The organism is Amycolatopsis sp. NPDC104775 (assembly GCF_055583325.1).
In genome coordinates this window covers 800,232-854,059 of the sequence record NZ_JBVJOE010000001.1, presented here as the reverse complement: position 1 = coordinate 854,059, position 53,828 = coordinate 800,232, and the positions used below count along the sequence as shown (strand labels likewise).

Annotated in this window: 72 protein-coding genes (2 of these 72 cut by a window edge); 38 read left to right on the top strand and 34 right to left on the bottom strand. The window is 68.1% G+C overall.

The window, feature by feature from the left end; all coding sequences use genetic code 11:
• The 4 genes from ACZ63D_RS03720 to ACZ63D_RS03705 form a co-directional block, all read right to left on the bottom strand.
• Positions 1-603: the 5' portion of a transporter substrate-binding domain-containing protein gene (locus tag ACZ63D_RS03720; protein WP_465352748.1), read on the bottom strand. 387 nt of this gene lie to the left of the window's left edge; 603 of the gene's 990 nt are visible here — the first part of the coding sequence; its start codon is at positions 601-603; its stop codon lies off the left edge, out of view.
• Positions 600-1,385, bottom strand: coding sequence for an amino acid ABC transporter ATP-binding protein (locus ACZ63D_RS03715; protein ID WP_465352747.1), 786 nt, complete (start codon positions 1,383-1,385; stop codon positions 600-602). Before ACZ63D_RS03715 ends, ACZ63D_RS03720 begins: the two co-directional genes overlap by 4 nt.
• Positions 1,382-2,356, bottom strand: coding sequence for an amino acid ABC transporter permease (locus tag ACZ63D_RS03710; RefSeq protein WP_465352746.1), 975 nt, complete (start codon positions 2,354-2,356; stop codon positions 1,382-1,384). The genes ACZ63D_RS03715 and ACZ63D_RS03710 overlap by 4 nt, the downstream gene beginning before the upstream one ends.
• Before the next feature lie 151 nt (positions 2,357-2,507).
• Complete coding sequence (locus ACZ63D_RS03705) at positions 2,508-3,743, bottom strand: FAD-binding protein (protein WP_465352745.1); 1,236 nt, start codon at positions 3,741-3,743, stop codon at positions 2,508-2,510.
• Between the two features lie 65 nt (positions 3,744-3,808).
• On the opposite strand from ACZ63D_RS03705, the gene ACZ63D_RS03700 reads away from it, so the two are divergent.
• Positions 3,809-4,666: an NAD(+)/NADH kinase gene (locus ACZ63D_RS03700; protein ID WP_465352744.1), complete on the top strand. Its 858-nt coding sequence runs from the start codon at positions 3,809-3,811 to the stop codon at positions 4,664-4,666.
• Between the two features lie 66 nt (positions 4,667-4,732).
• Here the strand turns inward: ACZ63D_RS03700 and ACZ63D_RS03695 are convergent, their stop codons facing one another.
• Positions 4,733-5,164 carry a hypothetical protein gene (locus ACZ63D_RS03695; protein ID WP_465352743.1) on the bottom strand — a complete coding sequence of 144 codons (432 nt, stop codon included), beginning with the start codon at positions 5,162-5,164 and terminating at the stop codon, positions 4,733-4,735.
• Here ACZ63D_RS03695 and ACZ63D_RS03690 point away from each other — a divergent pair.
• From ACZ63D_RS03690 to ACZ63D_RS03675, 4 genes are all read left to right on the top strand, one after another.
• Positions 5,157-5,468 (top strand): VldE C-terminal domain-containing protein, encoded by a 312-nt coding sequence (locus ACZ63D_RS03690; RefSeq protein ID WP_465352742.1) that lies wholly within the window; start codon positions 5,157-5,159, stop codon positions 5,466-5,468. The genes ACZ63D_RS03695 and ACZ63D_RS03690 overlap by 8 nt on opposite strands.
• Positions 5,469-5,577: 109 nt before the next feature.
• Positions 5,578-6,891 carry a M14 family zinc carboxypeptidase gene (locus ACZ63D_RS03685; protein WP_465352741.1) on the top strand — a complete coding sequence of 438 codons (1,314 nt, stop codon included), beginning with the start codon at positions 5,578-5,580 and terminating at the stop codon, positions 6,889-6,891.
• Positions 6,892-7,038: 147 nt separating this feature from the next.
• A complete protein-coding gene (locus tag ACZ63D_RS03680; protein ID WP_465352740.1) occupies positions 7,039-8,934 on the top strand; it encodes an MFS transporter in 1,896 nt (631 codons plus the stop codon).
• Positions 8,931-9,389 carry a MarR family winged helix-turn-helix transcriptional regulator gene (locus tag ACZ63D_RS03675; protein ID WP_465352739.1) on the top strand — a complete coding sequence of 153 codons (459 nt, stop codon included), beginning with the start codon at positions 8,931-8,933 and terminating at the stop codon, positions 9,387-9,389. Before ACZ63D_RS03680 ends, ACZ63D_RS03675 begins: the two co-directional genes overlap by 4 nt.
• Before the next feature lie 489 nt (positions 9,390-9,878).
• Here ACZ63D_RS03675 and ACZ63D_RS03670 read toward each other — a convergent pair whose 3' ends face one another.
• From ACZ63D_RS03670 to ACZ63D_RS03655, 4 genes are read right to left on the bottom strand one after another with little or no spacing between them, the layout of a single operon-like run.
• Positions 9,879-10,736 (bottom strand): LLM class flavin-dependent oxidoreductase, encoded by an 858-nt coding sequence (locus ACZ63D_RS03670; protein ID WP_465352738.1) that lies wholly within the window; start codon positions 10,734-10,736, stop codon positions 9,879-9,881.
• A gap of 32 nt (positions 10,737-10,768) precedes the next feature.
• The gene (locus ACZ63D_RS03665; protein WP_465352737.1) at positions 10,769-12,361 is read right to left on the bottom strand and encodes an amidohydrolase; all 1,593 of its coding nucleotides are present in this window, start codon (positions 12,359-12,361) and stop codon (positions 10,769-10,771) included.
• Complete coding sequence (locus tag ACZ63D_RS03660; RefSeq protein WP_465352736.1) at positions 12,358-13,422, bottom strand: C45 family autoproteolytic acyltransferase/hydolase; 1,065 nt, start codon at positions 13,420-13,422, stop codon at positions 12,358-12,360. Before ACZ63D_RS03660 ends, ACZ63D_RS03665 begins: the two co-directional genes overlap by 4 nt.
• A gap of 20 nt (positions 13,423-13,442) precedes the next feature.
• Entirely contained in the window at positions 13,443-14,876 is a 1,434-nt protein-coding gene (locus ACZ63D_RS03655; RefSeq protein WP_465352735.1) for a purine-cytosine permease family protein, read from the bottom strand.
• 118 nt (positions 14,877-14,994) lie between these two features.
• Between ACZ63D_RS03655 and ACZ63D_RS03650 the strand changes: the two genes are divergently transcribed.
• Positions 14,995-16,020 carry a LacI family DNA-binding transcriptional regulator gene (locus tag ACZ63D_RS03650; protein WP_465352734.1) on the top strand — a complete coding sequence of 342 codons (1,026 nt, stop codon included), beginning with the start codon at positions 14,995-14,997 and terminating at the stop codon, positions 16,018-16,020.
• Positions 16,021-16,032: 12 nt separating this feature from the next.
• Here the strand turns inward: ACZ63D_RS03650 and ACZ63D_RS03645 are convergent, their stop codons facing one another.
• A complete protein-coding gene (locus ACZ63D_RS03645; RefSeq protein ID WP_465352733.1) occupies positions 16,033-16,461 on the bottom strand; it encodes a DoxX family protein in 429 nt (142 codons plus the stop codon).
• 915 nt (positions 16,462-17,376) lie between these two features.
• Complete coding sequence (locus ACZ63D_RS03640) at positions 17,377-17,955, bottom strand: TetR/AcrR family transcriptional regulator (RefSeq protein ID WP_465352732.1); 579 nt, start codon at positions 17,953-17,955, stop codon at positions 17,377-17,379.
• Between the two features lie 67 nt (positions 17,956-18,022).
• Between ACZ63D_RS03640 and ACZ63D_RS03635 the strand changes: the two genes are divergently transcribed.
• Entirely contained in the window at positions 18,023-18,883 is an 861-nt protein-coding gene (locus tag ACZ63D_RS03635; RefSeq protein ID WP_465352731.1) for an SDR family NAD(P)-dependent oxidoreductase, read from the top strand.
• Here ACZ63D_RS03635 and ACZ63D_RS03630 read toward each other — a convergent pair.
• From ACZ63D_RS03630 to ACZ63D_RS03615, 4 genes are all read right to left on the bottom strand, one after another.
• Positions 18,876-19,898 carry an NADPH:quinone reductase gene (locus ACZ63D_RS03630; RefSeq protein WP_465352730.1) on the bottom strand — a complete coding sequence of 341 codons (1,023 nt, stop codon included), beginning with the start codon at positions 19,896-19,898 and terminating at the stop codon, positions 18,876-18,878. The two genes, ACZ63D_RS03635 and ACZ63D_RS03630, sit on opposite strands and share 8 nt — an antisense overlap.
• A 46-nt stretch (positions 19,899-19,944) precedes the next feature.
• Entirely contained in the window at positions 19,945-20,763 is an 819-nt protein-coding gene (locus tag ACZ63D_RS03625; RefSeq protein WP_465352729.1) for an LLM class flavin-dependent oxidoreductase, read from the bottom strand.
• Positions 20,764-20,820: 57 nt separating this feature from the next.
• Positions 20,821-21,648 carry a peptidoglycan-binding protein gene (locus ACZ63D_RS03620; protein ID WP_465352728.1) on the bottom strand — a complete coding sequence of 276 codons (828 nt, stop codon included), beginning with the start codon at positions 21,646-21,648 and terminating at the stop codon, positions 20,821-20,823.
• Between the two features lie 79 nt (positions 21,649-21,727).
• Complete coding sequence (locus ACZ63D_RS03615; RefSeq protein WP_465352727.1) at positions 21,728-22,036, bottom strand: cupin domain-containing protein; 309 nt, start codon at positions 22,034-22,036, stop codon at positions 21,728-21,730.
• A 177-nt stretch (positions 22,037-22,213) separates the two neighbouring features.
• Between ACZ63D_RS03615 and ACZ63D_RS03610 the strand changes: the two genes are divergently transcribed.
• Complete coding sequence (locus ACZ63D_RS03610; RefSeq protein ID WP_465352726.1) at positions 22,214-25,360, top strand: GH92 family glycosyl hydrolase; 3,147 nt, start codon at positions 22,214-22,216, stop codon at positions 25,358-25,360.
• Between the two features lie 105 nt (positions 25,361-25,465).
• Positions 25,466-26,725, top strand: coding sequence for a Bcr/CflA family multidrug efflux MFS transporter (locus tag ACZ63D_RS03605; RefSeq protein WP_465352725.1), 1,260 nt, complete (start codon positions 25,466-25,468; stop codon positions 26,723-26,725).
• A gap of 22 nt (positions 26,726-26,747) precedes the next feature.
• On the opposite strand, the gene lexA is transcribed toward ACZ63D_RS03605, so the two are convergent.
• Positions 26,748-27,401, bottom strand: coding sequence for a transcriptional repressor LexA (lexA, locus tag ACZ63D_RS03600; RefSeq protein ID WP_465352724.1), 654 nt, complete (start codon positions 27,399-27,401; stop codon positions 26,748-26,750).
• 130 nt (positions 27,402-27,531) lie between these two features.
• Here lexA and ACZ63D_RS03595 point away from each other — a divergent pair, with 130 nt between their 5' ends.
• Entirely contained in the window at positions 27,532-28,209 is a 678-nt protein-coding gene (locus ACZ63D_RS03595) for a hypothetical protein (RefSeq protein WP_465352723.1), read from the top strand.
• Here ACZ63D_RS03595 and ACZ63D_RS03590 read toward each other — a convergent pair whose 3' ends face one another.
• From ACZ63D_RS03590 to ACZ63D_RS03580, 3 genes are all read right to left on the bottom strand, one after another.
• Positions 28,210-28,665: a MarR family winged helix-turn-helix transcriptional regulator gene (locus ACZ63D_RS03590; RefSeq protein ID WP_465352722.1), complete on the bottom strand. Its 456-nt coding sequence runs from the start codon at positions 28,663-28,665 to the stop codon at positions 28,210-28,212.
• Positions 28,666-28,867: 202 nt separating this feature from the next.
• Positions 28,868-29,074 (bottom strand): hypothetical protein, encoded by a 207-nt coding sequence (locus tag ACZ63D_RS03585; protein ID WP_465352721.1) that lies wholly within the window; start codon positions 29,072-29,074, stop codon positions 28,868-28,870.
• 153 nt (positions 29,075-29,227) lie between these two features.
• Positions 29,228-29,653, bottom strand: coding sequence for a hypothetical protein (locus ACZ63D_RS03580; RefSeq protein ID WP_465352720.1), 426 nt, complete (start codon positions 29,651-29,653; stop codon positions 29,228-29,230).
• A 307-nt stretch (positions 29,654-29,960) separates the two neighbouring features.
• On the opposite strand from ACZ63D_RS03580, the gene ACZ63D_RS03575 reads away from it, so the two are divergent.
• From ACZ63D_RS03575 to ACZ63D_RS03525, 11 genes are all read left to right on the top strand, one after another.
• Entirely contained in the window at positions 29,961-30,191 is a 231-nt protein-coding gene (locus ACZ63D_RS03575; RefSeq protein WP_465352719.1) for a hypothetical protein, read from the top strand.
• Complete coding sequence (locus ACZ63D_RS03570) at positions 30,188-30,376, top strand: hypothetical protein (protein WP_465352718.1); 189 nt, start codon at positions 30,188-30,190, stop codon at positions 30,374-30,376. Before ACZ63D_RS03575 ends, ACZ63D_RS03570 begins: the two co-directional genes overlap by 4 nt.
• A gap of 84 nt (positions 30,377-30,460) precedes the next feature.
• Positions 30,461-30,637, top strand: a complete 177-nt coding sequence (locus tag ACZ63D_RS03565) for a hypothetical protein (RefSeq protein ID WP_465352717.1) — start codon at positions 30,461-30,463, stop codon at positions 30,635-30,637.
• The gene (locus tag ACZ63D_RS03560; RefSeq protein WP_465352716.1) at positions 30,637-30,831 is read left to right on the top strand and encodes a hypothetical protein; all 195 of its coding nucleotides are present in this window, start codon (positions 30,637-30,639) and stop codon (positions 30,829-30,831) included. The genes ACZ63D_RS03565 and ACZ63D_RS03560 overlap by 1 nt, the downstream gene beginning before the upstream one ends.
• On the top strand, positions 30,828-31,088 hold the full coding sequence (locus ACZ63D_RS03555; RefSeq protein WP_465352715.1) for a hypothetical protein: 261 nt from the start codon (positions 30,828-30,830) through the stop codon (positions 31,086-31,088). The genes ACZ63D_RS03560 and ACZ63D_RS03555 overlap by 4 nt, the downstream gene beginning before the upstream one ends.
• Positions 31,089-31,689: 601 nt before the next feature.
• The gene (locus ACZ63D_RS03550) at positions 31,690-32,688 is read left to right on the top strand and encodes a YqaJ viral recombinase family nuclease (RefSeq protein ID WP_465352714.1); all 999 of its coding nucleotides are present in this window, start codon (positions 31,690-31,692) and stop codon (positions 32,686-32,688) included.
• Positions 32,634-33,521 (top strand): recombinase RecT, encoded by an 888-nt coding sequence (locus ACZ63D_RS03545; protein WP_465353687.1) that lies wholly within the window; start codon positions 32,634-32,636, stop codon positions 33,519-33,521. Before ACZ63D_RS03550 ends, ACZ63D_RS03545 begins: the two co-directional genes overlap by 55 nt.
• On the top strand, positions 33,518-33,649 hold the full coding sequence (locus tag ACZ63D_RS03540) for a hypothetical protein (RefSeq protein ID WP_465352713.1): 132 nt from the start codon (positions 33,518-33,520) through the stop codon (positions 33,647-33,649). The genes ACZ63D_RS03545 and ACZ63D_RS03540 overlap by 4 nt, the downstream gene beginning before the upstream one ends.
• Positions 33,646-33,981: a hypothetical protein gene (locus ACZ63D_RS03535; RefSeq protein ID WP_465352712.1), complete on the top strand. Its 336-nt coding sequence runs from the start codon at positions 33,646-33,648 to the stop codon at positions 33,979-33,981. Before ACZ63D_RS03540 ends, ACZ63D_RS03535 begins: the two co-directional genes overlap by 4 nt.
• Before the next feature lie 8 nt (positions 33,982-33,989).
• Positions 33,990-34,850: a DUF2303 family protein gene (locus ACZ63D_RS03530; protein ID WP_465352711.1), complete on the top strand. Its 861-nt coding sequence runs from the start codon at positions 33,990-33,992 to the stop codon at positions 34,848-34,850.
• A gap of 27 nt (positions 34,851-34,877) precedes the next feature.
• On the top strand, positions 34,878-35,756 hold the full coding sequence (locus ACZ63D_RS03525) for a hypothetical protein (RefSeq protein ID WP_465352710.1): 879 nt from the start codon (positions 34,878-34,880) through the stop codon (positions 35,754-35,756).
• Here the strand turns inward: ACZ63D_RS03525 and ACZ63D_RS03520 are convergent.
• Positions 35,747-36,169, bottom strand: coding sequence for a hypothetical protein (locus ACZ63D_RS03520; RefSeq protein WP_465352709.1), 423 nt, complete (start codon positions 36,167-36,169; stop codon positions 35,747-35,749). The genes ACZ63D_RS03525 and ACZ63D_RS03520 overlap by 10 nt on opposite strands.
• A gap of 187 nt (positions 36,170-36,356) precedes the next feature.
• Here ACZ63D_RS03520 and ACZ63D_RS03515 point away from each other — a divergent pair, with 187 nt between their 5' ends.
• Positions 36,357-36,530, top strand: a complete 174-nt coding sequence (locus ACZ63D_RS03515; RefSeq protein WP_465352708.1) for a hypothetical protein — start codon at positions 36,357-36,359, stop codon at positions 36,528-36,530.
• A 40-nt stretch (positions 36,531-36,570) separates the two neighbouring features.
• The gene (locus ACZ63D_RS03510; RefSeq protein ID WP_465352707.1) at positions 36,571-37,344 is read left to right on the top strand and encodes a hypothetical protein; all 774 of its coding nucleotides are present in this window, start codon (positions 36,571-36,573) and stop codon (positions 37,342-37,344) included.
• Between the two features lie 70 nt (positions 37,345-37,414).
• Here ACZ63D_RS03510 and ACZ63D_RS03505 read toward each other — a convergent pair whose 3' ends face one another.
• The 10 genes from ACZ63D_RS03505 to ACZ63D_RS03460 all read right to left on the bottom strand — a co-directional run bounded on the left by ACZ63D_RS03505 (position 37,415) and on the right by ACZ63D_RS03460 (position 40,529).
• Positions 37,415-37,585, bottom strand: a complete 171-nt coding sequence (locus ACZ63D_RS03505) for a hypothetical protein (protein WP_465352706.1) — start codon at positions 37,583-37,585, stop codon at positions 37,415-37,417.
• A complete protein-coding gene (locus ACZ63D_RS03500; RefSeq protein ID WP_465352705.1) occupies positions 37,585-37,857 on the bottom strand; it encodes a hypothetical protein in 273 nt (90 codons plus the stop codon). The genes ACZ63D_RS03505 and ACZ63D_RS03500 overlap by 1 nt, the downstream gene beginning before the upstream one ends.
• Entirely contained in the window at positions 37,854-38,210 is a 357-nt protein-coding gene (locus ACZ63D_RS03495; protein WP_465352704.1) for a helix-turn-helix domain-containing protein, read from the bottom strand. Before ACZ63D_RS03495 ends, ACZ63D_RS03500 begins: the two co-directional genes overlap by 4 nt.
• A 139-nt stretch (positions 38,211-38,349) precedes the next feature.
• Positions 38,350-38,757, bottom strand: a complete 408-nt coding sequence (locus ACZ63D_RS03490; RefSeq protein ID WP_465352703.1) for a hypothetical protein — start codon at positions 38,755-38,757, stop codon at positions 38,350-38,352.
• Positions 38,754-39,017 carry a hypothetical protein gene (locus ACZ63D_RS03485; RefSeq protein ID WP_465352702.1) on the bottom strand — a complete coding sequence of 88 codons (264 nt, stop codon included), beginning with the start codon at positions 39,015-39,017 and terminating at the stop codon, positions 38,754-38,756. The genes ACZ63D_RS03490 and ACZ63D_RS03485 overlap by 4 nt, the downstream gene beginning before the upstream one ends.
• Positions 39,010-39,456, bottom strand: coding sequence for a hypothetical protein (locus tag ACZ63D_RS03480; protein ID WP_465352701.1), 447 nt, complete (start codon positions 39,454-39,456; stop codon positions 39,010-39,012). The genes ACZ63D_RS03485 and ACZ63D_RS03480 overlap by 8 nt, the downstream gene beginning before the upstream one ends.
• The gene (locus ACZ63D_RS03475) at positions 39,453-39,893 is read right to left on the bottom strand and encodes a hypothetical protein (RefSeq protein ID WP_465352700.1); all 441 of its coding nucleotides are present in this window, start codon (positions 39,891-39,893) and stop codon (positions 39,453-39,455) included. The genes ACZ63D_RS03480 and ACZ63D_RS03475 overlap by 4 nt, the downstream gene beginning before the upstream one ends.
• Positions 39,890-40,096, bottom strand: a complete 207-nt coding sequence (locus ACZ63D_RS03470; protein WP_465352699.1) for a hypothetical protein — start codon at positions 40,094-40,096, stop codon at positions 39,890-39,892. Before ACZ63D_RS03470 ends, ACZ63D_RS03475 begins: the two co-directional genes overlap by 4 nt.
• Positions 40,093-40,248: a hypothetical protein gene (locus ACZ63D_RS03465; protein ID WP_465352698.1), complete on the bottom strand. Its 156-nt coding sequence runs from the start codon at positions 40,246-40,248 to the stop codon at positions 40,093-40,095. The genes ACZ63D_RS03470 and ACZ63D_RS03465 overlap by 4 nt, the downstream gene beginning before the upstream one ends.
• Positions 40,245-40,529 carry a hypothetical protein gene (locus ACZ63D_RS03460; protein ID WP_465352697.1) on the bottom strand — a complete coding sequence of 95 codons (285 nt, stop codon included), beginning with the start codon at positions 40,527-40,529 and terminating at the stop codon, positions 40,245-40,247. The genes ACZ63D_RS03465 and ACZ63D_RS03460 overlap by 4 nt, the downstream gene beginning before the upstream one ends.
• A gap of 172 nt (positions 40,530-40,701) precedes the next feature.
• Between ACZ63D_RS03460 and ACZ63D_RS03455 the strand changes: the two genes are divergently transcribed.
• From ACZ63D_RS03455 to ACZ63D_RS03435, 5 genes are all read left to right on the top strand, one after another.
• The gene (locus ACZ63D_RS03455) at positions 40,702-41,832 is read left to right on the top strand and encodes a DUF932 domain-containing protein (protein ID WP_465352696.1); all 1,131 of its coding nucleotides are present in this window, start codon (positions 40,702-40,704) and stop codon (positions 41,830-41,832) included.
• A gap of 758 nt (positions 41,833-42,590) precedes the next feature.
• Entirely contained in the window at positions 42,591-43,328 is a 738-nt protein-coding gene (locus tag ACZ63D_RS03450) for an adenine nucleotide alpha hydrolase family protein (protein ID WP_465352695.1), read from the top strand.
• Complete coding sequence (locus ACZ63D_RS03445) at positions 43,315-43,698, top strand: hypothetical protein (protein WP_465352694.1); 384 nt, start codon at positions 43,315-43,317, stop codon at positions 43,696-43,698. The genes ACZ63D_RS03450 and ACZ63D_RS03445 overlap by 14 nt, the downstream gene beginning before the upstream one ends.
• Before the next feature lie 214 nt (positions 43,699-43,912).
• A complete protein-coding gene (locus ACZ63D_RS03440) occupies positions 43,913-44,371 on the top strand; it encodes a phage terminase small subunit P27 family (protein ID WP_465352693.1) in 459 nt (152 codons plus the stop codon).
• Entirely contained in the window at positions 44,331-46,022 is a 1,692-nt protein-coding gene (locus tag ACZ63D_RS03435) for a terminase large subunit (RefSeq protein ID WP_465352692.1), read from the top strand. The genes ACZ63D_RS03440 and ACZ63D_RS03435 overlap by 41 nt, the downstream gene beginning before the upstream one ends.
• A 10-nt stretch (positions 46,023-46,032) precedes the next feature.
• Here ACZ63D_RS03435 and ACZ63D_RS03430 read toward each other — a convergent pair whose 3' ends face one another.
• The 4 genes from ACZ63D_RS03430 to ACZ63D_RS03415 form a co-directional block, all read right to left on the bottom strand.
• Positions 46,033-46,278, bottom strand: a complete 246-nt coding sequence (locus tag ACZ63D_RS03430; RefSeq protein ID WP_465352691.1) for a hypothetical protein — start codon at positions 46,276-46,278, stop codon at positions 46,033-46,035.
• Positions 46,275-46,529, bottom strand: coding sequence for a hypothetical protein (locus ACZ63D_RS03425; RefSeq protein WP_465352690.1), 255 nt, complete (start codon positions 46,527-46,529; stop codon positions 46,275-46,277). The genes ACZ63D_RS03430 and ACZ63D_RS03425 overlap by 4 nt, the downstream gene beginning before the upstream one ends.
• Positions 46,526-46,870, bottom strand: a complete 345-nt coding sequence (locus tag ACZ63D_RS03420) for a helix-turn-helix domain-containing protein (protein ID WP_465352689.1) — start codon at positions 46,868-46,870, stop codon at positions 46,526-46,528. Before ACZ63D_RS03420 ends, ACZ63D_RS03425 begins: the two co-directional genes overlap by 4 nt.
• Before the next feature lie 175 nt (positions 46,871-47,045).
• Positions 47,046-47,603: a helix-turn-helix domain-containing protein gene (locus ACZ63D_RS03415; protein WP_465352688.1), complete on the bottom strand. Its 558-nt coding sequence runs from the start codon at positions 47,601-47,603 to the stop codon at positions 47,046-47,048.
• Positions 47,604-47,734: 131 nt separating this feature from the next.
• Between ACZ63D_RS03415 and ACZ63D_RS03410 the strand changes: the two genes are divergently transcribed.
• From ACZ63D_RS03410 to ACZ63D_RS03365, 10 genes are all read left to right on the top strand, one after another.
• On the top strand, positions 47,735-49,180 hold the full coding sequence (locus ACZ63D_RS03410; protein WP_465352687.1) for a phage portal protein: 1,446 nt from the start codon (positions 47,735-47,737) through the stop codon (positions 49,178-49,180).
• 3 nt (positions 49,181-49,183) lie between these two features.
• The gene (locus ACZ63D_RS03405; protein WP_465352686.1) at positions 49,184-50,164 is read left to right on the top strand and encodes a VG15 protein; all 981 of its coding nucleotides are present in this window, start codon (positions 49,184-49,186) and stop codon (positions 50,162-50,164) included.
• An 89-nt stretch (positions 50,165-50,253) separates the two neighbouring features.
• Positions 50,254-50,895 carry a hypothetical protein gene (locus ACZ63D_RS03400; protein ID WP_465352685.1) on the top strand — a complete coding sequence of 214 codons (642 nt, stop codon included), beginning with the start codon at positions 50,254-50,256 and terminating at the stop codon, positions 50,893-50,895.
• A 68-nt stretch (positions 50,896-50,963) separates the two neighbouring features.
• Positions 50,964-51,935, top strand: a complete 972-nt coding sequence (locus ACZ63D_RS03395) for an SU10 major capsid protein (RefSeq protein ID WP_465352684.1) — start codon at positions 50,964-50,966, stop codon at positions 51,933-51,935.
• A gap of 112 nt (positions 51,936-52,047) precedes the next feature.
• A complete protein-coding gene (locus tag ACZ63D_RS03390; protein WP_465352683.1) occupies positions 52,048-52,257 on the top strand; it encodes a hypothetical protein in 210 nt (69 codons plus the stop codon).
• A 3-nt stretch (positions 52,258-52,260) separates the two neighbouring features.
• On the top strand, positions 52,261-52,620 hold the full coding sequence (locus tag ACZ63D_RS03385; protein WP_465352682.1) for a head-tail connector protein: 360 nt from the start codon (positions 52,261-52,263) through the stop codon (positions 52,618-52,620).
• Positions 52,617-52,949 carry a hypothetical protein gene (locus tag ACZ63D_RS03380; protein ID WP_465352681.1) on the top strand — a complete coding sequence of 111 codons (333 nt, stop codon included), beginning with the start codon at positions 52,617-52,619 and terminating at the stop codon, positions 52,947-52,949. Before ACZ63D_RS03385 ends, ACZ63D_RS03380 begins: the two co-directional genes overlap by 4 nt.
• Positions 52,949-53,266 carry a hypothetical protein gene (locus ACZ63D_RS03375; protein ID WP_465352680.1) on the top strand — a complete coding sequence of 106 codons (318 nt, stop codon included), beginning with the start codon at positions 52,949-52,951 and terminating at the stop codon, positions 53,264-53,266. The genes ACZ63D_RS03380 and ACZ63D_RS03375 overlap by 1 nt, the downstream gene beginning before the upstream one ends.
• A 1-nt stretch (position 53,267) precedes the next feature.
• Entirely contained in the window at positions 53,268-53,684 is a 417-nt protein-coding gene (locus tag ACZ63D_RS03370; RefSeq protein WP_465352679.1) for a phage tail termination protein, read from the top strand.
• Positions 53,685-53,828, top strand: the start of a protein-coding gene (locus tag ACZ63D_RS03365; RefSeq protein WP_465352678.1) for a phage tail tube protein. 543 nt of this gene lie beyond the right edge of the window; the window shows 144 of its 687 coding nt (coding positions 1-144); the start codon lies at positions 53,685-53,687; its stop codon lies off the right edge, out of view.

Genomic DNA, 53,828 nt, shown 5'->3' with positions numbered 1-53,828 from the left:
CCATTCCCGGAGGATCTTCTCCTGGTTGGTCCCGCTGTCGACGGCGACGGTCTTTCCTGCCAGGCCCTCGTAATTCCCGTCGAAGTTCCACGGGTTCGCGCGGTTCGTCTCGAACCCGAGGTTGTCCTCGCGGTAGGCGGCGAAGTCGAAGCCTTGCTGCTTGCGCTGTTCGGTCACCGTGATGTTCGAGAATCCGGCGTCGAACTGGCCGCTTTGCAGGCGTACGAACAGGTTTTGCCACGACGCGTTCTGCACGTCCGGCTCCAGCCCGAGCACCGCGGCGACGAGACGGCCGAGGTCGGGTTCGGCACCGGTGAGGGTGTGCTGGTCGGCTCCGATGTACGCCAGCGGCGGGAATCCCGACGGCAGTGCGCCGACGCCGATCGTCAGCTTGCCCCGGTCGAGAAACTTCTTCGGCAGTTGCGCGCGGATCTCGGCGACGACGGGCACGGTCAGCGAAACCGGATGTGCGTCGGCGGTGTTCGCGGCGACGGAAATGGTTTGCGTGCCGTTCGCGCTGGTCGACGCCTGGGTGCTGCCGCCGCACGCGCTGGCGAGCAGCGCGACCGCGGCGAGTACGGGCAGGATTGTGCGGGTTTTCATGCGTTCTCCGGGATTTCGAGGTGGGCGACTTTTCCAAGGAAGGCCCGGGTCCGGTCGTGGCGAGGGCGGTCGAGGACGGCGGACGGCGGTCCTTCTTCGACGACGCGGCCTTCGTCGAGGAAGACGACATGGTCGGCGATCTCGCGGGCGAAGCCGATCTCGTGCGTCACCACGATCATCGTCGTGCCGGAGCGGGCCAGCTCCCGGATCACGGCCAGCACTTCGCCGACCAGTTCCGGATCGAGCGCCGACGTCGGTTCGTCGAGGAGAATCAGCCGCGGTTCGAGCGCGAGCGCCCTCGCGATGGCGACCCGCTGCTGCTGACCGCCGGACAGTTGCCTCGGATACGCCCCAGCCCGGTCTTCCAGGCCTACGCGGACAAGCAATTCCTTCGCCCGGGTCTCCGCTTCGCCACGGGCCAGCCGTTGCGTGACGATCGGCGCTTCCACGATGTTGTCGAGGATCGTGAGATGCGGGAAAAGGTTGAAATTCTGGAATACGAATCCGATCCGGGACCGCTGGCGCAGAATCGCGCGCTCGCTCAACTCCTTGAACCGGTCGCCGTGCACCCGCACGCCGACGAGTTCGCCGTCGATGCTGACGTAACCGCTGTCCAGGCGTTCCAAGCGGTTGATCGTCCGCAGCAAGGTCGATTTCCCGGAACCGGACGGCCCCAGCACCACAGTCACCTGCCCGCCGGGCGCGGTCAGGTCGATTCCGTCCAGCACCCGGGTTCCGTCGTAGGTCTTGACCGCGCCGCGAACGCGGACCTCGGCGCTCATCGGGTTACCCCCAGCGTGCGCAACCGGGCGCGGAACCGCTGGAACGGCGTCGGCGGGACGGTGCGCAGCGCGCCGCGGGAAAAGAAGCGCTCGACGTAATACTGGAGCACTGACAGGACGCTGGTGAGAATGATGTACCAGACCGTGCCGACGAGCAGCAGCGGAATGATTTGCCCGCTGTTGGTGCTGGCCTGGGTTTCGACCACGCCGAACAGTTCCAGCAGCGACGTGATGTAGACGACCGAAGTGCCTTTGAGCAGTCCGATCAGCTGGTTCGCGTAGGCGGGCACAATCGCGCGGGTAGCCTGCGGCAGGATGATCCGCCGGTATTGCCGGGATCGCGGAAGCCCGAGCGCGGCCGCCGCTTCGAGCTGGCCCTGATCCACCGAAAGCACGCCAGCGCGCACGATTTCCGCGGCGTAAGCGGCTTCGTTTAAGCTCAGGCCGAGTACCGCGACGACGAAGAAACTCAGCACGTCGGTGGCGCTGAAGCTCAGAAACGACGGGCCGAACGGGATTCCGATGCTGAGGGTGCTGTACAGCGCGGTCACGTTGGCGAGGAACAGCAGCAGCACGATTAGCGGAATCGAGCGGAAGATCCATACGTACGCCCACGAAACCGCCTGAAGCAGCGGGTTTTTCGACAGCCGCAACAAGGCGAGAACAATCCCGCCGACGAGTCCGAACACCGCGGCGAGGCCGGTCAGCTCAAGGGTGAGCAGCAGCCCGTCGAGGATCACCGGGCGGAAGAACCAATAGCCGAAGACGTCCCATTGGAACACCGGATTGGTGATCAGGGCATGCGCCAGTTGAGCGAGCAGCACGAGCACGACCGCGGCGGCGACCCAGCGGCCAGGGCGGCGCAACGGGACGGCTTTCTTCGCGGCCAGTTCGCGCAACCGCGCTTCACCGGGCGGTTCAAGACCTGCGGACGGCGCCGGCACGGCGCGCAGCGTCGGAGGAGAACTCACAGTGGCTCCTGGAGATCGCGGAGAGGGCGATCGCCACTGTGACCCGGCGGGTTCCCGGCTGTCGAGTGTCCTTTCGGGACTCCCACATGGTGAGCGTGCTGGCACGGACGGAGGTTTTGTACCAGCTTTGTTACTTACTGTCCACTATGGACTATCGAAGCAAGTGCCGCTCCAGGAACGGATTCCGGAACTTGCCCGCCGGGTCCAGCGCGGCCGCCAGCTCCCGGAACTGCCGTACCCCTTGATGGTCCAGATCCAGCACCGCGCCGTGGAACAGCTTTCCCCAATGCGCGCGAACGCCAAAGGGCACCAGCTTCTCCTCAATCACCGGCAGCATCGCTTCGACCTCCGGCTGCCGCTGCTGCCAGGTGAAATGCACCGCCACCCGATCACCGCCGTACGCCGGGCTCAACCACTGCCCGTCACCGGCGACAGTGCGGATTTCCGACACCACCAGCAGCGGCGCGATCCGGTCGCCGATACTGCGCAACGCCTCGAACGCCGCGGCCGCGTGCTCGCGGGGCACGAAGTACTCGCTCTGCAATTCCGCCCCGACGCTCGGCGCGAATTCCAGGCGGAAATGCGGCAGCCGGTCGTACCACGGTCCGGGAACGCCGCCTTGCACGGTGGTGTTTTCCGCCGAAATGCCCGCCGCGTGGGCGGGGTGGCGCGGGCCGTCGGCGGGAAGCGCGCCGAACAGGGATTCGGGAATCTCCGCTGGGACGCGGTTTTTGAGCAGGACTTGGTCGACCACGTCGCGCGCCCAGTTCGTGAACAGGCTGACGCTGTAGCCCGCGGCCTGGATTTCGTCGAAGCGCTCCAGGGCGGCGGACCACGGGAGGGCGTCGAAAACGTCTTGGCGCACCAGGAAAGCCGGTTCCAGGTCGAGGGTGAGGCGGGTGAGTGCGCCGAGTGCGCCGACGTTCACCACCACTCCGGGAAACTCGGCGTCGGCGCGGGAGAAGGTGCGCAGGGCGCCGTCGGCGGTGAGGAGTTCGACCGCGGACACTGCTGAGGCCAGTCCGGGCAACCGCTGTCCGGAGCCGTGGGTGCCGGTCGCGACGCTGCCTGCCACGGTGATGTGGGGGAGTGATGCCAGGTTGGCCAGGGCGTACCCGGCCTCGTGCACCTGGGCGACTACGTCGCCGTACCGGGTCGCGCCTCCGACGGTGAGTGCCGCGGAGTCGATTTCCGGTGCGCTGGGCACGGCGGAGAGATCGAGTTGGATGCCGTCCGGGCTGTCGGCGACGGTGTTGAAGCTGTGCCGGCTGCCGAGGGCCTTGACCCGGACGGCGCTGGCGACGAGTTCCTGCGCTTCCGCGAGGGTGCGCGGGGCTACGGCCTCGCGTGCCCGGTAGGTGAGATTGCCCGCCCAGTTTTCGCTCACGAGCGCCGAGCCTAACCGGCCCCGGCGCGGCAGACTGGGGGCAGGCCGAGACGAGGAGACCCGACATGCATTCCGCTGGACTCGTGCTGCACCCGCGCCGCGATTCGCAGGCCGCGGTCGACGCGGTGCTGGACTGGGCCGCCGGACGCGGGATCGAGATCCTCGGCATCGGGGACGAAATCGACCGGGTCGACTGCTCGGCCATCGGGGTCCCGCCCGCTGAGCTGGGGAAACGGTCGGATCTGCTGGTCAGCCTCGGCGGCGACGGCACCATGCTGCGCGCGATGCGGCTCGCCGACGGGCAGAACGCGCCGGTGCTCGGCGTCAACCTCGGGAAGCTCGGCTTCCTCGCCGAGGTGGACGTGCCGGACCTGCCGCGGGCGTTGTCCGCGATCGACCGCCAGGAGTTCACGGTCGAGCCCCGGCTGGCCGTGGACGCGCGGTTCGGCGGCCGGACCGAGACCGCGTTCAACGACGTCGCGGTGGTGCGCGTGCCCGGTGACGGGAGTGCCGTGGTCGCGGTGCTGGTGAACGGCGAACAGTTCGTGAGTTACGCCGCAGACGCGGTCGTGGTCGCGACGCCGACCGGGTCCACCGCGTACAGCTTCTCCGCCGGAGGGCCGATCACGAGCCCGGCTGTCGAGGCGCTGCTGGTCACGCCCGCCGCGCCGCATTCGGCGTACAGCCGCGGTGTCGTGCTGTCGGTGCACGACACGGTGACGCTGGAGGTGCTGCCGTCGAGCGGTCGGCTCGCGGTGGAGGTCGACGGTCAGGTGGCGGGGTATGTCGGGCCTGGCGAAAAGATCGACCTGCACGCCCGGCCGAACGCGGCCCGCGTCGTCCGGCTCGGCATGACGACGTTCTACCAGCGCGCCCGGCGCAAGCTGCGGCTCACCGATTCGGCGGAGATTCCGCTGTCCTGAGCAGGTCGCGCGTTCGTCTGGTAATCGCGCGCTGACCTGCGGTGATCTCTCTTCCTGTGCCCGCTGTCACTTGTCGGTGACATTGCCGTGTCCTATTCGTAATGTCGTGGCGGCTTTGCGGACCCGAACGAGGAGATGGTGGTGCGAGGTGTCCGGTAGACATCGGGACGGATCGAAGTCGTGGCGGCTGCCGACCGCGGCGGGCGTACTGGCCGTCGGCGCGCTGGCGGTGCCGGTCTGGCTGACCGCCAGTTCGGTCGAGCCGGAGCAGATCCCGGCCGCTGCCGCGGAAATGCACGCGTTCAGCGCGCCGCGGCCGTCGAGCACCGTTCCGCCGACCACTTCCACCCCGCCTGCGACGTCCTCCAGTGCTGCCCCCACGACGTCTTCGTCTGCGCCGACCAGTAAAACGACTTCGCGCGCACCGGAAACCCCGCCGGCGAAAGCGTGTTCGTCCACTTTGGCCGGAACCCAGCCCGCGGTGGCCCAGGTGGGCAACTACCTCAAGGAAAAGTTCTCGGTGGATTCGGTCGGCGGCCGGGCCGGGCGGTCCGGGGCGAGCGACCATCCGGCCGGTCTCGCGCTGGACTTCATGGTCGACACCAAGACCGGAAACGCTTTGGCCGCTTACGTTCTCGAGCATCAGGACGAGTTCGGCGTCAAGTACGTGATCTGGCAGCAGCGCTACAACGACGGCGGCGGCTGGTCGGCGATGGAGGACCGCGGCGGCGAGACCGCGAACCACTACGACCACGTCCATGTTTCGTTCGAGCGCGGCGCGAAGGTGTCGGTCACCTGCTGACACCCGACTTTCGGAGGTGGGCCGGATTCGCCCCGGAGAGCACACTGTGCGCTGCCGATTGGTCACCGTCCGCGCGTGGTGACCTTCCTTCGCTGCGTGAGGAGCTCCGATGGCGGGCAAGTTCTCGATCCGGCTCACTCTCAGCGTCGCCGGAGTGCTGATCGCACTCGGCGGCACCGCGACCGCCACGGCCGCCGCCGCGCCGGACGATCCGGTTTCGTGGCGCGTACCCGCTACGCCCGCCGAGGCGGCTTCCTTGGCCCGCGCCGGGTTCGACGTCGCCGAGACCAGTCCGGGCGTGGCGTATGTGATCGGGAACCAGGCGGTCGCCCGGCAACTGCGGGACCGGGGCTACGCGCCGGAATTCTTCGACACTGTCTACAAAGGAGTGACGACCCACGCCGCGGGCGACACGTTCTACGGCGGCTACCGGACGGTCCCGGCGCAGGAAGCGCACCTCGCGAAAGTGGCGGCGGCGCATCCGGATCTCGCGACCGAGTACACGATCGGCCAGTCGTGGCGCAAGACCCAGGGCAAGGGCGGCCACGACATCAACGCGATCTGCCTGACCAAGAAACAGGACGGCGACTGCACGCTATCGACGAACTCCCCGAAGCCGAAATTCGTGCTGATGGCACAGATCCACGCCCGGGAAATCTCGACCGGCGAACTCGCCTGGCGCTGGATCGACTACCTCGCCGACGGGTACGCCACCGACGCCACCGCCAAGTCCATTTTGGACACCACCGAGGTGTGGGTGGTGCCGATCGCGAACCCGGACGGCGTCGACATCGTCGCCTCCGGAGGCAATTCGCCGAAACTGCAGCGCAAGAACGCGGACACCAGCAACGGAAACTGCGGTGGCACGAACAACGGCATCGACCTGAACCGCAACTCGACCTTCCGCTGGGGCGCGGACTCCAACTCGCCGTGCGCGGAGACCTATCAGGGGCCGGAGGCTGGATCGGAACCTGAAGTGCAAGCCCTGGAGAAGCTTTTCCGCTCGATCTACCCCGAACAACGCGGCAGCGGCGACAACGACCCGGCGCCCGACACCGCTCGCGGCACGATGATCACTTTGCACAGCTATGGAAACGACATCATCGTCCCGTGGGGATTCACCTCCGACCCCGCGCCGAACGACGCCGCGCTGCGCAAACTCGGCGCGAAGTTCAGCGATTCCAACGGGTATTTGGTGGGCACCAACACGGAAACCGTGGGCTATTCGACGAGCGGCACCACGGATGACTTCACCTACGGCGCGCTCGGGGTGGCCAGCTTCACGTTCGAGGTCGGCGGACAGAGCGGGAGTTGTGGTGGGTTCCTGCCGCGGTATTCGTGCGTGGACAGCACGTTCTGGCCGAAGAACAAGGGCGCACTGATCACGGCGGCCCAGTCGGCGGCGGCTCCGTATCAGCAGTGAGGTGCGGTCGGGGCCAGGCGTGCGTCGCCTGGCCCCGACGCGTCGCGTCTCCGCGAGGACTACCGGCAGACGATATGCGCCGAGCGATTGATTGCATGCTCCAGGTTGAGGCGGCCACGGTGACGGACGAGGTCGATCCGGTCGCGCTTGTGGCAAGCCGAGGAGTCCGATCCGCGCCTGCCTCGGGCGCTGCTCGAGCTGTACGCGTCCATCGAGAAAGCTAACCTCGGACACCTGCACAACGCCTACTTCATTCACCCCCTCGCCTGGGTGGTGGACAGCCTGCACCGCGGCGACGTTCCTGCCTGGGCTCCCGAAATCAGTGCTGAGCGGCTCGCGGTTTTCGCGTCGGACGGCGGCGGGCGCATGTTCGCGGTCGGATACCGCAGCGGAGCGGTGTTCAGGCTTCCGGTCGGCGGTGTGGCGAACCAGGTCTACGACGGCTCGATCGACGCCATCGGGCCGGGCGAGATCGCGAAGGTCATCCCGGATTTCCTGGCCCGGCTTCTGCGGATCGCGCAGGCCTGCGCCGACGAACCATGCGACGCCGAAAGCCTCGTCAGGCGACTTATCTCACCCCGTCGATCAGGCAAAGAGAACCGTCCCGGGGCTGCCATATGTACGTACATCCCGTACATTAGTTCTGTAACAGAACTACCTGAGCGGGAGGCGGCAGTGACGATCGGCCTGGAGCGGGCTCGGCCGGCGGTCGTGCGGGATCATCCGAAGGCCGGGTGGTTCGCGGTCGGCGCGGTGTGTTTCGGGGCGTTCATGGGGCAGCTCGACGCCAGCATCGTCACGCTCACCTTTCCTGCGCTGCAGCAGGAGTACGGGGCTCCGCTGGCCGCCGTCCAGTGGGTGTCGCTGGCGTATCTGCTCGCGCTGGTGGGATTGCTCGCGGCGGTCGGGCGGGTCGCGGACGCGGTCGGGCGGAAGCTCACCTACGTGCAGGGGTTCGGGGTGTTCACCGTCGCGTCCGTCGCGTGCGGGCTCGCGCCGTCGCTCGGCTGGCTGGTCGCGTTCCGGGTGGTGCAGGCGATCGGCGCGGCGATGTTGCAGGCCAACAGTGTCGCGCTGGTGGTGCGCAGCGTGCGCGAGGACCGGGCACGCGCGGCGTTGGGGGTGCAGGCGGCTGCGCAGGCGTTGGGGCTCGCGCTGGGTCCGGCGGTGGGCGGGCTGCTGGTCGACACTGTCGGCTGGCGGTGGGTCTTTCTCGTCAACGCGCCGGTCGGGCTGGCTGGGCTGATCGCCGGGCGGTACCTGTTGCCGCGGACTCGCGAACGCACGCCGCTGGGCCGGTTCGACGGGGCGGGCGTCGGGCTGCTGGCGACCGCGTCGACGGCGTTGCTGCTGGTGATTTCCGGAGTGTCCGGGCTGGACCTGCCGGGGTGGCTGCTGCTCGTGCTGGCTGCGGCGGCGGTGAGCGCGGCGATCGGGTTCGTGCTGCGGGAGAAGGTCGCGAGCAGCCCGATTCTGCGGCTGTCGGTGCTCCGGCCGCCGGTGGTGTCGCTGGGGCTGGCCGGGGCGCTGTGCGGATACCTCGTGCTCTTCGGGCCGTTGACGCTGCTGCCGCAGGTCCTCGGCACGGCGGGCGGGACCGGTGCGGTGCTGACCTGTCTTCCCGCCGGGTTCGCGGTGGCGGCGGTGCTGGCCGACCGGGTGCTGCCGAAGCGGCTCGGCGCCCGCGGGCGCACCGTGCTGGGCGCGCTCGTCGCGGCGGCCGGATGCGCGGCGCTGGGGCCGGCGTCCGCTCCTTGGGAGGTGGGCGTGTCGCTGGTGGCGGCCGGGCTCGGTCTGGGAGTGTTCATTCCAGCCAACAATTCGGCTGTCATGAGCGCGATCCCGGCGCGGATGTCGGCCACCGGAGGAGGACTGGTGAACATGGCGCGCGGACTGGGGACGGCGCTGGGCGTGGCGCTGGTGACGCTGTGCCTGCACACCGGCGGCGAACCGGCCGCGCTGGCGGTGCTGGCCGGGGCCGGGGTGCTGGCCGCGGCGACCGGGCTGGCGGCACGCCCTGCCCGCCCGGAGCAGGCTCGGTGACCGCGCCCGAACCCGCGCTCGCCGACGTCGTCGCGCGGCTCCGGCGAGCCATGCGGCGAGCCGCGCGCACTGCCGATCCGGACAACACGCTGTCGGTCGCGCAGCTGGAACTGCTGTCGTGCCTGTTCGAGAACCCCGGCGCGCGGCCGAGCCGGATCGCGCAACTGCTGAAACTCGCGCCTAATTCGGTGACGACCATGGTCACCGGGCTGCGGGCGCGGGACCTCGTCACCCGCACCAGCGGCGGCGACGACCGGCGGACCGTGGCGCTGGAACTCACCGACACCGGCCGCGCGGCGGTCGAACGGTGGCAGGGGCACAACGCCGCGATCCTGGCCGCGGCGCTGGACGGGGTGCACCCGGCGTGGCGGCATTTGATCGCGGCGGCGGTGCCTGCGTTGAACGAACTGGTGGGGGCGATTGACGCGTTGGCGGAGTCTGGTCAGCCGAGTTGAGTTGGGGCGGGGTTGGAGGGGTTCGGCGTGGCGGCGTTTGATTGCGGCGGTGGTGCCTGCGTTGGACGAGTTGGTGGGGGCGATCGGCGCGTTGGCGGAGTCTGGTCAGCCGAGTTGCCGGGGATGCTGGGGCGGTATCGGAAGGGTGCATCCGGCGTGGCGGCGACGGTGCCTGCGTTGAACGAGTTGGTGGGTGCGATTGACGCGTTGGCGGAGTCCGGTCAGCCGAGTTGCCGGGGATGCTGGGGCGGTATCGGAAGGGTGCATCCGGCGTGGCGGCGGTGGCGCCCGCGTTGAACGAGCTGGTGGGGGCGATTGACGCGTTGGCGGAGTCTGGTCAGCCGAGTTGAGTTGGGGCGGGGTTGGACGGGGTCCGGCGCGGCGGCGGTGCCCACCCTGAACAAGCTGGCAGACTCCGGTCAGCCGAACTGAGCTGGACCCGATGCGGAGTCGGCCGCGGAATCCGGGCCACCGCCCCGAACTCCGGCGCTACAACTGAGGCGGCCCGGCCTCGACGCGTCGCAGCACGGGTTCCAGTTTGTCCTCCTCCGGGCTCCCGAACGGCAGGCTTTCCTCCCACCACGTGACCCCGGCCTCGGCCAGCGGTTCGACGACGCTTCGCGCCCGGGCCGGGTCGTTCGGGCTTGTTCCGCCGACCACCACGTCGAACGGGGCGTCGGTGGTTCGCTGGCTTCGGACGTAGGCGATCAGCTCCCGCACCTCGGCCAGCTCCGGCAAGCCCGTGGGTCCGGCGGATTCGAAGATCGGCACCACTCCGTCCCAGCGAGCCGCGCGGCGCATCGGGCGGCGGTTGGGCCACCGGCCCGCCACCCACACCGGCGGGCGGGGGCGCTGCACCGGCGCGGGCAGCAGCGTGATGTCGCGGGCGGTGAAGTGCTTGCCGGAGAACGTCACCGGTTCGCCGGTCCAGAAGCGGGAGATCAGGTCGACGCCCTCGTCCAGTTTCTCGGCGATCACCTTGGGATCGGCGGATTCGCCGAAATCGGCGTACTCCGCGTCCAGCGGCGCGCCCAGGCCGACGCCGAACACCACCCGGCCGCCGGACAGCTGGTCCAAAGTGGACACCAGACGCGCGAGCTGCTGCGGGCGGCGGCGCGCGACGGGCGTGACCATGGGGCCGAGCCGGACCTGGCTGGTGGCCAGTGCCGCGGCGGCGAGCAGGATCCACGGGTCGCCGAAGGGGCGGCCGGGACGTTTGTCCAGCACCACGTGGTCCCAGACGAATAGGCCGTCCCAGCCTGCCTCTTCCGCCGCGGAGGCGACCTTGGCCACCGCGCGCGGGTCGGCGAAGTCGCCGAAGTTCGGGATGCAGACCGAGAAACGCATGATCGCCAGCCTGCCCAGCTCGGCCGAAGGCGTCAAACGGATTTGCCTGCCACGTAAGTCTGCCGCACCTTTGCCCGCAGCAGCGCGTCCGGCGCTTCGGCGAACGGGTCGGCGTCCAGCACGACGAAATCCGCGGCCAGGCCCGGCGCGAGCTGTCCGGTCAGCTCCTCCCAGCGGCACGCATACGCGGCGTCGCGGGTGCCGTGTGCGAGGGCTTCGGCCAGGGGCAGGGCGTATTCCGGAAGGTTGGGCTCCAGCTCGGGGTTCAGCGCGGACCGGCGGGTCGTCGCGACGTACATGTTCGGCAGCGGCGGATGCGGCGCGGTCGGGGCGTCGGAGCCGAACGCGAGGACGGCGCCGGCGGCAGTCATTTCCGGCCACGGGTAGCCGCGCCGCACGCGGTCGTCGCCCAGCATCGCGCGCCAGTTGTCCTGGATCGCCGGGTCGGCGTGCACCGGTTGCATCGACGCGACAGCACCGAGTTTCGCCAGCCGCTTGACGTTTTCCTTGGTCACGGTCTCCAGGTGTTCGAGGCGATGTCGCCGGTCGCGCGGGCCATTGACCTTGATCGCGTGCTCCAGCGCCGACAGCGCGATGTCCGATGCTTCGTCGCCGATGGCGTGCATCGCGACCTGCAGACCGGCCGCGTCCGCTGCCGCGACCACCGGGGCCAACGCGTCCAGCGGCCACAGCGGCCCGGGATGGCTGCCGTCCGCGAAAGGCTTTTTCATGGCCGCGGTGCAAGTGTCGATGACGCCGTCCACCATCACCTTGATTCCGGCCACCCGGAGCCACGGTCCGGACAGCCGAGCGCTCAACTCCGCCGCGCGCTCGACCTGGCGGAGATCGTCCTGGGTGTTGCCGGTGCGCTCGATCAGCCAATGCCCGGCGACCCGCAGCGGAAGCCGTCCGCCGTCGAGAGCCCGTTCCAGGGCAGCGAGCTCGGTTTCGGTGAGCGCCATGTCGACAGCGGTCGTGACGCCGTCCGCGAGGTAATGCGCGAACGCCGAGGCCAGCGCGCGGTCGCGGTCGGCGTCACTGGTCTTTTCGTCGAGGAAATGCCGCATCAGATGCAGCGCAGCGGTTTCGTAGAGCATGCCGTCCGGTTCGCCGGAGGCGTCGCGGCCGATGCGGCCGTCGAGCGGGTCGGGTGTGTCGCGGTCGATGCCCAGTTCACGCAGTGCGGCGCTGTTGACCCAAGCGGAGTGGAGGTCGTTGGCGGCGAGATAGACCGGACGGTCCGGGATCACCGCGTCGATCAACCGCCGGTGCGGCGCTTGCTCGCCGAGCGCGTCGAAAAGCCAGCTGCGGCCGAGGATTCGCGGTGCGGACGGATCGGCTTCCGCGGCGCGGGCGAGCCGGTGCTGGATGTCTTCGGGGGAGGTGGCGGAGAACAGGTCCACTTGCTCCAGTGCTTCGCCCATCATGACCAAATGGGTGTGCGCGTCGACGAAACCGGGGAGCACGAAAGCGCCATCCAGTTCGACCACGCGCGCCTCGATCTGGTCGGCTTCCGCGGTGCTGCCTACGTATTCGATGGTTTCGCCGCGGACGACCATGGATTCCGCCCAGCCGGACGTGCTCGCCGTGAAGATCCGGCCCCCGCGGTAGTGCACCGGGGTCATCGGGCCACCACCGTTTCCGCCGCGGCGAAGGTGCGCCATCTGGCCAGGGTGTTCGGGCTGCCCGCGTGCACACGCACAGTTTGGGCGGCTGGTTCGATGAGGACGGTGGCCAGCGTCGCCCACCGGTCGCCGAACTCGGCGGCTGGATCCGGGACGCAGCACAGTTTGGGTTCGCCGGGGCCGGAACGGAGGTACGCGACCAAGTCGACCGCGTGGGCGGGCGTCGGGTAATCCTGCAGGCGGCTGGTCATCAGTGCGTGCCGCAGCTGGGAATCCGGTTCGAACAATCCGCGCTTCTCTCGGGCGGCGGCTTTGGGGTCGAGAAAGTGGTTGGTGTGCACCAGGAAACCTGCTTCGGGGTCGAGGACAGTTACTCCGGCTGGGCTTAGCTCCGCGCAGACTGCCGTGTCGGGGTCGAGCAGAGTGAAAGCTCCGGACGTGCAGATCGTGGCTGTACGCAACAGGTCGAGCGCTTCAGCGACGCTTCCTGCTTCGCCGAGCACGGCCGCGGCCAGCACGTGGACCGGAACACCGGTGGCGGAATCGTCCTGATGGCCGAGGATGTTGAAGAAGAGCCCGAGACCAGCGCTGTTCACGCCGATCTTTCCGAGAATGCCGTGTTCGGTGATTCCGGCGAAGGCATGGCGCGTGCCGCGTACTTCCTGGGTGTGCCAGCACTCCGACAGTTCGATGTGCCAGTCCCAGGTTTGGACGCCGAACGGCGAACCGGAGCCGGGGACGTGCACGAGAGTGGAGCATTCCGGCTGGGTTTTTGGGGCGGCAGCGATGATTTCGGTGCGTCCGTTGAGCGCTGCCGCTTGCCACAGCTCGATCCCGGCACCCTTGGCGATTCCCGCGATTTCGTCGGCGTATCGGCTTCGCCAGGCGGCGACGTTGTCCAGCAGCCGGAGCGCGTCGGTCCGGGTTTGCTGTTCCGGGATGCCGAGGGCGGTGAACCAGCGCAGATACAGCTCCAGCGCATCGGCCAGGCCTTCGCGCAGCTGGATGCCGCGGGAAACTCCGCGGGCGTGCGGGTCCGAGTCGTTGACGAGCAGGTGCATGGTGTCCTTCGCGGTCGTGGTCAGGCGGCGCGGGGGCGGCCGGTGAGCAGGTAGACGGCGGCGGCGAGCAGCATTCCGGCGGGCAGCGAGAGGTCGATTCCGCCGGCCGCGCTCGCGAGGAACCCGGTGTACATCCCGGGAAGCACGAGGCAGGACGCCGAAGCGGCCGCGCCGAGGACGAGGGCGGCGATTCCGGGCCAGTGCACGCCGCCGACGTACCAGAACGGGCCGCCGCGGCGTTCGTCGGCGAGGGCGTGCCCGTCGTAGCGGTTGCGGCGCAGCAGAAGGTCGGTCGCGTAGATCGCCATCATCGGGCCGAGCACGACGACCATCAGCTGCATCATGTCGTTGACTGCCTTGAGGAAATCCGAGACCAGCAACGCGTACAGGGTGAGCAGCACGCCGGCGGTGCCGTCCAGCAGGACACTGCGGGAGCGGCGCAGGCGGACGCCGATCGCCTGCAGGGCGAGGCCGGAGCTGTACACGGTCATCGCGTTGTTGGCGATCGCGCCGAGGATCACCGCGATCAGGAAGATCGGCGTAAACCACGGCGGCAGAACGGATTCGAGGGCGGCCTGCGGGTCGCTCATGTCCAAAGTGGTCGCGGCGAACGCGCCGAGCGCGGTGAACACGATGCTCGGCAGGAAGGCTCCGGCGGCGGTCCAGGCCGCGACGGCGAACGGTTTGGTGTCGCGGGGAAGGTAACGCGCGAAGTCCGCACTGTTGTTGTAGGACAACGAAGCTGACGCGACCAGAGCCACGCCGCCGGCCAGCGCCGCCCACAGCGCGACCCCGTGCAGCGGGGCCGGGGGCTGGTAGCTCCACGCGGTGTGGCGGATCAGGAATCCGCCCAGCACCAGGAAAACCGCGGTCGTCACGATGGCCAGCGGCAGGTAGAGGCGCACGATCACGGAGTGGCCGTAGACGCTGATCACGAGCGTGGCGGCGGCGATCGCGACGATGACGAGAACTTTGCCCAGGGTGTTGAGTTCGAGGCCGAGCCGGGAGCACAGGCTGAAGGCCGTCACGGACGCCGCTGACCAGCTCAACGCCACATAGCAGACCGAAACGAGCCAGCCGTTCAGCCCGATCACGAAGCGGTTGCCGCGGGTGCCGAACATCGCCCGCATGACGACCTCACTCGGCGCGCCCGCCGCCGGGCCGCTCACCGCGACGAGGCCGACCAGCGCCCAGCACAGGTTGCCCACGACGATCACCGCGAGCGCCTGGAGCAGGCTCAGCCCGCTGAGCACCAGCGCGCCGCCGACGACCAGGCTGAGGTAGCTGACGTTGGGCGCGGCCCACACCCCGAACAGGTCGCGGGCCCGGCCGTGCCGTTCGTCGTCGCCGATGACGTCGATGCCGTGGGCTTCCACCCGGGGGCCGCGCGAGGGCCGCGACGGGGGAGGGGCGGACGTGCCGGGCGACACGGGCGGGGTGGCGGGAGCGGTCATGGCGAACCTCCGGACCGGGGAAGCGACTCGGGCCACGGTAAGGACCCAAATCGATTTGGGCAATGGTCTCGCCGCACCGGCTTCCAAAACGATTTGGGCGTGGTTAGGCTGCTGCGCCATGGCCGGGAAAAGAACGCGGGCGACCATCAAGGACGTCGCCCGCCGCGCCGGGGTTTCGCCGACGACGGTGTCGCACGCGTTCAGCGGGAACGGGACGGTCGCGGCCGAGACGGCGGAGCGCGTGCGGGAGGCGGCGCGCGAACTGGGCTACCGGCCGGACACGGTCGCGCGCGGGCTGCGGTCCAGCCGGCTCGGGGTGCTCGGGCTGGTGGTGCGGCCGCTCGATCCGCTCGACACCGCGTTCCTGGAAGGCGTCGACTACTTCCTGCGGTTCGCCGGATCGGCCGCGCTGGCCGCGGTGGAGCGCGGGTACGGCCTGATGCTGGTGCCGGACCCGACGCGCGCCGACGCGCCCGCGGTCGGGCTCGCCTGCGACGGGTTCCTGATCACCGAACCGGTCGAGAACGATCCGCTGATCACCATGCTGACCCGCGAATGCGTGCCGTTCCTCGGCGTCGGGCGGGATCCGGCGCGGCCCGCGTCGCCGGCCTACCTCGACCTCGGGACCAGGCGGATCGTCGCCGACGTGCTCGACCATCTGGCCGCGTCGGGCGGCACGCGGGTCGCCGCGGTGCTGGGGACCGATCGCAACGAGTGGAACCTGGACGCCGAAACCGCTTACCTGGCCTGGGTTCGCGCTCGCGGGCAGGAGCCGCTGGCGGTGCGCCGCGCCGAGGTCGACGGGGAAACGGGCGGGCGCGAGGCGGGAGAGGAACTGTTCGGGCTGGCTTCGCCGCCGGACGCGGTGTACTGCCAGACCGGGCGGCACGCGGCCGGGGTGCTGGCCGCCGCGCGGGCGCGGGGTTTGGCGGTGCCCGGCGACGTGCGCATCGCCTGCGGTTCGGATTCCGATTCCGAGCAGACCCGCTCGTGCGTTCCGCCGATCACCTCGGTTGATTTGCGGCCGGTGCAGTTGGCCCGCACGGCGGTCGCGGTGCTCGCCGACCGGGTGGAAGGGAGCGAACCGCCTCTCCCCGGGCCGGCGGAGTACGAGCTGATCGTGCGCGGATCGACCCGGGGATAGCGGTTTCGCGGCTCAGGCGTGCGGGACCGCTCCGACGCGGGATTCCCGCGGCCGCAGCCCGGAGAACACCGCGCTGAGCGCGAACCGGCCCGGGCCGGTGAACACGAGCAGCAGCAGCGCCCAGCAGAACATCGCGGCCGCTTCGCCGCCGTTCTGGATGGGGAAAAGCCCTTGCGAAACATGGACGGAGAAGTAGGCGTAGGCCATCGACCCGGATCCGATCAGCGCGGCGATCCGGGTCGCGACGCCGAGCAGGACGAGCCCGCCCGCGACGAGCTGGATGAGCGCGGCCCACCAGCCCGGCCAGGCCCCCACCGGGGGCGTGTCGTGCGCGCCGAGCACCCCGAACAGGGATTTCACGCCGTGGCAGGCGAAAAGGAACCCGACGACGATGCGGAACAAACCGAGCGCGTAATCCTGTGCCGCGTCCAGCCGGTGCATGATGCCTCCACATAGGACGACTCGGGCGGACGGGAGCGACGTCCGTTCGGACAAGCAGTACCGGTCCGCAGAGTGGTCCAGACCTTTCCTGGACCGGTGTCAGGTATACCGGTGACCGGAGTCTCGGCGATACCTGCGAAAGTCAGGTTCCGCCCGCTTGCCGGGGTGTGGTAACGGCTGAGGCAGGGCGGCGGGTCCGGTTCGGGGAAGGGGCGGGTCCGTTGGGGGGAACGGGGTTTGCGGCTTCCGGCGGCATGCGTCCGGTCGGTGGCTGGGTGTGCGCTGGTGGCGGGGTCGGCGAGTGGTGCGGGTGGGGGCGGCATTGCTGGCGAGGGCTGAGCTTGGGTGTGGTCGTTGGACTGGGGTCTCGGTTTTTGGGCTCGAGGGCTGCTCGGTGACCGGATTTGGTTGTGGTTGAAGGGGATTCACGTTTTGCTGCTGGTGTGGAGCGGGGTCGCTCACGAGGTTTCGACGTGAGCAGTCCTCTGCAGTGTGGCTGGTCGTGTCGAGCGGGGATCGGGCGGCGGGTGAAGATTCGGAGAACGCCGGTCGTGCTCGGCTGAAATTCAGTCCTGGCACCCTTGCCTCGCGGCAGAAGCCGGTCGACTGTTCGCGGCGGACCTTTGGGGACTGTTGTCCACACTCCGGTTGAGTTGTGGAGCGTTCGGCCGGTTCGGCTCTCGCGGGCCGGTTTTGTCGGAGGGGGCCGGTAGGCTGAGCGCGTCTGGTGCATCCGTTAGTTCAAGAGGCCGTTGACGGTCGAGTTCAAGCTGGGGTCGTGCGCCGGTTCGTCGACGCGGCGCGGGGGCGAGGTCGCGTCGCGGCCCAAACCGAAAGACCAATCAGGCACTCACGGCCTAACCTTCACTGAGCCAGTCCAAGTTCCGGGGAGCAGCCCTCAGGAGGAGGGCGCGGTCAGGAATTCGGCGGCCACCCGGATTCCAGCAGCGCGAACACCGATGCCAATGCGGCGGCGGGGTCCGGTGCGGTGCCGGTCAGGTCCGGGATCTCCAGCACGAACCGCGCCAAGGCTCGCACTGCCGGATGATCCGGCGACAGGCCGCTTTCCTCGGCCAGCGCGGCAGTCAGATCGGGTTCGCAGGAATGCCACAGCTTGCGCGCATACTCGCGCAACGCGGGCGTCTGAACGATCAGGTCTCGTTTCGGGGCGTGTTCCGGCGGGAGGTCGGTCGAGTACGGGCCGCGGGCGGCGAAAAACCGATGCAGGGCCGCGAGGATCGGTTCGTCGGGGGCTCGGTTCCGGACCGCGGCGACGATTCCGGCTCGGCGTTCCGAGCCGTCGTCGAAGATCAGGGCGGCTTTGCCGTCCGGGACGTGGGCGAAGAGGGTCGCGACGGAGATGTCGGCCTCTTCGGCGATCTGCGCGACGGTCACGCCGTCGTAGCCGTGCTCCAGGAACAGTCGCAGCGCGACTTCGTCCAGCCTGCGCCGGGTCTCGAGTTTGCGGCGTTCGCGTCGTCCGGTGTTGACCACGACCCCAGTCTACCCCAAAACTGAAGTGGGTTTAAAGTTGGAATCACTTCAACTTTGGGAGGGTGTCATGGCGGTGCTGGTGACCGGGGGCAATGCCGGGATCGGCTACTTCGTCGCGGAGCAGCTGGCCGAGGCGGGCGTGGAGGTGGTGCTCGGCAGCCGCGACGCGGTGAAGGCGGAGGTCGCGTTGAAGGTCCTCCGGGAGAGGGTGCCGGAGGCCCGGGTGTCGTGGGCGCGGCTGGATCTCGCCGACCTGGCTTCGGTGAAGGGGATCGAGGTCGGGGAACTCGAGGCGGTTGTACTGAACGCGGGGGTGTATCTCGAGGGGCCGGAGCGGCGGGAGACCAAGGACGGGCACGAGATGACGTTCGGGGTCGATCATCTCGGGCACTTCGCGTTGACGGCGGCGCTTCAAGACCGGTTGAAGCCGGGGGCGAGGATCGTGACCATGGGCAGCTTCGCGGCGAAATCGGCGAAGCTCGATTTCGACGATCTGCAAAGCAAACGCGACTACCAGCCGAAAACCGCGTATGAACGGTCGAAGCTCGCGCAAACGCTCTTCGCGCTGGAGCTGGATCGGCGGCTCAGGGCCTCGGGCAGCAGCAGGTTGAGCGTCGTGGCTCATCCGGGCGGGGCGCTGGACAGCTTGACTCCGGACCGGCCGCCGCTGCACGTGCGGAGCACGAAGCAAAAGCTGAGCCTGGCGCGAATCGCCGTGCAGGGCAAGGACGGCGGCGCGCGGCCAGCGGTGCGGGCGGCGGTCGGCCCGGATGTCCACAGTGGTCAGATCTGGGGTCCGCGCGTGTTCGGCCTCAAGGGAGATCCCCGGCCGGAGCCGGTGCGCGGGCCCTACGCGGACGCCGACGCCGCCGCCCGGGTATGGGCGGCGAGCGTGGAGCTGACCGGGGTCGAGCCGGTGTTCAGCTGACGTCGATCAGGATCTTTCCGGTGACGCCCTTCTCCGACGCCTCGTGCGCGCGAGCGGTTTCCGCCAGCGGGAACCGGTGCACGGGCAGCCCGTGGTCGGGGCCGAGCCGCAGTCCGCCGTCGCGCAGGGCGGCGTTCAAGTCTTCCGCGCCGGCGTGCAGGCGGTCCCAGCCGACGGTGTAGAGCACCACGAACTGGTAGCGGCTGTTGAGGTAGACGTTCTGTCCAAAGTCGACAGTCACGGTGCCGTTGCCGCGGTCGTCGCCGTAGGCCGCGACCACCCCGCGCGGACGGAGTACCGCGGTGTGCAGGGGAGCGTTCACGCCGACGGCGACTTCCACGATCACGTCGACCCCGTCCGGCGCGATTTCCCGGATTGCCGCGGCGACGTCCCCTTCGGTGTACCGCACGACATGCTGAGCACCAGCGGCGCGCGCGAGCTCAGCTTTGTCCTCGGTGCTGACTGTGGCGATGACGGTCGCGCCGGCCCAGCGCGCCAGCTGAATCGCGGCGTTGCCGACCGCACCAGCGCCGCCGCTGACCAGAATAGTCTTGCCGGACAACGCATTCGGGGCAAGCCGTTGCGGCCCGTCTTCGGCGACGGTGAGCGCGCGATGCGCGGTGAGCGCCGGGATCGCGAACGCGGCGCCCTCGTCGAAACCGACCTCGTCGGGGAGCGGGACGAGCCGGTCCGCCGGAAGCACGGTGTACTCCTGCGCGGTCCCGGACGCCGGCGCGTGCGCGGCCGCCAGCAGCAGCCACACCCGGTCGCCCACGGAGAATCCGTCCACCCCGGCGCCGACCGCGTCCACGACGCCGGCCCCGTCCTGGTTCGGCACGGACAACTCGGCCTCGACGCCGAAGCGCGAGCCGGACCGCGCCTTCCAGTCGGTCGGGTTCACCGCGGACACGACGATCCGCACGCGCACCTCGCCCGGCCCCGGCTCCGGCACGGCGAGTTCGGACAACGTCAGCACTTCCGGGCCGCCGAACTGGCGGTAGGTCACAGCTTTCACCCTCGATGCAATCCACCGGCGGGCGTGGCTATTCCCGCCGCGCGGATCAGCGCCCGCCGAGCCGCGCGATCACCGGGGCGAAGTCCTCGAGAAAAGCGCCGTTCACGGTGTAATACGACACCCCGATTTCCTCGCGGCGGCGCTGCAGTTCCTCGGCCATCGCGGCCGGTCCGCCGCGCAGCAGCGTCAGGGAGTCGTGCTGGATGAGCGTGTCGATGTCGTGCCCGATGAACCCGCGGATCCACGGCGGGATCTCTTCGCCGACGACGAAGATGTTCATCGCCAGCTCGATCTCCCGCCCGCCCGCCGCGGCGCGGATCTCAGCGACGTTTTCCGCGGTCTCCGCCCGGCTCGCGAGGACACTGCCGGCGAGAGTGACGATGTCCGCCCGTTCACCCGCCAGCCGACGGGCTTTCGGCCCGCCCGCGGCGACCATCACCGGCGTGTGCGCGTCCCCGTCGACGCGGCGCAGGTGGGAAATCGTGTCCGACACCTGGGCCAGCCGCTCCGGGCCGGTGCCATACGGGAGGCCCAGTTCGGCGGCGGCCTCGCGCATCGCCGGGATCCCGGTGCCGATCCCCATCTCGAACCGGCGCTCGGTGAGCACGCTGAGGCTGTGCGCCTCCCACGCGGCCGCGCGCGGGGTGCGCAGCGGGCTGGCGTAGACGAACGTCCCGACCCGCAGTTCGGTGGTCACCGAGGCCGCGACGGCCAGCGCGGCGGTCGGGGTCGGGAGGTGGAGATTGTCCGGCGACAGCAGGGTCGAATAGCCGAGATCCTCCGCGCGGCGGGCGGTTTCGCGCCATTTCGCGCCGCCCTCCTGCGCCGCCGCGACGACCCCGAACCTGAATGGTTTTCCCGCCATGGCACCAGAGAACCACGGCCGCCGCACTCGCGCCAGCGAATGCGGCAGCCGGGTGAGTCAGCCGCGCTGGTACTGCTCCCAGGTCAGCTTCGGGTTCACCGCGGGGCCGTCGTCCTTGCCGTGGTCGGCCAGGCCGTTCTGCCCGAGGTAGTAGGCGCCGACCTGGTGCTGCGCGCCCGAGGACAGGTCCGGGTCGTTCACCGCGATCGCGTGGATGTGGTAGCCCCAGTCGCCTTGCGCCGGCGTGCGCACCCAGGCCGCGAACCCGACCTTCCGGAGGTCCCTGGCGAAGTCGACGCGGGTCGCCGAGGACATGTCCGCCACCGAAACGTCGAAAGCGCCGCCGCCGTCGTGCGTCCCGGCCGATGCGCCGACGCCGCCCGGGTTGTACGAACCCTGGGTGAGGTCGACCTCCTTGCCGAACAGCTTCTCCGCGGCCTGGAGCATCGCCTTGGTGCGCGTATTCAGCGTGACGCCGTGATATGTCACGTGGCTGCCTGCGGATACCACGTTGGTCACGGTGTAGGCACCCGAACCGAGCTTCTCCAGCGACGTCTTGCCGGGCAGGCCGGACGCGTCGATTCCGGTGTAGCCCAAAGACTTCTGATACTTCGAGTACGCGTCGATCGTGGTGGTGCCGAAGTAGCCGTCGACGTACTTGGCGTCCAGCAGCCCCTTGGCCTGCAGCGCCTTCTCGACCAGCAGGACGCTGTCGTGTGCGCCCGGCGTCTGCGTGCTGTCGGCGCGCTGCGGGTCGATCTGGGCCGCCAGCAGCACGGCCTCCATGTTCGCCGCCGGCAGCGCGGCGGCTACGCCCGGAGCGGCGACGGCGACCGTGGCCGCCGCCGCGGCCCCGGCGGTGAGCACTGCGAGTTTCCTGAGCATCCGTGTCCTCCCGGTCCTGATCGGTCCGGGCCGAGCATCGCCGAGCGGGATACACGGGACGTACAAATGCGGCCCGGCGTCACTCCAGCCACTCGGTGACGAACCGGTCGTTCTCGTGGATGTGCACGGCCTCGTACGGTTCGGGGCCGAGGGAGACGAACTTGTGCGGGGTGTTCGCCGGAGCGACGAGCACGTCCCCGGCGACGCCTTCGCGCTGCTCCTCGCCGATGGTGAACAGCGCGCGCCCGCGCTGGACGACGAAGGTTTCGCGGTAGGGATGCCGATGCAGCCGCGGTCCGGAGCCGGGCTCGGTTTCGTATTCGCGGATGACGGAGACGCTGGAGCCGACCTCGTAGCCCTCGACGTCCCGGGTGGCGGGTTCTGTCATGTGCGCCGAGGTTAGCCCTCAATGCTGGGAGGTCGCGCCGTTTGCCACGACGCGGAGCGGATCGGGTGCCGCCGGTCGGATGTCTGTCCGGTCGAAACCGGCCAGATCTCTGTCATCCGGTTGACCTCGCCGCCCGCGAGCCGGAAAGGTCGGACAACACGAGGTCTGGGAGGTGCCGTGCGGTACTCAGTCGTGGCAGCGATGGCGATGGCGACGGTCGTCGGAGCGGGAACCGTCGCGGCGGCCGCGCCGCAGACGCCGTTGGTCGGCGATCCGGCGGCGTACGTCGATACGCTGATCGGGACGGGGCGCGGCGGCACCTCGGTCGGCGAGATCAACAATTTCCCCGGTCCGGCCACGCCGTTCGGGATGATGCAGTTCTCGCCGGACACCGACGGGTCCTACGCGGGCTACCAGTACCACAGCGACAAGATCCGCGGTTTCAGCCTCGACCACGCGTCGGTCGGCTGCAACGCGTTCGGCGACGTCCCGATCCTGCCCGTCACCGGCGACGTCGGGGCGAAACCGTGGGACCGCGTCGAGCGCTTCACCCACGACGGCGAGCAGGCCGAGCCCGGTTATTACGCCGTCACGTTCCCCGATTCCGGCGTGCGCACCGAGCTGACGGCGACCACGCGCACCGGCTTGGCGGCGTTCACCTTCCCGGCTGGGCAGAACGCGCAGGTGCTGGTGAAGGGCGGCGCGAGCCTGGCGGGCAACTCCGCGGCCGGGTTGCGGATCACTGGCGACCGCGAGGTCAGCGGACAGGCGACGACCGGGCATTTCTGCGGAAAGCCGAACAAGTACACCGTCTACTACGACATCACGTTCGACCGCCCGTTCACCGCGCACGGCACCTGGGACGGCAAGACCGTCCAGCCGGGCAGCGACCAGGTCGACGCGCCGAAAGCCGGGGCGTACCTGACGTTCGGCGACGCCGGCGTCGTGCACGCGAAGGTGTCTATGTCCTATGTGGACGTTCAGGGCGCGAAGAAGAACACGGCGGCTGAGGTGCCCGGCTGGGACTTCGCAAAAGTGCGGGAGAGCACCAAAGCAGCCTGGCGCGACGCTCTCGGCCGGATTCGCGTGGCGGGCAAGGACTCCGCGCAGCTCAAGACGTTCTACACCGCGCTCTACCACAGTCTCTTGCACCCCAACACGTTCAACGACGTCGACGGCCGCTACATCGGCTTCGACAACCAGATCCGCACGCTCCCGGCCGGGCACGCGCAATATGCCAACTTCTCCGACTGGGATACCTACCGCTCGCTCGCGCCCTTGCACGGCATGCTGTTCCCGAAGGAAGCCAGCGACATGGCGCAGTCGCTGACCAACGACGCGGTCCAGGGCGGCTGGTGGCCGCGCTGGCCGATGGCCAACGGCTACACCGGGCAGATGACCGGCGACAGCTCGGTCGCGCTGCTGTCCAGCCTGTACGCCTTCGGCGCGCGCGACTTCGACGTCAAGACCGCACTGAAATACCTGGTCAAGGGCGCGACTTCGGTGGACGAGACGCCGGGCGCGTACCAGGAACGCCGGGGCATCGCGGACTATCTCGCCCGCGGCTACCTGCCGAACAACGACGCCTCCCGCGGCGACCACGCGCGGGTCGGTGCCTCGATCACGCTGGAATGGGCGATCGACGACTTCGCCATCGCGCAGTTCGCGGGTGCGATCGGCGACCGCGGCGTGGCCCGCGACTTCGCGAAACGCGGCCAGAACTGGCAGCACCTGTTCAACCCGGCCACCGGCTACCTCCAGCCGCGCGGCCAGGACGGCCGGTTCCCGGACGGCCCGGCCTACCAGCCGCCCGCGCCCGGCACCTTCGGCCAGGACGGGTTCGACGAGGGCAACGCCGCGCAGTACACCTGGCTCGTGCCGCAGGACACGGCCGGGCTGGTGACGGCGATGGGCGGCCCGGCCGCGGTGTCCGCGCGGCTCGACACGTTCTTCCAGAAGCTCAACGTCGGTCCGAACGAGCCGTACATGTGGGCGGGCAACGAGCCCGACTTCGGCGTTCCCTGGCTGTACAACCACGTCGGCCAGCCGTGGAAGACGCAGGAGGTGGTGCGCCGGATCGCGACGACGCTGTTCAGCGCGACGCCGGACGGCGAGCCCGGCAACGACGACCTCGGCGCCCAATCGTCCTGGTACGTCTGGGCCGCGCTGGGGCTGTATCCCTCGACCCCGGGCACGCCGGATCTCACCGTGCACAGCCCGCTGTTCGAGCGCGCGGTGCTGACGCTGCCCGGCGGCCGCACCCTCGACCTCCGGGCGCCGGGAGCGTCCACGACCACGCAGTACGTCCACGGCCTGGCGTTGAACGGGCACCGGTGGGACCGGACGTCGCTGCCGCAGGAACTCGCGCGCGCTGGCGGCCGGCTCGACTTCGCGTTGTCCGCGCAACCGGACCGGAACTGGGCGGCGAACACCCAGCCACCGTCCTATCGGGACGGTGAAGAACCGTTCGTCGGCTCGGTGGCCAACCAGGTCACCGTCGAACCGGGCGGCTCCGGCTCCGTCGCGGTGAACGGCCAGCGGCTCGGCGGACATCTGCGTTCACTGAACATCTCGACGTCGGCACCGGCCGGGATCACCGTGTCCGGCCCGCGTTCGGTGTCGCTCGACAACCAGACCGGCGGCGGGAAAACGGACCTGACCGTGACGGTCGCGGCGGGAACTCCCGCGGGTTACTACGAAGTTCCGGTGACGTTGCGCGGAGCCGGACATTCGGTTTCTTCCTCGGCAATTGTGCTCGTCGCGCCCAAGGGAAGCCTGGCCGGAGCCTTCGACAATGCGGGAATCTCCGACGACGGCGACGGCGGTTCGGCGAATTTCGACGGCGCCGGGAACAGCTATTCGCGGAAAGCTCTCGCCGACGCGGGTCTCGCTCCGGGATCGACCGGACACGCGGCGGGCACGACGTTCGTCTGGCCCGCCGCGCCGTCCGGCCGTCCGGACAACGCGGTGCCGTCCGGGCAGAAGCTCGATCTAGGTGGAACTCCGGCCAGCCGCCTGCTTTTCGTCGGTTCGGCGACGAACGGCGACCACCGGGGGAGCGCCACCGTGGCGTTCACCGACGGCACCACCGCGACCGCCGATCTTTCGTTCGGTGACTGGGTGTTGCCGGGAGGAAATACCGAACCAGTGTTCGGCAATACGCTCGTGGCCCGCACCGCGCACCGGAATCAGCCCGGCGGCCAGGGAATCGGCGCCTCGGTTTACGCCACGGCGCCGCTGGAAATCCCAGCGGGCAAGAAGATCGCGACAGTGACTCTTCCGTCCGATCCGGACCTCCACGTTTTCGCCCTCGGCCTCGGCTGAGTTTGTCAAGCGGGATTCCCAGGGTGTGATCTGTTCGGGGGTTCCGGAATTTCTCGGCCCCCTTCGTCGTAAGTCACTGGCGTGCTCACGACGAAGGGGAGTGGCGTGAACGAAACACGCGAAGCGCCGAACGCCGGGAGCCAGCTGAAGCTGGTGCTCGTGCTGGGCGTTCTGGTGGCACTGGGGCCGCTGTCCATCGACATGTATCTTCCGGCGCTGCCGGACATCACCCGCGAACTGTCGACGACGGAGTCGACGATCCAGCTGACCCTCACCGGAACGGTGCTGGGGCTGGGGCTCGGCCAGCTGATCGCCGGGCCGCTTTCGGACGCGATGGGGCGGCGGATCCCGCTCGTCGCGGGAAGCCTGATCCACGTGGTCGCGTCGCTGCTGTGCCTGGTGGCTCCGACGGTCGAGCTGCTGAGCGCGGCGCGCGTGCTGCAGGGGCTGGGCGCCTCGGCGGGCGCGGTGCTGGCGCTGGCCGTGGTGCGCGATCTCTACACCGATCGCGCCGCGGCGAAACTGCTGTCCAAGCTCATCCTGGTGATGGGCGTTTCCCCGGTGCTGGCCCCGACGCTCGGCAGCGCGCTGCTGGCGTGGACGCACTGGCGCGGGGTGTTCGTGGCGCTCGCCGCGATCGGGCTGGCGAGCGGCATCGCGGCGGCGCTGGCGCTGCCGGAGACCTTGCCGCCCGCGCGGCGGCAGCCGTTCCGGTTCCGGGCGACCGTACGGTCCTACCGGAGCTTGTTCACCGACCGCTCGTTCGTCGGGCTGGTGCTGGTGGCCGGGTTCGCGATGGCCGGGCTGTTCGCGTTCGTCAGCGGCGGATCGTTCGTGTTCCAGCAGCAGTACGGGCTGGACCAGCAGCAGTTCGGCTTGATGTTCGGGGCGAGCGCGGTGTGGCTGATCGCCGCGACGCAGATCAACGCCCGGCTGATGAACCGCTTCGAACCGCACCAGGTGCTGCTCGCCGCGAGCGTCGCGGCGGCGGCTTCGGCAGCGGTGCTGCTGGTGACCGCGCTGACCGGATTCGGCGGCATGTTCGGCGTCGCGGTGCCGGTGTGGGCGGTGCTGTTCTTCGCCGGGCTGATCCTGCCCAACGCGCCCGCGGTCGCACTGGACAAGCACGGCGACAACGCCGGGACGGCGGCGTCGCTGCTGGGCGCGGTGCAGTTCGGCGTCGGCGCGGCGGTCTCGCCGGTGGTCGGCCTGCTCGGCAACAACGCGGTCGCGATGGCCACGGTCATGTTCGGCGGACTGGTGGTGTCCGGGCTGGTGCTGTGGCTGATCGCGCGGCCGTGGCAGGGCCGGGCCGCCGAGCAGGAGGAACTGGTCGACGCCCGGGTGCCGGTGACGGTCGACTAGTGCTGGGGGTTCGTCTCGGTGCTCACACGCTGCGGAGCACCGAGACGACCACGCCGAGCACCGTGGCCCGGTCGCCGTCGATCACGTCGTAGGCCGGGTTGCGGGGTTCGAGGTAGACGTGCCCGTCGCGGCGGCGGTAGACCTTCACCGTCGCCTCCTCGTCGATCATCGCGGCGACGATCTGCCCCGAATGCGCCTCGGACTGCTGCTTCACCACCACGATGTCGCCGTCGCAGATCGCCGCGTCGACCATCGAGTCGCCGCGCACCCGGAGCCCGAAAACGGTGCCTCGGCCGGTGAGCCCGCGCGGCAGCTGCATGACGTCGTCCACGTGCTCCTGCGCGGAGATCGGCGTGCCGGCCGCGATGTCGCCGACGACCGGCACCGGCACGGAGTCGCCGCTCTCGCGCGAGGGGAGGTCGCCGAGGAAGGCGCGCACGTCGATCGGGCGGGAAACGGTGGGGCTGCGGCGCAGGAAACCCTTGTCCTCCAGCGCGGCGAGATGCTTCGACACCGAGGACGTCGACCGCAATCCGACCGATTCGCCGATCTCGCGCGTGCTCGGCGAGTACCCGTGCCTGCCCACCCAGTCCCGGATGGTGGCGAGGATGCGCTGCTGCCGCTCGGGCAGGGCCGAGGCGTCGAGGTGGTCGAAGACGTCGTCGTAGGCGGTCACGGGCCGATCGTAGACGGCGTCCGGGCCGGTCGCCGGGGCCGGGGCGGTTGTCCCGGCGGTTGCTCCACTGTGGACAGTGGAGACGCTTGGTAGAGTGTTCCCTCCGGAGGGTGACGGAGGGGGATCGGGGATGACTCAGCCGGTGGTGCGGCCGAAGGTGACGGGAATCGGCATCGCGGTGGCGGTGCTGCTCGCAGTGCTGGAGATTTACGCGGTACGCGGGGGATTCTGGTCGGTCAGCGCCATCGTGAGCGGAGACGACGTCGGCCCGTCCTATTACCTGTCCGCGGCGTCCCTGGTGCTGGCGATTGTGGTGCTCGTCGGCATCGGGATGATTTTCGCGCGGAGGCAATCGGTCGGGCGGATTCTGCTGTGGGGAGCGCCGGTGCAGCTGCTGTGCGCGCTCGCCGGGGTGGTCCTCGCCCATTCCTGGTGGGACAGCGCTGCGTTCGGCTTGATGACGATCCTGGCGGTGGTGCTGTGGCTGCCCGCGGTGTCGGCGAAGACGCCTCCGCCCGTGGGATACGGAATGCCTTATGGAGCACCGGTTCCGGGGATGCCGCAGTATCCGGGGCAGGTTCCGATTGGGCAGCAATACCCGGGGCAGCACTATCCAGGCCAGCAGTATCCGCAGCCGGGGCCGGTTTCGCCCCAGTATCCGCAGCAGTACGGCGCTCCGGGAATGCCACAGCAGTACCCGCAGCCTTATCCGCAGCAGCCCATGCCGGGGCAGCCGTACCCGCAGCAGCCGATGCCCGGGCAATGGCCCGCCTCCGGCTCGCCGCAGCAGAACTGGCCGGGCCAGTGATCACTGCCCGGCGAAGCGCCGCTGCTCGTCCGTGACCTCGGTGAGCACCCGCTTGAACTCCGCGTACTCGCCCCGCCCGAGCCGCTGGGCGTGCCGGTCCTCGATGCCGGCGAGAATCCGCGCCGACGCGCTGATCATGGCCTGCCCGCGTTCGGTCGGGCAGACGAGCTTCGCGCGCCGGTCGGCCGGGTCGGGGCGGCGTTCGACGTAGCCGAGCGTCTCGAGTTCGTCGACCATCGTGCCGATGACCTGCTTGCGCCGTCCGGACAGCCGGGACAGCTCGGTCGCGCGCGCCCCGTCCGGGCCGAGGTAGGCGAGCACCGCGCCGTGGCGCGGGCTCAGGTCGCCGAAGCCTTCCGCGGCCAGCGCGGTGAACAGTTCCCGCTGCACCGCGAACAGCAACTGGCCGGCGAGCATCCCCAGGTCGGGACGGGCGGGCACTCGGGAGTCGGGCACGGCGGAGATCGTAGCGCGGGTTCAGGACCGCCGGGGGAGGACGCAGAATTCGTTGTCCTCCGCAATACCCCACATGTGACATCTTTTCTCTCGGGTCGCCCCTGGGCTCGAAAACCGTTGCAGGGCAACAGTTAAGCGTCATTCAAGAGATTCTAGCCCGGCCTCCCGGGCAGGGGGTTGACCTGACCTCTCAGCGTGCCCGCTAGGCGCTAGCAGCCGGGTCGTCCGGCTCTGCCTGCTGTGTCAAGCCCTGGTCCTGGATGAGCGTTGCGCGAACGTATGCGTCCACTTCCCAGTCCGGGACGGTGTGATCGGCCATGACCTCGCACAGGCCGTTCGCGCGGAACCTGATCGCGATGGTCCGCCGTCCCCCGAGGTCGACGCGCGTCAACTTGTACTCGTCCGTCACAAGGCCCACACCCTCCACACCCATCGGAGGCCCGACGGCCGAACACATCGACACAGGCCCCAGTGGCATCCCCTCGAACGGACGGTAACAATCGCCCGATCGTCCTACCACTTTGATACTTACGGGTGTTAACGGTCCGGAACTTCTTGCGAGCTAAGCAGTTTCCGCAGGTGATGACCAGCCTTTCGGCAGCACAACGCGAAGATCAGTGGCGTTTTCGAGCGCTTCGAGTGCATCTTGGGGGGTTTCGTCATCTGGGGTGATGATCACCCAGCGATCACCCGCTTGGCCCTGCACTTCTGGTCCTGTATCACCCGTATGGATGCGGGCATTCTTGACGTGAACCTCGACTACGTTGCGTTGTTGCAGGTTAAGCGACTCCAGGGCGGCGGCGGCTACCACGGCGGGCTCAACCTCCAGCGCTGCCGCGATGCCGATGATGGTCTTCGTTCGAGGGAAGTCCTGCATCGGACGGTCCGGGTTCCCCAGATGGAACAGGCCGGTCGGCACCGGGGCACCTTTCTGTCGTGCGCGATCCGTGAGTTCGCGCCACGTAAGGCCGTCGCGATCTTTGATCATGTTGATCAGCTCGCAGAGATTCACCACACCGCCCCTACCCCCGAGGTGGGCCACGTCGCCCGGAATTAAAGCACGTTTAACTGACTGTAACCGTTGCGGCCGTGTTGAAACCAATTTAACGTGGAGATCAGACACGGTCTTTGCGGCCCTCGACCAGGGCCGATGACGCGGTCCGCGGATCTTGGGCTGCCGCGCGGATCACCCATGCTTGCTAACCCAACAGGAGTTCGTCGTGGCTACATACGTGCGAGCGTCAAACGCTAGCGCACTTCGGGAGCTTGTCGAAGCAACCGGTCGGCATGCAGACGTGGCGTTCCGTGCGGGCATCTCGCCGGTTCGGCTGAGCCAGGTGCTCAACGGGGCATCCCCGGTGATCCCGCTCCAGCAAGCGGCGAAGCTGGAAGATGTTCTCGGCGTCCCGCACGGCACGTTCTTCGTGGTCGATGACCCTGCCGCGAGCCCTGAGCTGATCGGTCCGTACCTCGCGCGTGGTGACGCTGCGGACGAAGAGGATGACGACGCTCCGGGTGCGGCATGACCAGCAAAGCCGCCCGGCTGACGCTCTCCGATGATGATCTCGAACGGCTCGGCATCAGCCGCGACCTCGCCGAGTACGTCGCCGACATCGCCGACGACCACGGCCCCTTCACGCCCGCGCAGCAGGACCAACTGGCGATCCTCCTGCGACCCGACCCCACTAAGCACCTGGCTCATGGCGCGTAGCGGGCCAGGCAGGGAGCTGGTCGGCGGCAACCCCGACATCCCGCCGACCAGTTCCCGATCTCTCTGACCGGATCGGAGCTACGGATGTCCACCCCCATCACGCAGCAGCAGGACAACCAGGAAGGCAGGCACGTGCTTCACGAAGAGGACGAGTGCACCCGACGGGATGCGGTGTACCTGTACGGCGAGATCACGAATCTCGTCATGCCGGTGCCACGCCGTGATGCGCCAGCCCGGCACTGGAACGGCCGGGTCGCATGATGGCCGCGCGCCTTCTCGCCCCCGCACCGACCGGCCGCCACGCCCGCCTGAGCACGCTCGACCGCTGGCGAACTGCTTTCCGCCGGGCGGCGATGACCGCCCGAACGTTGCCGCGCGCCGTCGTCGGCGTCTTCGCCGCGATTACGTGCCTGGGCTTCGCCCTCGGATTCACGATCGCCGGGGTTGTGCTGTGAACGACGAGAACGAGACGGAGAAGACCGTGACGGAGACCGCCGAGGACAGCGCCGACACCCCTGAGCTGCCGAGCCCGGTGACGGACGAAGTCGTAATCCCGCTGACCGTGGAGTGGCAGAAGCGCGACCCCGACACCCCGGTGTTCAACCAGACGATGGACGATCTTGCCGACCAGCTTCCCTCCGTCGTCACTGACGGCTCGCCGGCCGACACGCCCGCTTCCATCGACGACCGCGGCGACGGTGAGCACGACTGACGACGACCCGACGTAGAAACCACAGTTGCCCCGGAGGCTGCGGGCGGCAGGTCAAGCCGGAGTTCTTCGCCTGCCGGACGTGCTGGCTCCGGCTGCCGCAGTCACATCGTGAGGCCATCACGACCGCAAACAAGAGGAAGACGACCGCGCACTCCGTCGCTATGTACGACGCTCACGAGTGGTTCCGTGCTCATCCGCTGACCGTTCGGGCCGGTGATCAGTGATTGCCCCGCGCCTTCTACCACTTCACCTGTCACCACCGGGCTCACTCGATCGCACGCAGCAGTGAGCTGCGCCCGAACCAGCATCCGCTGCTCGGGCACCGGCTGGTGTGGCTGACGGATCTGCCAGAGCCGGACCGGTGGAGCCTGGGCCTCACGTCGAACTGGCTCACTTGCGACCGCACGGCCGTGCGCGTCTCCGTTGAGCCGACCGAGGACATCGCCCGCTGGACGGCCTGGGCGTTGTGGCACAAGGTCCCCCCTGCCCTGCTTGACGTTCTCCACGAGAACGCCCGGCCCGATCGTTGGTGGGTCGCGAGTGTTCCGCTCCGCGTCAGCGACGTTGCCGCGGTTGCGTCCTACGGTCTTCGGAGGACGTCATGACAGCCGGGCGGCTCGACGTCCCGGTGGTCCTCGCGGCCGGTGCGAGCCGGGATGACTGGGAGTTCGCGCGCGCTTTCGGCCTCGGTGGCTCTGACGTCGCCGCAGCGGCCGGGCTCAATCCGTGGAAGACGCCGTTCCAACTCTGGCTGGAGAAGACCCGACGGGTCGAAGCCGAGTTCGACGATGCCGCAACCGAGCGCATGCACTGGGGCCAGGTGCTCGAACCGGTGCTCCTGCGCGAATGGGATGACCGACATCCGGAGTACGTGCTGACCGGAGGGGAAGGCGTCTACGGCAACCGGGACCACGAATGGATGCTCGGCAACGTCGACGGCCTGGCGTGGGAGTACTCCGGCGAGCTGGCAGGGATTGTCGAAGCGAAGACCGGCGGACACAGAGCTGTCGCCGAATGGGCCGAGGACGAGGTTCCGGTCCACTATGTCTGCCAGGTCCAGTGGTACATGCACCTGCTCGGCGCACCCCGGACCTTCGTCGTCGCTCTGCTGGACACGAACACCTACCTTGAACGGATCATCGACCGCGACGACGAGCTGATCGCCGACCTCGTGGACGCGGCGACCGGATTCTGGAGCCACGTTCAGCAAGACGAACCGCCCCCAGCCGACGCGTCCGAGATCACCCGCCGCGCATTGTCCCGCTGGCCTGCGCAACCCGGCGAGACGATCGAGCTGGACCCGTTGTGGCACAAGCATCTTGCGCGACGCCACGAGCTGAGCGAGCAGATCAAAGCGCTGGAATCCGAGCGCACCGGGATCGACAACCAGTTACGCGCCGAGTTGGGGCAGGCCGAGGAAGCCAGGCTCGACGGCGAAAAAGTCGCCAGCCATCGGGCTCCGGCAAAGCCGTCGCGATCGGTGGACTACGAGGCGTTCGCCACTGAGCACCCAGATCTGTACCCGCTCTACGTCACCGAGCGGCCATCTGGCCGCCGCTTGACCTACGCCACCACCACAGCCAGGAGGGATCAGCAGTAAGCAACTCGAACACCAAGGCCGCGCTTGCACAGCGGAGGTCCAACCCGGCGTCGGCCGGAGGGGGTGACCTCCGCACGCTCATCGAACGGCAGAAACCGGAGATCGCCCGCGCACTGCATGGCACCGCCCTGAATCCAGAGCGGTTCACGAGGGTCGCTCTGACCGTGATCAAGCAGAACAACGACCTCATGCGGTGCCGCCCCGAATCCCTCCTCGGCGCGCTCATGACCTCGGCGCAGCTCGGCCTGGAACCCGGCCCACTCGGCGAGGCGTACCTGGTGCCGTACGGGGACCAGGTGACGTTCATCCCCGGCTACCGGGGGCTGATCAAGCTTGCGTGGAACAGCGGCCAGCTCCGCAACATCTCCGCCCGCGTCGTGCACGAAGAAGACGAATTCGATTACTCCTACGGCCTGCACCCCGACCTGGTGCACCGTCCGGCACGAGGTGACCGCGGTGCCATCACCGATGTCTACGCCGCCGCCACCCTCGTTGACGGCGGGGCCGAGTTTGAGGTGCTGGACGTCGGCAGCATCGAAGCGATCCGGGGCCGCTCCCGCGCGGGCAAGAAGGGTCCGTGGGTCACCGACTGGGAGGCGATGGCCCGCAAGACGGCCGTTCGCCAGCTCGCGAAGTGGCTGCCGATGGCCACCGTCATGAACCGCGCGATTGCGGCAGAAGGCACGGTGCGCACCGATCTCGATGCCGAGGCCCTGGACGACATCACCTCCGACTTCGACGGGGAGGTGATCGACACCGAGTCCGCTGAGAGCACAAGCGAACCGCAGCAGTCCGCCGACGAAATCTTGCCCGAGGAGAACGCCACCCCATGAGACAAGCCACCGACGCCATCCGGCTGATCACCGCCATCTTTCTCAGCATCAGCGCCGGAATCGGCCTCGCCCGGAACGTCCGGCAGCTCATCCGCGAGGAAGCCGCCGCTGAGGAGGGACAAGCATGACCGACACCGCCACCGAGGCCACGACGGAACGTGTCGAGCCGCGTGACTTTGCGGCCTTCCTTATGGAGCACCGACGCGGAAAGACCCACCAGGAGCTATCCGAGGCGCTGCGCGACCTCGTGCTCTCGGTGGAAGAGACCCGTAAGCCCGGGAAGATCACCTACACCCTCACGATCAAGCCGCAGGAGCGCACGCCCGGTGCCGTGATGGTCGCCGACCAGATCAAGTGCAGCCTGCCGGAGCACGACCGCTCCGAGTCGATCTTCTTCGCCACCGAATCCGGTGAACTCATCCGCAACGACCCGCGCCAGACCGCGCTGTTCAGCGAGTAGGAGAGCCCGTGTCCGACGACACCAATGACCAGACCGCCGCAGTGGTCGCCGACCTCCAGCGTCGCGCCGACGAAGCCACTGCGCCACAGCCGTTCGATCTGACGCCGGAGAAGTCCGTGGTCGTGCGCACCCTGCGCAACGACGAGCGGGTGGACACGACCGACCTCGAACGGCTGCTCGACCAGCCGCGCAGGCCGCGTGGATCGGCCGTGCTCACCGAACCGAACGACTTCGCCGCTTACGTCACCCGGCTGCACACGGCCTCGACCACCGTGTGGGCCGACCAGGACCGTGCTCAAGTCGTCGCGACCTTCAATGACCACACCAACGGCTACACCGCCGGATGGCGCGACCACGAGGCCGTCCTTCGGCTCAAGCGCGACGACGACTGGAAGGCGTGGACCCGGCGGGACAACTCGCTCATGTCCCAGGAGGACTTTGCCGAGCACCTGGAAGACCGCGCGCACACCATCGTCAACCCGGACTCCGCGACGATGCTCGAAGTCGCGCTCACCTTCCAGACCCGGCGCAACGCCTCCTTCTCCCGGGGTTCGCGGTTGGATTCCGGCGACGTGCAGCTGTCCTGGAGCGAGGAGACCAAGGCCAAGGCCGGAGCGAGTGGCCGGCTGGAGGTCCCTGCGGAGTTCACCATCGCGGTCGCGCCGTTCGTCGGCTTGCCCGCGACTGAGGTCACCGCCCGGCTGCGCTGGCGCATCCGCGAAGGACAGCTCGGCATCGGCTACCGGCTCGACCGTCCGGACCTTGTCGAGCGCCAGGCGTTTGCTGATGTGCGCCAGATGCTCGCCAACGCTCTCCAAGCGCCGGTCCTGCTGGGCGCTGCGCCTGCGCTGGACCGCCTCGAACACTGACCAACCACCGACGGGGAAAGGCTTTCAGTGCCCCGCATCCGCACGATCAAGCCGAGTTTCTTCCGCTCCGAGGACGTGTCGGCGCTGCCATTTCGCGCGCGCCTGACATGGATCGGCCTGTGGACGCATTGCGACGACGCAGGCCGCACCAAGGACAACGCCCGGCTGATCAAGGGTGACATCTGGCCTCTGGACGACGTGTCCCTGGCCGACATCGAGGAAGACCTGGAGACGCTGGCCGCCCACGAGCGCATTGTGCGCTACCGCGTGGGCGGTCGGCGATACCTGGAGATCGTCAACTGGAGCGACCACCAGAGCATTCAGAAGCCCACACCGTCGAAGATCCCGCCCCCGTCGGAAGGCACTTCGCTACCTGTCCCGGTCTCCGACAGTAGGGCTACCGGAGCCTCAGCAGGGAAATCCACAGGTGCTCCACAATCCGCAGGTAGCGCGGCTCCACTGCCACTACAGGAGGAATCCGGTAGCCCTAACACAGGGAAAGGAAAGGAGAGGAAAGGAAGGGAAGGGGGTGCGCGGGCGCGCGCGGGCGCGCGCGAGGCACCCCCTGGCACCAGCCAGCGCCCGCCCGACCGATGCGTCGACCACGAGCACGACCCCGACCCGCCGCCGTGCGGCGTCTGCGCCCGAGCCCGCGAAGCCGCTCAGCGGTGGGATCAGCAAGCCAGCTTGCGCGGCGCGGCCCGCCGCGCCGGAGAGCAGAGGGCGCGCGCGGCCGACCGAGAACGAGCCATCGCCAATTGCGACCTGTGCGACGCCAGCGGCTACGTCGGCACTCGGCTCTGCAACCACGACCCCGACGCCGCGGAACGCGCCGCACGCGGCATGGCACTTGTTCGCGCCGCACTCAAAACCGACACCACGACAGCCAGGAGTGATCAGCAGTAGCCAGGGCCAGCACGACCCGCACCCGGGCCGAGATCGGCCGAGCCAACCGCGACAAAGGAATCCGCGCCGAGCGCGACGTCAGCCGGTTCCTCCGTGTTCACGGCTGGCCGGCTGCGGAACGCAAGGCTGACAACGGTTGGCGCAGCACCGACCGGGCCAGCGCCGATCTCGGAGACATCCGAGGGACCGATCGCCTGGTCTGGCAGGTCAAGGCTCGCGGGAATCTCTCCACGCTCGATGTCGCGAACATCATCCGCGAGACAAACGACCAGGCCGTGTCCGCCGGGGCCGACTTCGGCATCCTTGTTCAGCGCCGCGATGGCAAGAGCGACCCAGGCACCTGGTGGGCGTGGCTCCCAGCCGGAGATCTCGCCGCGCTCATCGAGTTCGCCCGCGATCCAGAAGCAGTCCATGCTCCGAATGCCCGACTCGCCGTGCCGGTGCGCCTTGAACTAGCCGATCTGCTGCCGCTCCTGCACGCGGCAGGCTACGGGGAGGCTGAGTGATGTACCGGCCGCCGTTCTCATGGCCGGAGGTCGCCTTCATCGCGTTCTGCCTGCTCTGCTTCGTCGCCATCACCGTCCTGTGGGCGGTGATGGCGTGAGCGCACCGAAGACCCTCCCTCGCGCCGGTGCCGTCGGCTTCACGCTGCTGATCACGGCCGTGGTGGTGAGCATCTGGACGGCCGACTGGAAGTGGCTCCTGATCGGCGTGGCCGGACTGGTCGCTGCTGCCGTCTGGTCGGCCGCCGAAGGCGGGAAACGCCATGAGTGAGCGGAGCTGCGTCACCGGGTGCGGTAGGCCAACGACCGACATGCTCTGTTCCGGCTGTCTCGCCGAACTGGTCGCCGCGCTAAGAGAGCTGATCAGCGACGGCAGCGGCGGACGCGGTCTCATCGCCGAGCTGGGAGTCACGCTTTCCCGACAGCACACGATGGCAATCGGTGCCCGCGTCGGCGGTGCAGCCGCCGAGCGGCCGATGCCGTTCCACGAAGCAGCCAGCGAAATCAGCTGGGTACTGGCGAACACGGTCTCGACCTGGGCGCGCGCGGTGCATGAGTGCAACCCGCACCTGCTTCCGCCCGCCGGGTCAACCGCGGGTGCGGCGGCCTGGATGGTCGGCCTGCCCGGACTGCTCGCACTGCATCCGGCGGCCGACGAGCTGCACGACGAGATCACGCACGTCGTCGCTCGGGTCCGCCGGGTCATCGATCGCCCGCCGGACCGGATCTACGCCGGACCGTGCGAGGCGCAGGTCGAAGGCGGGAGGTGTCCCGATCACCTCTACGCCCGCCCCGGCCAGCGCCGGGTGCAGTGCGGCAGTTGCGGTACCGAGCACGACGTCGAGGAGCGCCGAAACTGGATGATCCGCTACGCCGTCGACCTGCGGGTCACCGCGACCGTGGCACTCGGCTGGGCACGACTGCTGCTGGACAAGACCATCCCGCGCGGCACCTGGGACTCCTGGGTAAGCCGGGGCAGGATCGTGCCGCACGGCACCGACGGGCGGGGCCGCCCGGTCTTCCGGTTCGGCGACGTCCGCGACCTCGCACTGGCGCACGTGAGTAAGCCACGCCACGTCGCATGAACTTGCCAACGCTCTGACCTGCGTGCAAGATCGATGGCATCACCGTCCGGAAGTGTGGCTCGACCCCTTCCTAGGGACCGTCCTCGAACAAGTCTCCCGTAGCAACCATGTGCCGGACTTCCTTCGCGAAGGCGCGGACGCGTTTTGCCAGGTCATCGTCACCCAAGTCCCTGATGGCCTTGGCGCTCGCGTCGATTTGATCCACCAGGCACAAGGCCAGGTACTTCTCGTTTTCGGTCATCACGGCTCGCTCCTTCTCCGCGTCCCCGGATCATCCGCCAACCGAATCGCAGCGGCGACTGCCATCTCGCACATGAACTGCTGGTGCTTCGTCGTCGCGCCGAATCTGTCCGCGCTGCCTTTGGCCAACACCGCGTAAGTCGCGGTCTTGCCCAACCTGGGCAGCAACCGCCGCGCCTTCTCGATCAGCAAGTCCACGGCGTCGTCCACCAACGCGAGCTGTCGGTCGGCCGCTGCCAGCGCGGCAGCGTGCTCGGCACCGTCGGCCCTCACGAGGCTTCCACCGTCTTGACCCCGAGAGTCTTGCCCTGGTTGTCGAGCAGTTCCACCCGGTACGGCTTGCCGGCTGCGACCCCGAGGTCTGCCGGGGCGAAGCGCTCCGGCATCTCGAAATCGGGCGGGACGGCCTTTCGAGCCTGCTCCACCCAGCCGTCGGTGGCCTCATCAAGGCCATCGATCACGAGGACCGTCGGGAAGCTGAACCGCTCGCCCGCCGCGTAGCGGCGAACAGTGTCCTCGGCCAGCACCAGGGTGGTCCCCGCGTTCCCAGCGGGCAGCTTGCCGTTGTTGATCAGGTTGTTGATGTTCTGACGCGAGCAGCCCACGATCTCGGCCGCCTCGGTCACCGAGACCAGCCGAGGGATCAGTGGGTCACGTACCATCCGGGTGTCTCCCTGCCTTGCTGACTCATTGCAGGAAGACACGATAGCCCCGGCCGCTAAGCGACCGGGGCTGTCGCTTGTCACAGTGTGTTCGCCTCCTCGATCAGAGCGGGATGCGGATGGCCGCTTCGGCGGCCGGGTTCAGGACGTATGCGGGCAAGGTCGTCCGCCCCTCGGCCAGCGCCCGGTAGATCCGGTGCCAACCATCGATCGTGATCATGCCCAGCGGCTCACCTGATGGACTGCTCAGCGGAGCAACGATGATCGGCTTGGCGAGATCGGTCTCCGTCATCGCGTACTCGACGTCCACCAGGACCTCGATCAGCTTCAAATACCCCTCCGGTGCGGGCTTGATCGGCAAGAACTGTTCCATGCCAGCGATCAGCACGTGCTCGTGGAAGGTGGCCACCGACTCATGCACCTCCAGCAGCTCGTGCGCACGGTTGATGCACCATCGCCAAGCGGCGAAGTGGAACACCTGGCAGCCGTCGTGCGTCGGCGAATGCTTCACGGCAGGTCACCCCAGCCGAACATCTCGCGAGTCGCCTGGTCGACCACAAAGGGCATTGGCTTGCCCTCGTGCATGTGTATGAGCGTCGGCTCACCCCAGTGGCCCTCGGCCCAGCGGAAGTAGCTGCCATGCCAGACCAGGCCGGGGGCCGCCGGATGCGTCGGCTCCCGGACATCGGTCACGTGGAAGTAGTTGCTGGTCAACCCGAGCTGGACGATGTCGCCCGGGTTCACCGAAACGATCGCGAGCGTCTTATCCATCGGCGCTCGCTTCCTCGCCCAGCGGACGCAGCGGTCCCCGAGTGTGCTTTCGAACGGCCTCGAACAGCGTGGTCAGGGTGAACACGACGACCAGGTCCGCCGGAACCCCGCGTTGCTGCGCGATCTTCGCCGCGCCCCGCTTGACGAGGTTCTGCCAGCGGCCGGTTTCGATCAGCACCGCGCACATGCCGCAGGCCGCCCAGTCGCCGAGACTCTGGTGGTTGCTCATCCGTGGAAGGCGGAAGTCGTCTACGGGCAGGACGGCCACGGGTGGCTTGCCCGAGCAGAAGTCGCATTCGCCCCGCCAGTCCGGCGGCGCTTCGACCGGTTCCGGCTCATGGAGAATCCGCGCACCGGCCGGATGCACGTAGCGCCCACCCTCCTCATCGGTGTAGGTGTTCAACCGGCGATTGCACACCTTGCAGACGACGGGCTTCACGACAAGCCCTCCTCGTCGGCACCGTCCAGCCGCAGCAATTCACGCAGCGCGGGAAAGGCGTCGCTGCCGGTCTCGGTGCACTCCGTCAGCTGCGGCTTGAAGAATGCGCACACGTAGAGGTAGCCGTAGCTTCGCCGCGGGTTCGCCTTGATGGCGGCGCGGTCGTCGTCGAACAGTGTGACCTCGCGATCGCTGCCCACGAAGATCTCGCCTTCCTCGAACATGGCGGTCATCATGGCGGTGATCTTGGTAATCCACTCGTCACCGCAGCGGTCACGCAGGTACCCGGTCAGGGTGTGGTAATCGCCGAAGCCGGACTCGCGGTCCGGCGGGACGTCGATGGTGAAGCCGTCGCCAACAATGGCCCGGCAGCCCCACGCGGTAGTAACGCCGGACGGAAGTCCTTTGTTGTAGCCAAACTTGAGCTGGTGGCTCACTGAGCATCATCCTTTTCGTTGACCACGGCAGAAAACGCCGTGGCGAGCGCCTTGAGAGCAGCCTCCGCGGCGTGCCACTGCTCGGCAGTGGCCGCGTACTGGTGAAAGCCGCCGGGGAAAATCCGGACCAGATGGGTACGGCCGTCAGCGAAGACGACCGTCCCATCGATCCGTACGGGGTTGTTCTGGACCACTTCGGTCACCCGCCGTGCGCCGCGAGCTGGCTGCCGATCACGGCTATCACGAACATGATCACCAGGCCGGTCGCGCCGACGCGCCAGTTGCGCGTCCAGATCCACCCCAGCAGTCCGCCGCCGAGCGACAGGGCTGCCAGGATCGCGAGAATCGCATTCACCGCGTAGACCTCGAAACGATCGTCTCGCCGCGAATGTAGGCATCCTCGGTGAGCACGCAGGCGGCGATGCCGACGTAGTACGCCCGGCGAGCGTCGGTGAGCTTGTTCCACCCGACCACCCCGCCTTTTCCGTCCGAGCAATCGGTACCGCCGTAGTAGGCCGCTTTTCCGACCCGCTCCGCTTGGTCCGGGGTGAGCTGTTCGATTGTCCGGGGTTCCGCTCGTGGGGGCCGGGGTGGGCTGTGGTGGGGCCGGATGTTCCGGCCTTTTCGGAGCTTCACTGCCTGTCTCCCTTGCTGGTGGGCTGCCTTGCTGACCTATTCAGCATGGGAGTTGTATTTGTCGATCGTCAATTAAATGTGCTCTGGATCACATTTGTTTGCCAATCGGCAACTCTGGTGTGCATAGTGGAGGAGTCAGCAAGGCAGCCACAACACACCAGGGAGATTCCAAGTGGCACATGAGCTTGAACAGTTCGCCGATGGCAGCACCGCATTCGCTGCCGCCCGTGAACCGGGTTGGCATCGGCTCGGCACCGTGGCCCCCGGTCCCATGACCGCTCAGGAAGTGTTGGACTTGGCTAAGCTGTCCAACTGGAACATCCGGAAGTCGCTCGGCATCACGGCCGTGGTGCCCGGTGAGAAGTGTGCCGAATGCCGCCGCAAGATCGGCACCAAGCACACCCAGAAGTGCCCTGTCCCGCATGAGTCGGACCGTGGTTCCAATGGTCTTCTGGTCTCAGAGGAGGACACCGCTCAGCTTCTCCCTGTAGATGGATGGGTGAGCACCTACCGCACCGTTCCGGTGTCCGGAGAGCTACAGCCGCTCGGCATCGTGTCCGGTGAGTACCCGATCATTCAGCCGGAAGAGTTCGCCGACTTTATGCAGGCCATTGTGGACACTTCCGGTGCTGTGTTCGACACTGGTGGTTCGCTCCGCAATGGTCGTGACATCTTCCTTACCATGCAGCTTCCGCAAGCCGTGACCATCGGTGGTGTGGATGAGATCGGCCTGTACATGGCCGGTTTCAACAACTACTCCGGGCAAGGGAAACTCAAGGTGGTTACCACCCCGGTTCGGGTGGTGTGTGCCAACACCGAGAGGGCTGCTCTCCGCAACTTCCGCAGTGAGTACACCTTCCGGCACTCCTCCAATCTGGCTGGGAGACTCCAGGAAGCTCGGGAAGCTCTTCGGATCAACTTCGAGTTCACCGATGCTTTCAAGGCTGAGGCTGAAAGCATGATCAACACCAAGATGACCAATGATCAGTTCGGTGAGCTGATCAAGGCTGTGTGGCCGGACAAGTTCAGCAAGCCGTTGGATGACTGGAAGAAACCCCAGCATGACCACTGGGAAGCCTTGCAAGGGCTGTTCAAGTCGGCCGACACCCAGGAAAACATCCGGCATACCGCATGGGCCGGGTACAACTCGATCACCGAATACCTTGACTGGGAGATTCCCATCCCTGGGGTCGATGACGAAAAGGCGGCGACCGCCCGTGCTGACCGTGCTTTCCTCGGACAGTACAACTCGCTCAAGCACCTTGCTTTCAGCAAGGCTCTTGACTTCGTGGCCGCCCAGTGACCCGACAGACCGATCAGTGCCCCTCTGCCCGGCAGGCAGGGGGGCACTGCCCTTACCCGGACACCGTTGCCGTTGCTGGGATTCCGGCCGCTGGAAGACTCGTACAGGGGTGTATTTCCGTCCCCCTGGTGTCCCTGCCCCTGGTGTATTTCCGTTGCCCTGTAGGGCAGGCAGGGGGCAAGGCATGCCGTACCGTGCCCCCGCACCGTGCACCGTGCCCGGGTGTGGAGAGCCTGCACCAGGTGGGGGCCGCTGTGTCGAGCATGCACAGCAGGCAGCAACCCGCCGCAGGCTCGACCCTGCACAGCAGGGATACCGCACACCCGGACACCGTGCCTTCCGTGCCGCAGTGCTTGCCCGTGACCTCGTGTGCAGATGTGCCGATGGATGCCCGCACCATGAGGGCCGGGTGTGTGGGCAACCGTCCACAGTGGCCGACCACTGGCCAGTCACCCGCCGTGCACTGGTCCGACAAGGGCTCGACCCCAACCGCCCCGAGCATGGCCGGGGGTTGTGCCAGTCCTGCCACAACCGGCACACCGCCCGTGACCCCGCCACCCGTGGAGGAGCCCGGTAGGCCAGGCCACGGCCGACGCGGGGGCACCTGGTCGCTGCCGGCACTTCCCGGCCGCGCCTGCCGACGGACCCAGGGGGTTACCCCTCCCCCCGGGGCCGAAGGCCGATCGTCAGCCAGGCCCGTCCGTGTCCCGACACATTTCCGCCACCCGCTGTGCACGTCGGCAAGGAGGGGGTAGCCGGTGGCAATCGATCCGACGGCCGACCAGACCGCCCCGGTGGTCATCGACGGCGTCACCCCGTCGGCCGAGATCCGGGCCGACCTCGCCCGGCAGGGCAAACCGGTGCTGCTGGCGTTCAGCCGGGGTAAGGACTCGCTCGCCGCCTGGCTGGCCCTGCGGGAATCCGGGGTAGAGGTCCGGCCGTTCCACCTGTACCTCGTGCCGGATCTGGAGTTTGTGGACGAGTCGCTGGCGTACTACGAGCGCTTCTTCGGAGTCACGATCCCGCAGCTCCCGCACCCCAGCCTCTTTCGCTGGTTGAACAACCTCACGTTCCAGGTTCCCGAACGGCGGCTGATCATCGAGGCTGCGCAGCTCCCGGAGCCGGACTACGTGGCCATCTCGCGGGTGTTGTGCGGCGAGTACTACGACCTCGACCCGGACACCACCTTCACCGCGGACGGCATCCGTGCGGCGGATTCCCCGAACCGCCGCACGGCGATGAAGGGCCACGGCCCCGTCCGGAAGCACGTGATGAAGGTGAGCCCGGTGTGGGACTGGCGCATCCGGCACGTCCGGGCCGCGCTCGCCGAGAACCGGTGCCCGCTGCCGATCGACTACGAGTGGTTCAACCGAACCTTCGACGGATTGGACCTGCGGTTCCTCAAGCCGATCAAAGACAACCGGCCACGGGACTACGACCGCATTCTGGAGTGGTTCCCGCTGGCGGATCTGGAGCTGTTCCGTGCCGGACTCTAACGACGACGTGATGGCCCAGCTTGCCGGTTCTGCCGCGCCGATGGGCGGGTCGAACGACGACCTGCTTGCGCAGCTCAACGCGGAACCGGAACCGGACCCGCTTGCCGATGTCGAGTACACCGGAGATGTACCGGAGGACTCCCGTAGGGAGCTGACAGCTCTACAGCAAGGGTTCAGGGACCGCGCGAAGCGCGAGGCCGAACGGTTCCGCCTGGCAACCGACTCCGAGTACTGGTTGGCGATCTGCTTCAAATCCCGCGAGGACAAGGAAAAGTTCCTCCGCAACGCGAAGCTCCTGCACGTCGGCGACAAGTACATGGACGGCTACGCCGTAGCCCGCGTGCTCGGCGTACCGATGGACGACGAGTAAGGGAGAGGAGGAGACACCATGCGTCGGACGCTCACCCGCGTCAGCGGGGCGATGATCCGGGGTGCCGCGCGTCGGCTCGGCATCCGGTCGCCGGGTGCTGCCGGTGGCCGCAGCTCCGGTACCTGATCCCCTCGAACCACGACGAAGCCCCCGACCCCCCTTCTCCCTCGGTCGGGGGCTTCGCCGTGCCCATCACCCGTGAAGGAGGTCGAACGTGGGAGCACGCGGTGCGAAGCCGAAGCCGACAGCTCTCAAGGTGCTGCACGGCGATCGCCCTGACCGGATCAACCACGCTGAGCCGATCCCGCCCGAGGGCGAGGTCCAGCCGCCTGCCGATCTCTCCGACGACGCCCGCGCGGTCTGGGACCGGCTCGCACCTGGTCTCATCACCGTGGGAGTCCTGACGAGCTGGGACGTCGACGCCTTCGTGGTCGTGTGCGAGGCGCTGGCGCGGTACAAGCAGGCGACGAAGCTGGTCAACGGGTCCGCGCTGCTGGTGCAGGGGCCGAACGGTTTCGTGAAGAATCCCGCGTTGGCCGTTCAGCGCGAGGCCGAGACGACGTTCGCTCAGTACGGCGCGAGGTTTGGGCTCACCCCGTCCGACCGCACGCAGTTGAAGGTTGACGCTCCGGGTGCCGCCAAGGGGCCGAGCGCCGAGCGCCTCCTCTCGTAAGCCTCGGCTGCCGGAGTGCGGGTTCACCCTCGACGGTCGGACCTGCCGCAAACGCGGTGATCACTTCTGCCGACCGCGGGCTGCGCATGCCGTCGCGTTCTGCTCCGAGCTGTGCGTCCACACGAAGGACAAGTGGGCTCGCCGGCCGTTTGAACTCGCGCCGTGGCAGCGCAAGGACATCATCGAGCCGCTGTTCGGCGAAGTCACCTGGGATCCCGAATGGGAGTCCTACGTCCGCCGCTACCAGATCGGCTGGATCGAGCTGGCGCGGAAGAACGGCAAGAGCGAGCTGCTGGCGTTCATCGCGCTCTACCTCCTCGTCGGCGACGGCGTGGAGGGCGCGGAGATCTACGGCTGCGCGATGGACCGGGGCCAAGCTGCCAAGGTCTTCGACGTCGCCGCCCGGATGGTCAAGCTCTCGCCGGTCCTGTCCTCCCGGCTGGTGGTCAAGGACCACATCAAGCGGATCATCGACGAGCGCACCGGCAGCTACTACGAAGTCGTCGCCGCCGACGCGGCGGGCAACCTCGGCCACAACCCGCACGGCGTCGTCTTCGACGAGGTGCTGACCCAGCGCGACGCCCGCCTGTGGGACGCCATGCGAACCGGCATGGGTACCCGCGCGCAGCCGCTGATGATCGCCGCCACGACAGCGGGGGACGACCCTGCCAGTTTCGCGCGCAGCGAGCACGACGAGTGCGTCCGCATCCAGGACGACCCGGACCGCGCCAGGCACCGCTTCGCCTACGTCCGCAACGTCCCCGAGGACGCCGACCCGTGGGACGAGAAGAACTGGCCCTTGGCGAACCCCGCGCTCGGCGACTTCCTCTCGATCCGGTCGTTGCGCCAGGAGGCCGCCGAGGCGCAGAACGACCCCAGCAAGGAGAATTCGTTCCGGCAGTACCGGCTCAACCAGTGGGTGCAGCAGGCGCACCGCTGGATGCCGATGCACCTCTACCGGCAATGCGCGGGAACCGTCGCCCCTGCGCCGGATTGGCTGCGCGCAGAGCTGGCCGGCCGCCGAGCCTACGGCGGGCTCGACCTCGCGGCGAAGCTCGACCTGACCGCGTGGTCGCTGCTCGTCCCGGACGGGCTCGACGGGTTGCCCTCCATGATGTGGCGATTCTGGCTGCCGGAGTCCGCGGTGAAGTTCCTCGACGGCCGGACCAACGGCCGGGTATCGCAGTGGGCCGACGGCGGCTGGATCACCGTCACGCCCGGCGACGTGATCGACTACGACACGATCTACGCCGACATCGCCGCCGACTGCCGCGCGTTCAAGGTCATGGCCGCTGGGTACGACGAGTGGTCAGGGGAACCAGTCCGGCAGGAGATCCAGAAGAAGACCCGACTCGACCTCGCGCCGATCCCGCAGACCTACCGAGGTCTCACGTTCGGCATGACCGAGTTGATGACACTCACGAAGTCGCGCGGCTGGAGTCACCATGCGAACCCAGTAGCCGAGTGGTGCTTCGACGCGGTCGAGGTCCGGCATCCTGCCGGGGACGCCGACCAGCTCCGGCCGGACAAGCCCGATCGTCAGGCCGTCGGCAAGCGCATCGACGCTGTACCGACGGCCGCGATGGCTATCACTCGCTGGCGCGAGCTGGCGCAGAAGCACGCGCGATCGGGTCGGATGGTGGTCCGTTGACCTCGCAGACCTAACGGAGGTGGCGGCTTGCGACGCTGAGGATGACTGCGCTGACCTGTTCGATCGCCGCCCACCCATTGTTGATCACACCATCAAGGTCATAAATCGTCCGCTCGATTTCGGAGCCGAGCGGGAACATCCTGATAATGGCCGTGCCGACGTCCTCGACCTTTGCTCCTATGTGTTCGAGTTCCTTGTAGGGCAAGGTTGTGTCGATCAGGGCGGAGAGCTTTCTGGCGTCGTCTTCGAGAGTCATCCTCTTCGGTGATACTCCGCTCGTTTTTCTATCTTTGCCTTCAGGTCTACGAGACCGGCACTGATTGCGGTCAAGGCAGGTTTGGCAACGTCGATAGCGCCGTATATTTCCTCGGCACCGTATGCGGTTCCAAGAATTCCCGCGACCTCAGCCTTGAGTTGATCCATTGAAGAATCGAGAGTCGAGGCGACGGCAATCGGGAGATCGTTTGCCAGCTCCGTGAGCCGGTCGGCTTCATCCCGGATGCTCACGAAGGCCCCTTGCCGATGTACTCCGCGTAGGCGCGCTCAAGGGCGACCAAGCGACGTAATCCGAGAACATCGGCCAGACGGATCACTGCGTCAATCGATTCCAGCGGTCGACTTCCGCTTTCCGCCTCGCGCAGCCGCGACTCGGATATTCCTGTCGCTTCCGTTATTGAGCCAATACCTACATTGCGTACGACGCGGTTGTATAAGATCCAGCCGCCAAAGCGATTCGTGTCGGGAAACGGATCTGTCGAATAACGCTTCCATAGCAAATGATGCCTACGCGAATCCGGGGCGGAATTGGCGACGTATTTAGGTGTCTCGGTCTCGCGTGCGGCGATCATGCGTGCGCCTCCTGCTCGCGTAGCGTTTGCAGCGGTGGATCAAGCGACCAGTCCGGATCGCTTGTCGGCCAGATAGACGTCTGTTGCGGTTGCTGCGCTGCGGCGAGGTAGGCATGGAGCGGACGGGGACGGGCCGAGTCGGAGAACGGGAATTCCCGCAGATGTTCAGGCAGCATCAGGCACCACCTACGAGCACTTTGGCCAGCTTGGCCCACGGGGGTGTGCCTTCCCGCAGCCGCAAGCAATGCTGGCACGTGACCTTCGCCGACGTCAGTCGGTACTTCGGTGAGCGTTGCCTGGTCCGCCAGACCATACGCTGGCGCATCGCGCGATTAGCTACACAGAGTGGGACAAGCGTGCTCTGTGCCTGGAGAAACCGGCCGTCCAGCGCGTGCACCTTCGGGTAGGTGTTCGATGGGGACGCCAGCACGATGCCCGGCGCGGACTTGCCTTTCGGTGAAGACTGGGACCGCGAAACTGGACGGCGCTCGCGGTCTTCGCGTCCGCGTTTTTGAGCATAATCATTTAACGTGTGCACGAAGAAGGAGGTGGGGTTAAATTGCAGCCCGTTTGCCAGCCCTGCCAACGTCCCAAACGTTCGCACGGGTTCGCGATCCCATTCATACTTGCTCAGTGTTCCCTGGTGGATCCCGCTGAGTTCGGCAGCTTGCTTCTGCGTCAGGTGCAGCCTTAAACGCTGTCGGTGGAGAAACTTCCCGGTTGAGTCCTTCATCGCGCGTCACCTCTCTTCCCGTACGACAGCTCCAGCCGCGCTGATCATGTGGCACAGCGTGGTCGCATGATCACGAGCGAACTGACAAAAAAGTGACAATGCTGAGCTGACGGACCCGAGGGGGTGGTCCGGTGGCGATCGGCGATGCTCCCTCCACGGCCGACATGCAGTGGATCAACCGGCTTACCCTCGCGCACAACTACGAGCTGCCCGAGCTGCGCCGGTTGCTCGACTACTACGAGGGACGCCAGAAGCTCTCGTACATGCACCCCGAGCTGGAAGCCACGCTCGATGAGCGTGTGCGGCAGGTCGTGATCAACTGGCCTCGGCTGGTCGTCGATGCGCTGGAAGAGCGAATCGATCTCAACGGCTTCCGCTTCGGCGGGAAGCCTGACGTCGACCGCGAGCTGGACCACGTCGCGCAGTACAACGACTTGGACGCGGGGTACCAGCAGGCGCACGTGACCGCGATGGTTATGAAGCGGGCGTATGCGATTGTCGGTACGAATCCGCGGCGCGCAGACGCCAAATACCCGCTGGTCACGATCGAGTCGCCGCTTGAGGTCCACGTCGAGCTGGACCCGGCCACGCGACGGGTCATCGCGGCGATCAAGCGCTGGCACGACGTCGCTCCGGACGGCGCGCTGCGCTGGTACGTGACCTTGTACCGGCCGGACTACACCGTGACCTTCGTAGCCGCGCCGGAAGCCGGTGGCTACGTCGAGGTGTCCCGCGACGACCACCTGCTCGGCGAGGTCCTGGTGGTCCCGATCGTGAACCGGCCGCAGCTGTGGGCACCGCTGGGCACGAGCGAGCTGGCCGACGTGATCCCGCTGTCGGACGCGGCTTGCAAGGTCGCCACCGACATGATGATCAGCGGCGAGTTCCACGCCATGCCCCGGCGCTGGGCGCTCGGTTTCGACGAGGACGACTTCACCGATAGGGACGGGAAGAAGGTCTCCGTCTGGCAGACCATCGCGGGCAAGATCTGGTCCACCTCGAAGACGAAAAAGGACGACGGGGTCGAGGTTGGCCAGTTCAACGAGGCCGACCTGACGAACTTCCACAACACGCTCCGCGCCTTGGCGACGATGGTGTCCACCGTCTCGGGTCTGAGCCTGCACAACCTCGGCTATTCCAGCGACAACCCCGCGTCGGCCGACGGCATCCGCGCGGCCGAGGCCCGGCACGTGAAGCGGGCCGAACGGCGGATCAAGGGCTTCGAGACCGCGTGGGAGCGGATCATGCGCCTGGTCATGCTTGTGCGCGACGGCTCGGTGCCGGACGACGCGCGGTGGATGGAGACATCCTGGGCGGACTGTGCGACGCCGACGTTCGCACAGAAGTCCGACGCGGTGGTCAAGCTCTACCAGGCGGACAAGCTGGTACCGCGCCGAATGGCTCGCCGAACCCTCGGCTACAGCCCGACGCAGATCGCCGACATGGAGCGCGAGGACCGCGAGGACGTCACCCGCACGCTCTACGACCCGGCGACCGAGTTCGGCATGAAGCCGTCCGCCGACGATCGGCCGGCGAGTGCCCGGACCCCGGAGCCCGTCGGCGCGGGACGGGTGTAACCGGTGACGGCTGCGCTCGCTCCCCGGGTCGGGCTCGAACACCTCGACGCTACCCAGATCGTCGTCCGGCGTCACGTCGACCAGGTCCAGCAGGCTTGGCGCGGCCTGGACCCCGGTGGTCTCCGCGCGAGCTTCACCGCGTTGGTCGCGCCGGTCATGCTCGCCACGATTGCCGCGGGACAGGCCGAAGCCGCGGCGATGGCGACGCCGTACGTGAACGCAGTCCTGTCCGACGAGCCGTCCGACGCGGTTCCGCCGTCGATCTCGGCTAGCGCCTTCGCCGGATTCACTTCGGCAGGGCTACCGCTCTCGTCGCTTGCCGACCTCCTGATCGTGCGGCTGCTGGCCGATATCGGCGCGGGCATGTCCGTCACAGACGCGATGCTCGCCGGGCTGCGCCGAGCCCTGACCTACACGGCCACGGAGATCACCGACGCCGGACGCACCGCGACACAGGTCCGGCTGATCGCCGACACACGCGCCGCCGGATACGAGCGCGTCGTGAAGCTGCCCGCCTGCGATCGCTGCATCATTCTGGCCGGGCGGCTCTACCGGTACTCGCAAGGCTTCCGGCGTCATCCTCGGTGCGATTGCACGATGATGCCGGTGACCCGTCAGCAGTGGCGGCAGTCCAATGTGGATAACCATCCTCGTGCGCTGTTCGACTCTATGAGCGCACGCGAACAGGCCGCGCGCTTCGGCGCGGGCAACGCTGCCGCGATCCGAGCCGGTGCCGATCTCTCGCAGGTCGTCAACGCTCGGCGCGGTGCCCTGCCGATTGCCGGACGTTGGACCACGACACAGGGCACCAGCTCCCGGGGCCTGGCCGGAACGCGGATGGGCGAGCTGCGCAAGCAGCCCGGCTATCGCTACCGGATGTCGCAGGCATCCCGGCCCACAGCCGGACAGGTCATCAACGACTTCTCCGGCGGCTCCCGCGAGGAGCTGACCGCAGCACTCCGCCGCTACGGCTACCTGCTGTGACTTCGCGCCGCACGGCGCTCACCACCCCGCAACACCGGGCAGGCGCACGCCGACGCCCGGCGATCCCGCACGGGAGGAACACCACATCCATGTCCAACACCACCGACGCGCCCGCGGAAAGCGGGAACACCGACACCAGCACGCAGCAGACCGACACGGAGCAGCAGCCGGCCACCTCGTCCCACGGGCAGGAGCCCGAACAGGCCGAGGAGAAGGACTTCCGCAAGCTCTACGAGCAGGCGGTTGCCCAGTCCCGTAAGTGGGAGTCCCGCGCCAAGGAGAACACCTCGAAGGCGAAGAAGTGGGACGAGGCCGAGGAAGCCAACCGCAGCGAGGCGGAGAAAAGCGCCGCGCGCGCCGAAGAGGCCGAAGCTCGCGCCAAGGCGGCGATCGCCTCCGCCGTCAACGCGGAGATCCGCGCTGCCGCCCACGGGTGGGCCAATCCCGCCGACGCCCCGCGCTACCTGGACGAGAAGGACCGCTACGTCACCGACGACGGCGAGATCGACACCAAGGCGATCTCGCAGGACGTGGCCGCGGTGCTCAAGGAGCGCCCGCACCTCGCAGCGGCCGAAAGCGGCCGTCGGGGACCGAACCCCGATCCAGGGCAGGGCCACCGGGGCGGCGTCTCGGTGGCGGACCAGATCCGCGAAGCCGAGCGCAAGGGCGACCATCGGGAAGCGCTGCGGTTGAAGACTCAGCAGTTGCTCGACCGCAAAAGCGGTCGCTGATGCAGTGCAGGGTGCCGACGTCGCATATACCGCTCAGGAGTGATCACTGAATTCCCGGCATCACCGGAATGCTCGACACGTTCAACAGCCCGAACTTTGTCGGAGAACTGTTCGGCGTCACGCCGACCGACACCCCACTGCTGTCCTCGATCGGCGGCCTGACCGGCGGCCAGTCGACGGACAGCACGATCTTCACCTGGCAGTCCTACGACCTGCGAGACCCGGACGCCAACCGGCAGCGCCTCGAAGGTGCTGACGCTCCGGCACCCGAGGCACGCAAGCGGCAGAACGCCTTCAACGTGGTGGAGATCCACCAGGAGGCCCTGTCCATCAGCTACACCCGCGAAGCAGCCAACGGGCAGTTCGCAGGCACCGGCTCGGCCGTACCAACGTCGGCAGGTGTCACCGGCACCAACCCCGTCGGCGACGAGCTGGCGTGGCAGACCCAGCGGCACCTGGAGCAGATCGCCCGCGACATCGAGGTCAGCTTCATCAGCGGGAAGTTCGCGCAGCCGACGGACAACACCGCGCCCCGCAAGACGCGCGGCCTGCTCCAGGCGATCCAGACCAACGTGATCACTCACGCCACCCCGACCGCCCTCACCGAGGGCGTCGTGGTCGACCTCCTCCAGGAAACGTGGGAGAACGGCGGGATCTCGGTGTCGGAGACGGCGACGCTGATCTGCGGCGCGCACCAGAAGCGCATGCTCACCAAGGCTTTCATCACCGACAAGGGATATCGCGAGCAGACCCGCAACGTCGGCGGGGTCCAGCTACAGACCATCGAGACGGATTTCGGACGGCTCAACATCATGTTGAACCGGTATATGCCCACCGACACGGTGGTGGTCGCGAGCCTGGACGAGCTGGCCCCAGTGTTCCTGCGCATCCCCGGCCGCGGCTTCCTCTTCACGGAACCGCTGGCGAAGACCGGCTCCAGCGACAAGTACCAGATTTACGGCGAGGTCGGCTTGCGCTACGGCAACGAGCGCAACCACGGAAAGATCACCGGGCTCTCCACCACTTCGGAAGGGGCGTGATCCGCATGGGAGGCCAGCCGAGCAAAGGCACCCCGAAGGACAAGCGGATCTCGGGGCGCGGCCAGAAGCCCGGCCCGAAGAAGGGCAGCCACAACAAGAAGGGTGGCGGGTCGTGAAGTTTGTCAGCGAGCAGAACCCCGGCCTGGTCGTGCGCGACCTCGGCGTCCGGTTCGTCAAAGGCGAAGCCGAGGTGGACAGCAAGACCGCTGCTGAGCTGCGCAAGCTCCCGGCCGAACTCGGCGTCCGCGAGGCGGGCAAGTCCGACACAGCGGAGACGGCCACCGGTTCCGAGGCAAAGCCCCGTCGGACGCGGCCGGAGTAGCCAGTGGCCGAGTTGTTCACCGCCGCGACGCTCGCGGCGCTATCCGGCCGCCCGGTCTCCGATGAGACCGCCGCCGTCATCCACACCTGGGTGCTTGCGGAGATCACGGGCGAGATCGGCGCGCTGCCGGACCCGGTGCCACCGGGCGTCGCGGCCGTGGCGCTGGAGTTGGGCAAGGCTGCCGTTCCCGCTCCGGGCGGAGCGTCATCGACGACCATCGGCCCGTACTCCGCTACCTACGCCAGCGGAGGCACCGGCGGAACACTCAGCCGCGAAGCCCGGATGAGGCTGCGCCGGGCGGTCGGCCGCAACAAGGCATTCAGCATCGGGACGGCCACTCCATCCGTTGTGGACATTTCGTGACGCCGGAAGGGCTTATCGGACAACGTCTCTCGGTATCGCGTCCTGCGGGCACCAACCGTTACGGCGACCCGCTGCCCGCGACCGAGCACACCGTGGATGACTGCGTGCTGGCACCGGGCGGCACGTCCGAGGTCACCGACCGCGCCGACCAGGTCACCAGCCGGATGACCGTCTACGCCGGTCTCAACGCCGACGTCCGAGCGATCGACCGCGTGACCCTTTCCGACGGCACGCGGTGGCAGGTCGCCGGTGAGCCGCAGCGCTACAGGAGCCCGTTCGTCCCGGATTCCGGGGTGTGCGTGATCAACCTGGAGAGGGTGACTGGCTGATGGCCGACGTCAAGTTCGTCCCCAACCACGAGGGCTTGGCCGCACTACTGCGAGGCCCCGAAGTTCACAACCTGATCATGACCCGTGCACGCGACGGCGCGGAGTTCGCGCAACGGATCGCTCCTCGCCGGACCGGCGAGTACGCCGCCGGAATCCACGCCGAGGACGGCGGACTCGGCGGTCGTCGCAACGACCGACCGGTCGGGCTGATCGTGGCGACCGCCCCGCACTCGGCAGCCGTGGAGTGGGGCAACGCCCACCAGACTCATCCCCACCACGTGCTCGCCCGGACCCTCGACATCGTGGAGGCGGGCTGAGGTGGGCATGGTCCTGCCGCCGTTTCCGGACGCGGAGACCGTGGTCCTGGCCCTGCTCGAACCGGTCGCGCCGACCGTCACCGCCACTCCGGCCGATTTCACGCCGCCGCTGATCCGCGTGCAGCGCGTCGGCGGCTCCGACGACCGGATCACCGACCACCCGCGCATGGAGATCGCGTGCTACGGCCGCGACCGCGCGGACGCCTGGCAGCTCGCCGAGCAATGCCGACAGCTGATCCTCGGCAGCATCCGGACACGGGTTGCCGGCGTGCTCATCGATTCCGCTCGTACGGACAACCCGCCAACGCAGGTGCCGTACGCGACAACCGAGGACGTTCGGCGCGTCCTGGGCTACTACCGCCTGGCCTGGCGTCGCTCCCGCATGGCCGCACGACCCGCAGAGGAGAAGGTTCACTGATTGACCGCGCCCACGACGACAACCTACGACGCGCTCAAGAAGAAGCAGAGCGATCTGATCCGCAAGGCGCTTGAGGGCAGCATCTTCATCGCCGACGAGACCGCGGACCTGCCCACGGCCCTCACGTCCGGCGACACCGCCAAC

Coding starts and splice junctions, on each gene's coding strand:
- ACZ63D_RS03715 (WP_465352747.1), bottom strand. CDS start 1,385: ATGAGCGCCGAGGTCCGCGTTCGCGGCGCGGTCAAGACCTACGACGGA.
- ACZ63D_RS03700 (WP_465352744.1), top strand. CDS start 3,809: ATGCATTCCGCTGGACTCGTGCTGCACCCGCGCCGCGATTCGCAGGCC.
- ACZ63D_RS03685 (WP_465352741.1), top strand. CDS start 5,578: ATGGCGGGCAAGTTCTCGATCCGGCTCACTCTCAGCGTCGCCGGAGTG.
- ACZ63D_RS03670 (WP_465352738.1), bottom strand. CDS start 10,736: ATGCGTTTCTCGGTCTGCATCCCGAACTTCGGCGACTTCGCCGACCCG.
- ACZ63D_RS03665 (WP_465352737.1), bottom strand. CDS start 12,361: ATGACCCCGGTGCACTACCGCGGGGGCCGGATCTTCACGGCGAGCACG.
- ACZ63D_RS03660 (WP_465352736.1), bottom strand. CDS start 13,422: ATGCACCTGCTCGTCAACGACTCGGACCCGCACGCCCGCGGAGTTTCC.
- ACZ63D_RS03655 (WP_465352735.1), bottom strand. CDS start 14,876: ATGACCGCTCCCGCCACCCCGCCCGTGTCGCCCGGCACGTCCGCCCCT.
- ACZ63D_RS03650 (WP_465352734.1), top strand. CDS start 14,995: ATGGCCGGGAAAAGAACGCGGGCGACCATCAAGGACGTCGCCCGCCGC.
- ACZ63D_RS03645 (WP_465352733.1), bottom strand. CDS start 16,461: ATGCACCGGCTGGACGCGGCACAGGATTACGCGCTCGGTTTGTTCCGC.
- ACZ63D_RS03635 (WP_465352731.1), top strand. CDS start 18,023: ATGGCGGTGCTGGTGACCGGGGGCAATGCCGGGATCGGCTACTTCGTC.
- ACZ63D_RS03625 (WP_465352729.1), bottom strand. CDS start 20,763: ATGGCGGGAAAACCATTCAGGTTCGGGGTCGTCGCGGCGGCGCAGGAG.
- ACZ63D_RS03620 (WP_465352728.1), bottom strand. CDS start 21,648: ATGCTCAGGAAACTCGCAGTGCTCACCGCCGGGGCCGCGGCGGCGGCC.
- ACZ63D_RS03615 (WP_465352727.1), bottom strand. CDS start 22,036: ATGACAGAACCCGCCACCCGGGACGTCGAGGGCTACGAGGTCGGCTCC.
- ACZ63D_RS03595 (WP_465352723.1), top strand. CDS start 27,532: ATGACTCAGCCGGTGGTGCGGCCGAAGGTGACGGGAATCGGCATCGCG.
- ACZ63D_RS03580 (WP_465352720.1), bottom strand. CDS start 29,653: ATGATCAAAGATCGCGACGGCCTTACGTGGCGCGAACTCACGGATCGC.
- ACZ63D_RS03570 (WP_465352718.1), top strand. CDS start 30,188: ATGACCAGCAAAGCCGCCCGGCTGACGCTCTCCGATGATGATCTCGAA.
- ACZ63D_RS03565 (WP_465352717.1), top strand. CDS start 30,461: ATGTCCACCCCCATCACGCAGCAGCAGGACAACCAGGAAGGCAGGCAC.
- ACZ63D_RS03560 (WP_465352716.1), top strand. CDS start 30,637: ATGGCCGCGCGCCTTCTCGCCCCCGCACCGACCGGCCGCCACGCCCGC.
- ACZ63D_RS03550 (WP_465352714.1), top strand. CDS start 31,690: ATGACAGCCGGGCGGCTCGACGTCCCGGTGGTCCTCGCGGCCGGTGCG.
- ACZ63D_RS03540 (WP_465352713.1), top strand. CDS start 33,518: ATGAGACAAGCCACCGACGCCATCCGGCTGATCACCGCCATCTTTCTC.
- ACZ63D_RS03535 (WP_465352712.1), top strand. CDS start 33,646: ATGACCGACACCGCCACCGAGGCCACGACGGAACGTGTCGAGCCGCGT.
- ACZ63D_RS03520 (WP_465352709.1), bottom strand. CDS start 36,169: ATGGACTGCTTCTGGATCGCGGGCGAACTCGATGAGCGCGGCGAGATC.
- ACZ63D_RS03510 (WP_465352707.1), top strand. CDS start 36,571: ATGCTCTGTTCCGGCTGTCTCGCCGAACTGGTCGCCGCGCTAAGAGAG.
- ACZ63D_RS03505 (WP_465352706.1), bottom strand. CDS start 37,585: ATGACCGAAAACGAGAAGTACCTGGCCTTGTGCCTGGTGGATCAAATC.
- ACZ63D_RS03485 (WP_465352702.1), bottom strand. CDS start 39,017: ATGGATAAGACGCTCGCGATCGTTTCGGTGAACCCGGGCGACATCGTC.
- ACZ63D_RS03430 (WP_465352691.1), bottom strand. CDS start 46,278: ATGACTCTCGAAGACGACGCCAGAAAGCTCTCCGCCCTGATCGACACA.
- ACZ63D_RS03420 (WP_465352689.1), bottom strand. CDS start 46,870: ATGATCGCCGCACGCGAGACCGAGACACCTAAATACGTCGCCAATTCC.
- ACZ63D_RS03415 (WP_465352688.1), bottom strand. CDS start 47,603: ATGAAGGACTCAACCGGGAAGTTTCTCCACCGACAGCGTTTAAGGCTG.
- ACZ63D_RS03400 (WP_465352685.1), top strand. CDS start 50,254: ATGTCCAACACCACCGACGCGCCCGCGGAAAGCGGGAACACCGACACC.
- ACZ63D_RS03395 (WP_465352684.1), top strand. CDS start 50,964: ATGCTCGACACGTTCAACAGCCCGAACTTTGTCGGAGAACTGTTCGGC.
- ACZ63D_RS03375 (WP_465352680.1), top strand. CDS start 52,949: ATGGCCGACGTCAAGTTCGTCCCCAACCACGAGGGCTTGGCCGCACTA.